Raw genomic sequence first — 55,400 nt, 5'->3', positions numbered from 1 at the left:
CTGGCTTTAGATTGATCCCATTAATCGTGATGCTTTTCATTCCCTCGAAACTTTTTTGGCAGAGTGAAGCCATTTACCGCTCATGCTACCCCCGACTCCAACAGCCCACCGGTACCTCATTCACCAACCACACACCATTGTCCGCTTGGTAGAAACGCGCGCCAGCTTCGCGCATCTTCGATGTATTTATCACCAGCAATACGGGTTCTCCGTAGCGTCTACCCACGCCCAGCGCCGTTTCTGGGTCTTCACTCAGGTGCACATGGTGGCGAGAACCGGCAACCAGACCCTGTACCTCGATGGACGCCATGAAACGGCTGGCGGTTCCGTGGTAGAGCAGGGCGGGTGGGGTCTTTTCGACATGTTGGAGGGCGACCTGAGTCGTGCTGTGGCCTTGGGCGGCGCGGATATATCGCGCATCGTCCGAAAGGGTGAAGCGCTTCTTGTCGTTGGTTTCAACCACGTCGTGCAGGGCGGCGCGGTCAAAACTGCGTTCTTGCTCAGCGGCATTACGCAATAGTGTATCCACCTCGGCCCAACCTTCGCGGTCCAAGGTCAAGCCGATGGAGTGCGGAGCATGGCGTAGCACATAGCTGAGATACTTACTGAGTTCGTCGCGTTGTTTCTTGTTCAAGGCAATGATCCTTTTGTCTTAATCCTTTTTTTAGCGCGGTGATTGTGATCCCTAACATGCCGCTGCTCAAGTAGTGCCGCTCGCTTGACGGCCACCACGCACGCCTTTAATGTCCCGGCGCGTCCATCCGGGCAAACCTCAAAAGGAGTTGTAATGAACACGATGTCATTGTGCGCCGGTGCCTTGCTCGGGCTTTTCATGGTCGGTTGCGCGGTGCAGGACAAGCTCGACACCAGTCGCCTGACCCGTTTCGATGAGTACCACGCCAACCTTGAGGCCAATGGTGCGCGCTATACCCTCGATGCCTACATCATTCCGTTCTACCAGCCGTTTTTCATCACCGTCGAACGTGACGATGGCAAGCCGATGGAGCTCACCGAAGCGGCTGCGGTCGCCCAGCCGTACATCGTACCGCGGGGCTGCACTCAGCCTGCCGTGCGGCGCCCTGATCTGGACCGCAGCAATGCGGCCAAGACCCAATGGATCGTTGGCATCGAATGCTAACGCCAGTGGCAGCGCCATTCCCGAAGCGACGTAACAAATGGTCAAAGCCTTGCTGACACTGGGGGGCTCCAGGCTTTCATTCTGCGATCCAGATTTCGGGTAGCTATGTTTACGACTGTCCGCGTTGCTGTGCCAGAGGATGCGAGCCTCTTACTCTCAATCGAGCGTTCTGCCGCGCAAGCCTTTCGTGTGTTTGAAGGGTTAAGCTGGCTCGCTGATTCTCTTCCTATGCCGGTTGAACGGCATCTTGAGCTCATCGAGCGCTCGACGTGCTGGGTGGCCATCGATGCTGAAAATCGTCCGCAAGGATTTCTCAGTGCCGATATCTACGGTACAGACCTTCATATCCATGAACTTTCCGTTCGACACACCCTGCAAGGGCAGGGCATAGGGCGACAGCTCGTTCAAGCGGCGCAGGCTTATGTTGAGATCAATGAGCTGCATGCGCTGACTCTCACAACCTTCAAAGACGTACCGTGGAATGCTCCGTTCTACGCTCGTCTCGGTTTTCAGATTGAATCCGACCAATGCGTCGATGAAAGGCTGTCAACACTGTTGAATGAAGAGTATGAACACGGATTTCCCGTGGGAAGCAGGTGTGCAATGGTCTGGAGAGCGGGCTAGCAATGTTGAAGAGTGGCACTGGGAGCGGTGGTGTTTCGAAGGCTCAGTCCACCCACCGCCACAGCGGCTCATCCAGCAACCCGACCCCACGCAACTGCGTCTGCCCCTGATCCTTCTCAAGCTCCAGCACATTGCACCCCTCACACGCGGTCAGCGCGTCGATCAGCGGCCTGCTATGCGACACCACCCACACCTGGCTGCGTTGCGAGGCGCGGATGATCAAGCGCGCCAGCGCTGGCAGCAGGTCGGCATGCAGGCTGGTTTCCGGTTCGTTGAGCACCATCAGTGACGGTGGTCGAGGCGTCAGCAGGGCCGCGACCAGCAACAGGTAACGCAAGGTGCCGTCCGACAGCTCCGTCCCGCCCAGCGGGCGCAACAGCCCGTGCTGGTGAAGCCTTACGCTGAACAGCCCGCCGGGTGGTGCATCGATCTCCAGGCGGCTGCCGGGAAATGCGTCATCCAGCGCGGCAACCAGGTCTTCGACGTCACCAATCTCGATGATGGTCTGCAGTGCCGAGGCGAGGTTGCGGCCGTCGTGGTGCAGTACGGGCGAGCGGGTGCCTAGCTGTGGCTGGCGACAGGGGGCGTCGCGGTCGATGCGGAAGTGATCGTAGAAGCGCCAGCTGTTGATGAACGCGCGCAGCTCGCCGATCTCTGGGGCCTGGCGGGGGCGGCCGACGATGTTGAAGAAGCTTTCGCTGCTGTCGGCATGCTGGTCGAGTACGGACCAGCTGTTGCCTTCGCGGGCACGTACCAGGGCGTTCTTGCGCTCGACCAGCAGGGAGGAGGGGCGGTAGGCGCCGGCGCCCCAGATGGCTTCGCACTTGATCTCGGGGTCGAGCATGAAGGCGCTCGGGTAGGGCAGCGGGATGGGTAGGCCCAGGGAGATGGCGAAGCCGAAATCCTCGGTGGCGAAGCCCAGGCGCAGGCGTCTGACGTCGGTCGGGTGCTGGCCTTGGATGGGCACTTCGCCGCGCTTCATGCGGGCGCTGGTTTCCGGGCCGGCCCACCAGGTCGAGTCGAGGCCGCCTTCGCGGGCGAGGGCTTCGATCACGCCGCCTTGGGCGGTTTCGGCCAGCAGGCGCAGGGCTTTGTACAGGTTGGATTTGCCGCTGCCGTTTGCACCAGTCACCAGGTTGAGTTGGCCTAGCGGCATGACGAGGTGCTTTATCGAGCGGTAGTTGCCGATGGCGAGGGTGGTGAGCATGCGGGGCGTCCTGGCTTGGGCATGAGGGGCGATTGTCACCGATGCTGGGTGGGGTTGCCAGCCGCCGGGTGGCGGTGATGTGAATCCGTTTGTATCGGTTGTGGGGGACGGCACCGGCTTTGCCGGTGATCGCGGGACGAGCCCGCTCCTACAGGGATCGTCATCTGCGGGAGCGGATCGCGCCTGTGCCATTCGTCTCAGGCGCCTGGCTCGTGCGCCAGACGTTTGAGCAACGCCTGCGCCGCTGCTTCGGACGAAGCGGGATTCTGGCCGGTAATCAGGTGGCCATCTTCGACCACGTAGCTCGCCCAATCAGCTGCCTTTGAGTACTCACCGCCGTTGGCCTTGAGCATATCCTCCACCAGAAACGGCACCACATCGGTCAACCCGACAGCTTCTTCCTCGCTGTTGGTAAAACCGGTGACGCGCTTGCCTTTCACAACCGGCTGGCCGTCCGCTGCCTTGACCTGCTTGAGCACGCCCGGCGCATGACAAACCGCAGCGATGGGTTTGTTCGAGGCGTACAGGGCTTCGAGCAAGGTGATCGAATCCTTGTCCTCGGCCAAGTCCCACAGCGGCCCATGACCACCTGGATAGAACACGGCGTCGAAGTCGTAAGGGTCGATTTCTCCCAACGGAATTGTGTCGGCCAGGGCCATCTGCGCCTTTGTGTCTTGCTGGAAGCGGCGCGTGGCGTCGGTCTGGGCGTCGGGCTCGTCGCTCTTCGGGTCCAGCGGTGGTTGGCCGCCTTTGGGTGAGGCGAGGGTGATCTGTGCGCCTGCGTCGATGAACACGTAGTAAGGGGCGGCAAATTCCTCCAGCCAGAAGCCGGTTTTCTTGCCGGTGTTACCGAGCTGGTCGTGGGATGTCAGCACCATCAGGATCTTTTTCATACGGAACATGCCTCCGGGTCTTCATGGGCAGCGCGCCTTTCGCCCTGCGTTAGTGTGGGAGGCCCAGGACTGGCAGATGTTCCATTGGGTGATTTTCACAACGTTTCACAGGTACGCTATGGCCAGACGCAAGGCCCAGCGGACATGTGCTCGTTGGGTGGCTCCTTCGCGTTCGACGACACCGATCCGGCGTTACTGATAGCCCTGCTGCCCACCGTCGTGCATGTCAGGAGCTCGGTGCGCTTGTCGCAGTTGGTGCAGATGGTCAGCGAGGAGTCCGTGGAGCAGAAGCCAGGCAGCGAGTTCGCCTTGTCGCGCCTGGTCGAGTTGTTGCTGATCGAAGCCATGCGCCTGGTCGCGACCGAGAATGCCCCGGTCGAGTTGCTGCGGGGGCTGGCGGATGGGCGCCTGGCGCCGGTGCTGAATCAGTTGCACGCACGTATCGATCACCCTTGGAGTGTCGATCAGTTGGCGAGCATTGCCGCGCTCTCCCGCTCGGCGTTCTTCGAGCGCTTCACGCGAACGGTGGGCGTGGCGCCAATGGCGCATCTGCTGGCCTGGCGCATGGAGGTCGCCAAGCAGTTGCTCAGGGCCCGGCAGTTGTCTGTCGCCGAGATCGCCGAGTGGGTGGGCTACGGTTCGGCCAGCGCGTTCAGCGTGGCGTTCAGCAAGCATGTCGGACAATCGCCCAGCCGTTTCCGGTTGCCTGAACAGATCAGATAAGCGAGGTGGAAAGGGACGAATGTGCACAAATATCGTGAAACTTCCTATTGTCGCGTAGGGTATTTCTTGGGATCACGTTTCCCTGGGTTGCGCTGTTGTGCAGGCCCGTCTGGCCTTCTAATCTGCCCGTGCCCGCCGCATTTCATCTTCACGCTTTCAGCTTACGGGCAGAGACTCACGCCGGGTTCGCGTGGGTCGGGCTACAGGCGTGCGGGAGAGATGCGGCGGGCACTTTTCAATCCAGCGCTGGAAGCGCTACCGATTCTCGATGGGGGACGCATGGATAACGACGATCAATCGAACAGGAACGCTGGCCTGAAAGTGGTCAGCGCAGTACCGCGCATCCGCCGCCCACCGCGGTTGGCCTGGGTGCAGGCGATACCCGGGCTGCCGCCCAAGGAAACGCTGATGGAGGTTTCGAGCATGCTGGGGTGCGTGACCGAACTCACCCATCGCGCCCTCAACACGCCGCGCGACGCCGAGCCCCTGATGCGTGCCATGTATTACCTGAGTGGCATGAGCAAGGCGATGATCGACGGGCAACTGGCGATCGTTCGCGGGGAGGTAGCGGTCGATAAAGGGAGTGACACCTAGGGGCTTTCGTCGCGAGCGCTATCAAACCCAGCATTGGATGCAGGGTGCATCGCACAGGCCCGAGCTGGGAACTATCGCCCGCAGGCGTGATAGATTCCCGGGCTTTGTGTTACAGACCATGGACAGGCGAGTGAAATGAGCAATACCCCGCAACCTACTCCCCGTGCACATCGTGTGCGCCCGACCTTCGCCCAGGTATTTCGCAAGAATCTCAAGCGTGTGCTTGAGCACTGGACACCCTTCACCGTGACGCTGGTCTTCTTCGGGACCTTCCTCGGCAGCCTCAGCCTCTACATCTATACCCGCGCCATCGGTCGCGCCGACCTGTTCATGTCGGCGCTGGATTCCAAGTCGTCACTCGCCGCCTGGATGTTCGTGGTCGTCGCGGTGATGTTCTCCCACCTGATCATCCTGATGGGCTCGTCGTGGCTCTACGGCACGGCGGTATCGCTGTTCGGCAGGGTGCGCTGGCTCACCCGCCATGTCGCGCTGTGGCTGGTGATTCCGTTGGCGGTGGGCTACGCCGCCTTCATCGTCCTGGGCTTCTTCTACCACCGAATGCTTGGCTCCGGCGTTGCCATGCTGTTGATCTCGGCAGCCACCTTGCTGGCGTTTGCCGCGCTGTTCTTCTCCCGGTCGTTCAGGTCGTTGTTCGTTCTCGCGGCGCCGAAGAACAAGGGCAAGGCCGATCGCTGGTTTCTCGGGATCTTTCTTTCGTTCACCCTGGTGTTCGCCGTCATCGCCAGTTCGTTGTCGATGCTGTTGATCATCGACACCTACGTCGGGCGGGATAACGAGGCGGCGGTGTCGTTCGTGGCAGGCTTTTCACTGTTCACGCTGCTGATGAGCCTGCTGCCTTCGATGTTGTACTTCGTGTTCAAAGGCGATATCTACCGCAAAGTCGCCGCAGGCATCGGCGGCGCCCTGCTGTTCTTCGTGATCTTCCTCACCACCGCCAAGGGCGCGATGTCGAGCATCACCTATTCGGTGGCCGGCAGCCTGGAAGTACGCCAGGGTTTCTCCCAGCGCTACGTGCTCGATCGCCAGGTGACACTGGCCGATATCGATCCGCTGCTCTGGCACAGCCGTCTGCGTCACGATGGCAAGGTGCAGGTCAGGGCCTACCAGCTGTTCGCCTTCGGTGACCTGCTGTTGCTGTGCCCGCACAGTTTGCTCGGGGCCAGGCTTCACCAACTGCCTGACTACACCCGCCTGTGCATCTTCACCCGCAGCAGCCAGGTGGAGCGCTTGCCGCCGCTGCTGTTGCCAATCGTGCAGCGCGAGCCGCAACGGGCGCAGTGGCAAGAGGCGGCGGACCGGCGAATGGGCTGGCAGCAAATACGTGGGCAAATGCTGCAGGACAAGCGCTAGGCATGCGGCCTTTATCGGCCTGTCGCCTGTTCACTCGTAGCTTCGCCAGTGCCCTGAGTCATTACCTCCTGCACTGGCTGGCTGGCGACGTTGCGGTTGGCCACCCCGAACGGCACATGCACCATCGGCAGGTTACCCGCCGCCGAGAACAGGTGGCTGCGCTGGTCATCGAAGAACATGTGCGGCTTGAGAATGGACAGCACGCGGCCCTTCTCCATCCCGCCCAGAAAGAACGATTCATCTGGCGAAACGCCCCAGTTTTTCAAGGTGGTCACCACGCGCTCATGGGACGGTGCGTTGCGCGCGGTAACGATGGCAATGCGCAGGATGCGCTTGTAGTCAGGGTCTTGCGCAAGCTTCTGGTCTTCCAGGGTGCGGATGTGCGAGAGCTTGCGGTACAGGTCTGCCAGCGGTCCCGGCTGATGCGGGATAGCCTTGCGGGCGAACTCGTGGGCCTGGAAGTCGTGGAGGTTGTTGTGCTGCTTGTAGACCGTCTCGGCTTCGTCGTCGGCGATCACGCCGTCGAAGTCGAAGGCTACGCGCAGTTCGGTGTCGATCTCGTCGTCGTAGATGCGTGTGGGCAGCACCAGGCCGGCCGGATAGTCGGCGTCGATGGCGCGCTGCACGTCTTCTTCGTTGGCGCTGAGAAACAGCGACGCGTTGAACGCCGGGATGTATTCGTAGGGCGAGCGGCCAGACATGAATGCCGCGCGGGTGATGTCCAGACCGTAATGCGTGATCGAGCGAAAGACCCGCAGCCCGGTTTCGGGCGAGTTGCGCGACAGCAGCACCACTTCCACCGGCAGTTGCCCGGGGAAGGCCTTGTTGATGCTCAGGAAACGGCGGATGAACGGGAAGGCCACGCCCCGGGGGAACGGATTGTCGAGGTTCGCTTCATGATGCTGGCGATAGGCTTCGACGCCTTCGCTTTGATAGATGTCGTCGGATTCAGCGAGGTCGAACAGCGCACTGGAGGCAACGCCGACGACAAGTTTCTGTTCGATGGGGTAGGGCATGGAGAAGTCCTGAACCGAGAGGTATCACCGAGACCTGGCGCGGTGCGGCCATGATTGTACTGCCAAGGAAGGATAGCCGTGATGCTCAAGGTGTTCGTCGGCACAAAGCGCTGGAAATCCCCGGCGTGCTGGCGCAAGTCCGCCACCCAAAGGTGCACGCGTGCGTCAAAATGAGATATAAAGCCCACAAAATTTTCCAGAAATCAATTAATTATGTGCACATAGCACATGAACGGATATCGCTAGAGCCCAATTCCCAGCCTGATCATCGTCTACCCTGAATCCGGCCCAGTTATTGCTCCGCCAGCGCCAACCCCCTAACACTGGAACACTATAAAAATGAGCTCACCCGGCGAATTCCCCCTGACCGAAGCCCCCCAGCACGCCCGCAAGGGCCTGCTGCCGATTGCCATGGTCCTGTTCAGCTTCACCTTCTTCACCGGCACCATGTTCGCTGGCGGCAAGCTGGGCATGGCCTTCAATTTCGTCGACATGCTGTGGATCGCCACCATCGGCAACACCTTGCTGGCGATCTATGCGGCAACGCTGGCTTTCATCGCCTCGCGCAGTGGCCTCAACACGGTGCTGATGGGTCGTTTCTGTTTTGGTGAGTCGGGCAGTCGGCTCTCCGATTTCCTGCTGGGCTTCGCGGAACTGGGCTGGTACGCCTGGGGCACGGCGACGGTGGCGATCGTGCTGGTCAAGCTGCTGGGGCTGTCCGAAGGCCTGACCATCCCCCTGATGGTGTTGTTCGGGCTGGGTTTCAGCATCACCGCGATCATTGGCTTCAAGGGGCTGGACTGGCTGTCGCGGCTGTCGGTACCGCTGATGTTCGTGCTGCTGGTGATTTCGATGGTCATCGCCACCCGCTATGTGGGTGGCTTCGAAGGGCTGATGGCCGTGGTGCCGCACGAGACGATGAGCTTCTCGGCAGCGGTGACCATGGTCTTCGGCACCTTCGCCAGCGGCGCGACCCAGGCCACCAATTGGACCCGCCTGTCGCGCAGTGGCCGGGTGGCGGTCACGGCCAGCGTGGTGGCGTTCCTGGTGGGCAACGGCCTGATGGTAGTGGCAGGCGCCTGGTGCGCGATGGTCTACCAGCAGGCCGACATCGTCGAAGTGATGATGCTGCAGGGCCTGTCGTTCGCGGCGGTGGTGATGCTGTGCCTGAACCTCTGGACCATTCAGGGCCCGACCATCTACAACGTGGCCGCGGCGACCTGCCACCTGGTGCGCAGCGAGCGTCGTCGTACTGCGACGCTGGTGGCGGCCGGCGTGGGCATCGTGCTGGCGATCGGTGGCATGTATGAATGGCTGATCCCGTTCCTGGTGCTGCTGGGCTCGATCATTCCGCCGGTCGGCGGGGTGATCATGGCCGACTTCTGGTACCGCCACCGTGGCAAGTACCCGACCCTGGCTTCGGTCAGCCTGCCACGCTACAACCGCGCCGGTCTGTTCGCCTACGCAGTGGGGGCGGTGCTGGCCTACAGTTCGCCGTGGGTCGCCCCGCTGGTGGGTATCGGTGCTTCGGCGCTGTGCTACATCGTCCTGCTTGAAGTCGGTGCGCGCGTGCGCCCCGTGGCACAGGCCAAGCCGTGAGCCTGGCACTCGATGAGTTGCTGGGGCTGCCCGGTCTCGAAGAGATGACCGTGCGAGCCGGTGCACGCAACCTGCAGCGGCGGGTGCGCTGGCCGTATGTGGCGGAGAACGAAGGCATTGCCGAATGGGTGATGGGGGGCGAGCTGGTGTTCGTCACCGGTATCAACCATCCGCGTGGCGAGGCCAACCTGCTGAGCCTGGTGGAGGATGGCGATGCTGTCGGTATTGCCGGCCTGGTGATCCTCACCGGCGGCAGCTTCATCCAGCATATTCCGGCGGCGGTGGTCGAGCGTGCCGAGCAACTGGGGCTGCCGCTGATCGAGCAGCCCTACGCCTTGAAGATGGTGGTGGTCACCCACCTGATCGGCACGGCGCTGGTGCAGATGGGGCAGGTGCGGCGCTCGCGTGACGACATCCTCGGCCAGCTGTTGACCGGCGACTACCCGACCCTGGCCATTGCCCGCCAGCGGGCTGCACACCTGCAACTGGCGCTGGACGAGCCCCGCCGTGTGGTCGCGCTGCGACTCTCGGCAGTCGATGGCCTGTTCGAGCGGCATCGACCGGAGCAGGCCGAGCGCCTGTGGCAGAACACTCGTCAGGCGCTCGAAGAACAACTGGAGGCCTGGTGTCGCACGGTCGCCGGGGCGGTCATGGCGCAATTGCCGGGTGACCTCTTCGTGCTGCTGTTGGCCGACGCCCCGGACTTGCGCCCAGCGCTCGCCGCCTTGTATCGGCAGCTGTCCGAGGTGACTGGCGAGATGGCGCTGTTCATGGGCCTGTCGTGCCTGGCCGAAGACTGCGCCCACTACCGCCAGGCCCTGGGAGAAGCGCGCCAGGCCCTCGAAGTGGCGCAGAACATGCGCCCGGCAACCGGCCTGTGCGATTTCAGCGAACTGGGTGTGTTGCGCCTGTTGCAGGGGATTACCGACCGTTCGCTGATCGACAACTTCGTTGCCCAGACCCTCGGCCCGCTGATCGAGACCGGGCGCAAGCATCCCTACGCTCTGGTGCACACCCTCGATGTGCTGCTCAAGGAAAACGGCAACGGCGCCCAGGCCGCGCAACGCCTGGGGGTGCACCGCAACACCATCATCCAGCGTATTCAACGCATCGAGCAGTTGAGCGGACAGTCGCTCGATGACACGCTTTTCCGCATGAACGCTTCCGTCGCGCTGCTGATCTGGCGCATGAGCGAAAGCCAAGGCAAGGAGTAACCCCATGAACATCATCAACGCCCGCCTGCGTGGCAAGACCGGCCTGTTCCGGATCGAGCTCGATGGCGATCGCATTGCCGCCATCGAACCCCAGGATGCGGCCGTCGCACCGGGCAACGCCGAGGACATCGACGCGGCGCAGAACCTGGTGATCCCGCCCTTCATCGAACCGCATATCCACCTCGATGCCACTCTGACTGCCGGCGAGCCGCGCTGGAACATGAGCGGCACGCTGTTCGAGGGGATCGAGTGCTGGGCCGAGCGCAAGGCCATTACCACCCACGAGGACATCAAGGCCCGTGCCAAGAAGACCATCGGCGCCTTGGTCGATCACGGCATCCAGCACGTGCGCACCCACGTCGATGTCACCGACCCGACGCTGGTCGCGCTCAAGGCGATGGTCGAGGTGCGTGAAGAGGTCCGCCACCTGGTCGACCTGCAGATCGTCGCCTTCCCTCAGGAGGGGATCGAATCGTACGCCAACGGTCGCGCCCTGATGACAGAAGCCGTCGCTCTGGGCGCCGATGTGGTCGGTGGCATCCCTCACTTCGAGAACACCCGTGACCAGGGCGTGTCGTCGGTGAAGTTCCTGATGGACCTGGCCGAACGTACCGGCTGCCTGGTGGACGTGCACTGCGACGAGACTGACGACCCGCAGTCGCGTTTCCTCGAAGTGCTGGCCGAAGAGGCGCGGGTGCGCAACATGGGCGAGCGCGTTACCGCCAGCCACACCGTGGCCATGGGCTCCTACGACAACGCCTACTGCTACAAGCTGTTCCGCCTGCTGAAGATGTCGGGTATCAACTTCGTGTCGTGCCCGACCGAGAGCATCCACCTGCAGGGGCGGTTCGACAGCTTCCCCAAACGTCGCGGCGTGACCCGGGTGGCAGAGCTCGATCGTGCAGGCATGAACGTGTGCTTCGGCCAGGACTCGATCGTCGATCCGTGGTACCCGCTGGGTAACGGCAACATCCTGCGCATTCTCGAAGCGGGCCTGCACATCTGCCACATGCTCGGCTATGAAGACTTGCAGCGGGCGCTGGACCTGATCACCGACAACAGCGCGCGTACCCTGAACCTGGGCGAGCGCTACGGCATTGAAGTGGGGCGCCCGGCGAATCTGCTGGTGCTGTCGGCGCCGGATGACTACGAGATGATTCGCAGCCAGGGCCATGCGCTGGTTTCGGTACGGGGCGGCAAGGTGTTGATGCGCCGTACCCCGGCACAGATCGAGCGATTCGCCTGAAGCGCTGTGTGGGGGCAACGGTTTGGTTGCCCCCACATATCACTGTTCACCCACCGCCTGCGGCAGGTGCCCGAGCGGCAGGCCAGTCTGCTCCTTCACCGTGGTGATCGCAAAGTTGCTGCGGATATCCGTCACCCCCGGCACCTTGAGCAGCGCCTCCATCAGGAACCGCTCATAGGCCCGTAGGTCCGGCACCACCACCTGCAACAGAAAATCCGACTCCCCCGACACCAGGTGGCACGACACCACTTCGCTCAACGCCGAGACCGCCTGGCGAAAGGCGACAGACGATGCTTCGGTGTGCCGCTCCACCTTCACGCCAACGAATACTGTCAACCCCAGCCCCACGCCATCGCGGTCGATCTGTGCCTGATAGCCACGAATGATTCCGGCTTCCTCCAGCAGACGTACGCGGCGCAGGCAAGGGGAGGGCGACAGGCCGACTTCCTCGGCCAATTGCACGTTGGTCAGGCGTCCGTCGCGCTGCGTTGTTCTGCTCGTGTCGATGCTGGCGGTGACCATGCTCACCTACCTGGGCACCGGTGTGGTGACATCGGCGATGCTGCCCTGGTTCGGTGTGGTGGCCCTGGCCATGCTGATCCCCACGGTACTGGGCGCGCGGGTCTACCTAGGTATCAGCGAGGCGGCGTTTCGCCGGCTGGTGCTGGGGCTGCTGACCTTGTCGGGGATAGCCATGCTGGTGGCGTCGGTGCCGGTGTTGCTGGGGCGCTGAACGCTTGCCTATGGGCGCTTTACTTGGCACGCTTGGCCCCGGTCTTCAACCGCACACGCCGCGATACAAGGAACCGCCAAGGTGAGTTGGGAAAAAGTCGGGAAAGCCCTCGCGGGCCTGCTGGTCATCGTCGTCGCTGTCGTCGTGTTGTATGCGTCGCTCAAGGATGATCGTGGCCTGAAGGCCTATGTCGCCTACGAGGCCCTGACCTACCCCAGCCAGTTCAACGAGCGCATCGGCCAGGCCCGTGAGCAACTCAAGTACGAACGCCTGTTCGCGGGTGTCGAGGCGTTGGCCAAGGGTGCGTTGAGTCGTGACCAGGTCGAGGCACTGGTGGCCCAGGCGCAGACGCCTTACATGCAGTTGTTCGCCAAGCCCTTCGAGGCGGGGCTGGTGGACCATCGTACCGGGCTGTTCATCACCTTGCGCAACACTCGCGACACGCCGCTCAAGCAGGTGCACATCCGCCTGCCGGCCAAGGGCCTGGTGCAGGTGCGCGATGACGCCGGGGACGACAGCATTCCCGAGAACGCCACCAACATCATCGAAATCCCGTCCATCGAGGCGGGTGGGGTGTGTCGGGTGTGGGTGTACTTCGATGCCGACTTCCCGCAGATCACCCAGGGCGGCATCAGTATCGTGCATGCCGAGGGGCCGGCGGATATCCAGGTGATACGCCAGGTCAGCGGTTTCCAGGCGCTGATGGCCCGTTATGGCCAAGTGCTGAGCGGCCTCGTGGTGGCGCTGGGCACCCTGGTGCTGGGGCTGACCTGGGTCCTCCTGCGTCAGCGCCGTCGTTTGCGGCGGTTGCGCAACTGCTGAAATCGGGGAGTGCCTCGTCCACCAGTTCGATCCAGTGCCGCACCGGCGTTCGCCCGGCACTGTCGAGGTGGGACTGACAACCGATGTTGGCGGTGACGATCACCTCGGGATTACCGCTTTCCAGCGCATTCAGGCGGTTGTCGCGCAGCTGCTGCGCCAATGCGGGTTGGGTCAGTGAATAGGTGCCCGCCGAGCCGCAGCACAGATGGCCGTCGGGCACCGGGGTCAGGTTGAACCCCAGGCGTTCGAGCACTCCCTCCACGGCTCCCCCGAGCTTCTGTGCATGCTGCAACGTGCATGGGCAATGGACGGCCAGACGCTGCTCGGCTTTGATATCCAGGTGCTCCAGCGGCGCATCGCGCAACACCTCCACCAGGTCGCATGCCAGTGCGCTGACCCGCGCGGCCTTGGCAGCGTAGGCCGGGTCCGTCGCCAGCAGGTGCCCGTAGTCGCGCACGAAGGCGCCGCAGCCGCTGGCGGTCTGAACGATCGCTTCTGCGCCGTTCTCGAGGGCCGGCCACCAGGCGTCGATGTTACGCCGAGCGCGGTCAAGGCCGACGGCCTGCGCGTCGAGGTGGTAGTCCACGGCGCCACAACATCCCGCTTCACGGGCTGCGATCACCGAAATCCCCAGGCGATCCAGCACCCGCGCGGCTGCCGCGTTGGTGTTGGGCGACAGTGCCGGTTGCACGCACCCTTCGAGCATCAGCACCCGACGTGCATGTTGTACGACGGGACGTGGTTTGGGGGCACGCGCCTGGCGCGGCAGCTTGGCCTGCATCGGCTTGGGCAACAGTGGCCGAAAAGCCCTGGCTGTGCGGGTCAGGGCCTTGAACAACGCAGGCCTTGGGACGAACAGGCGCAATCCTTGGCGTGCCAGACGCTCGCCCAGAGACCGCTGCACCTGCGCGTCGACCACGGCACGACCGATGTCCAGAAGGTTGTGATAGTCCACCCCGGAAGGGCAGGTGGTTTCGCAGTTGCGGCAGCTCAGGCAGCGGTCCAGGTGGGTCTGGGTGCTGGCTGTGGCCGGTTGGCCCTCGAGTAGCAGCTTGATCTGGTAGATGCGCCCACGCGGCCCGTCCAGCTCATCGCCCAGCAACTGATAGGTCGGACAGGTGGCAGTGCAGAAGCCACAGTGCACGCAACTGCGCAGGATACGCTCGGCCTCATCGGCCCGTGGCAGGCGCTTGGCCTGTTCGCTCAGGTTGGTCTGCATGTTTGGCCCTCACAGGTCGGCATACAGGCGACCCGGGTTGAAGATACCGCTTGGGTCGAGCTGCTGCTTGAGGTTGCGCTGGTAACGTAGCAGTGGCTCGGCCAGCGGATGAAAGCTGGCGCTGTGGCAGGCATGCAGGGTGGCATGGCCGCCGAGGTGCGCGACCGCCTCACGGATTACCGCGGGCGAAGCGGCGGACTTCAGCCAACGCTGGGCGCCGCCCCAGTCGAGCAACTGTCGGCCGGCCAGGCTGAGCGATGGGCTGTTGTGCGGCAGCGACAGGCGCCACAAGGGCTCGTCACCGGCGAAGAAGGCCAGGCGCTGTTCGCGCAGGTCGTGCCAATAGCGGTTGTCCAGCAGCGTACCGCCCAGGCGCTCGGCGGCAGAGGCCACGGAGCCTTCACCGCCCTCCAGGCGCAGGTGCAGGACTTCGCCGTCATGGCAGGCAGCCGTGATCGGCAGGGCTTGCTGACCCCAGGCCGCCAGCTCATCCAGGGCTTGCCGAAGGCCCATCGTCAGGCACAGGCTCTGGCAGCTGCGCGGTCGCGGCAGGACTTTCAGCGAAACCTCGGTCAATACCCCCAGGCAGCCGAAACTGCCGGCCAGCAGGCGCGACAGGTCGTAGCCCGCGACGTTCTTCATCACCTCGCCGCCAAAGCGCAGCAGCTTGCCGTGCCCGGTGATGACGCGGGTGCCCAGCACATGGTCGCGTACCGATCCCGCCCAAGGCCGGCGCGGCCCTGCTAGCCCGGCGGCGACCATACCGCCCAGTGTGGCGCCGTCGCCCAGGTGCGGTGGTTCGAAGGGCAGCATTTGCCCGGCGCTGTGCAGTGCAGCCTCGATCTCGCGCAGCGGCGTGCCCGCGCGTGCCGTGATCACCAGCTCGGTAGGGTCGTAGCTGACGATGCCGCGATGCCTGCGGGTGTCGAGGGGCCGGCCGTTGACCGGGCGCCCGAGCATCGCCTTGCTGTCGCTGCCCTGGATGCGCAGTGGCGTGCAGTCGACCAGTGCCTGGCGCACCTGCTCCAGCAGGGCCGAGCTGTCGTCGTGATCCTGATCCATCAGAAACGCTCCAGGTCGGGGAAGGGCAACTGGCCGTGGTGCACATGCATCGCGCCGAATTCGGCGCAGCGCTGCAGGGTCGGGATGTTCTTGCCAGGATTGAGCAAACCCAGCGGATCGAAGGCGTGCTTGACCGCATGGAACAGCGTCAGCTCGTCGGCGTTGAATTGCGCGCACATCTGGTTGATCTTCTCGCGCCCGACGCCGTGCTCGCCGGTGATGCTGCCACCCACAGCCACGCACAGCTCCAGGATCTTGCCGCCGAGGGCCTCGGCACGCTCCAGCTCGCCGGGCTGGTTGGCGTCGAACAGGATCAAGGGGTGCATGTTGCCGTCGCCGGCATGGAACACGTTGGCCACGCGCAGGCCGTGCTCGCGCGACAGCTCGCCGATGCCGTGCAGCACCCCCGGCAGCGCCCGGCGCGGAATAGTGCCGTCCATGCAGTAGTAGTCGGGGGAAATGCGCCCGACCGCAGGAAAGGCGTTCTTGCGCCCGGCCCAGAAGCGCACGCGCTCAGCCTCGTCGCGCGCCAGGCGCACCTCGCTGGCGCCGGCTGCCTTGAGCACGGCCTCCACGCGCAGGCAGTCGTCCTGCACGTCAGCCTCCACGCCGTCGAGTTCGCACAGCAGGATGGCGGCGGCCTCGACCGGGTAGCCTGCGTGGATGAAGTCTTCGGCGGCCTGTAGCGACAGGTTGTCCATCATCTCAAGGCCCGCGGGAATGATGCCTGCGCCGATGATGTCGGCCACCGCACGACCGGCCTTTTCCACGCTGTCGAAACTGGCCAGCAATACCCGCGCCACCTGTGGCTTGGGCAACAGCTTGACGGTGACCTCGGTGACGATGCCCAGCAAGCCTTCGGAGCCGGTGAACAGCGCCAGCAGGTCGAAGCCAGGAGCATCCAGGGCATCGCTGCCCAGCGTCAGGTATTCGCCCTCGATGGTGAGGATTTCGACCTTGAGCAGGTTGTGCACGGTCAGGCCGTACTTCAGGCAATGCACGCCCCCTGCGTTTTCCGCGACATTGCCGCCGATCGAGCAGGCGATCTGCGAGGACGGATCTGGGGCGTAGTACAGCCCGTGCGGTGCTGCGGCCTGGGAGATGGCCAGGTTGCGCACGCCAGGCTGAACCCGGGCGAAGCGGCCTGCGGGATTGATCTCAAGGATGCGGTTGAAGCGTGCCATCACCAGCAGGATGCCCTGTTCCAGCGGCAGGGCGCCGCCCGAAAGGCCGGTCCCGGCGCCCCGGGCCACCACCGGCACCTGGTGCGCGTGGCAGATCTTCAGCAGCGCCTGGACCTGTTCCAGGCGTTGGGGCAGCACCACCAGCAGTGGCACCACGCGGTAGGCGCTGAGGCCGTCGCACTCGTAGGGGCGCAGGTCTTGTGCGGTGTGCAGGATGTCGAGGTCGGGCAGAGCACTGCGCAGGGTGTCCAGCAGCGCGGCCTTGTCGACCGTGGGCAGGGCGCCGTCCAGGCGCTCGTCGTACAGGATGTTCATGGGGCGGACTACCAGGCACTTGTCGTTGTTGTGCGGGGAAGGATAGCTACCCCTCGGCCTGGTGCACCCTTCAGTGGGCGTTCTGTGTGAGGCGAATGATCTGCCGGGCCAGATACGCACCGGTCAGGATCACCCCGAACAGGCGCAGTGTCTGCATCGCCAGCACCATGCCGACATCGGCGTGGGTTTCCACCGCGATGATCGCCATCGCATCCAGGCCGCCGGGGCTGGTGGCCAGGTACATGGACAGGAAGTCGGTGCCGGCGACCCGCGCCAACAGCCAGGCACAGCCTGCGCAGAGCAGGATCAGCACCACGGCGCCGGCGATCATGGTCGGCAGACGCTTCCACACATAGCGCACGGTCTGGCGGTCGAAGCGCAGGCCGATGTAGCAGCCGATGGCACCGTAGGCGATGGCCAGCACTTCGCTGGGCAGGCTGACGTGCAGCAGGCCCGTCAGTTGCAGCACTGCGCCAAGCATCAGCGGCATCAGCAGGGCACCAGCGGGCATCTTCGCGCCGACGGCTACGCCCACCAGCACCACGCCCAGGCCGAGCAGCAGGTTGCCCAGTTGCACGCTGTCGGCGGCCACCGGCACCTGGGCCACGTCGCTGGCAACACTGGTGGCGCCGAGCAGATGGCTGACCAGCGAGCCGATCATCACCACGCACACCACGCGCACGTATTGCATGGTCGCCACCACGCGCCCATCGGCGCCGTTGTCCTCGGCCATCGACACCATCGCCGAGGCCGCGCCGGGTGCGGTGCCCCAGGCCGCCGTGCTGCCGGGGATGTCGCCGAAGCGCACGGTACCCAGGCCGACCAGCGCGCTGAGCGCGACGGTGGCGAAGGTGGCGAACAGCATCAGTGGCCAGGCGTCGGCCAGCGAGGCGAGCACCGGCCAGGTCACCGAGTGGGCCACCAGCAGCCCGACACAGCCTTGGCCGAAACGGAACACCTGGCGATGCAGGCTTAGTTGCGCGCCGGATACACCGAAGACGATGGCCACCAGCATGGGGCCGAGAAACAGCCCGGCCGGCACGGTGAGGACGTGCAGGATCTGCCCGGCGGCGCCGGCACAAAGGATCAGCGCGAGCCATTGCAGGATCAGGGTTGGGGACGGGTTCTTTGCTGCTTGGGGGGGTAGGGCGGGGGGCAAGTCGATCTCCCTTTACGGCGAGAGCCAGAGATGGCTGACAGAGAAAATTATCGACCTGTGGATTGATCAAGTCTATTTTCTACTTTCTATGAATCCATAACTGAAATTCATCGATCATGGACCTACGTGACCTGACCTATTTCGCCACCATCGCCGAACTCGGCCACTTGGGGCGCGCCGCACAGCAACTCAACCGCAGCCAGCCGGCGCTGAGCAAAAGCATCCAGCGCCTTGAAGAATCCCTGGGCGCGCGGCTGTTCCAGCGCGACGGAAGGCGCATCAAGCTGACCGATGCCGGCGCTTTGTTGCTGGCGCGTGGCAAGCAGTTGCAGGTGAGCATCGCCGAGACCGAGCGTGAAGTACGCGACTTCGCCAGCGGCCTGGTGGGCAATATCCGCCTGGGCTGCGCGGCGAGCATGGCCGAGCACCTGCTGCCGCAACTGACCGCATCGCTGTTGGAGCGGGCGCCGGAGCTGACCTTGAAGCTGTCGATCGGCCAGGACGACATGCTCAAGGACTCGCTGCGCTCAGGCCGGCTGGACGCGATCATCTGCGGCCTGATCGTCGACGATCCGCAGTTCCGTTCCTACCCCATCCTGCAGGACGAAGCGGTGGTGGTGGCCAGCGCCGATCATCCGGTGTTCTCGGGTGAGGTGCAGTTGAAGGACCTGTGCACCTACCGCTGGGTGCTGGCGGCACCGACGGTGACGGCGCGGCGCTGGATCGACAATGTGTTCAGCAGCCATCAGTTGCCGCTGCCCGAGGTGCAGATCGAGACCAACTCGATTTCGCTGCTGCCCCGGCTGATCGCCAAGACCCGCCTGCTGAGCTTTGCCGCGCGCGAGACGCTGGAGCACGGGCTGGGCATGGCATGGTTGCGCGAAGTGCCGCTGGAGGCCACCACCATGCGCCGCACGGTTGGGGTGACTGTGCGTGCCGAAGGGTATCTGCCGCCGGCGGCGGGGGCGATGGTGGAATTGCTGAGAAATGCCGGAGATGGGTTCTTTCGCGGGGATTGATGGCTGATAGTGCGCCGCAACTCGAGACTTGCGGGGGCTTTTGTGGGCGCGGCGGTTCGGCGCCCCGACTTGCCCGCGATGGGCCGCACAGCGGCCCTGGCGATCTCAGCCTTGAACGTGCTGCTCGACCCCATCCAGCAAGGATTCGACCAGCGCCTTGCAGGCATCGAGCCCATGATCATTGCTCAGCAGCAGATCCCGACAGATGCCGGTGGCCAGTTCCATGGCGGTCTGATTTGCCGCTGAAGCGCCTTTGAGCAGGGTGGACAAGTGCACCAGCGCGTCTTCGGCCGCGACACCGGCACAGACCGCAAACAGTGCACGATGGCTACCGTAGCAGCTACCGAAATGCGCAGGCGCGGTGGTGGGTGTAGGGGGATCGGGCAAGCCTTTCGTCATTGTGTCGCTCCTTGATTCAATGGAGTCGCCACCGTTCGCTACCAAACGAAAGGGTGGCGGCTGTACGCAGGTTGGTAGACCGGGAATCAAGGAAACCGGCGCGCACGAAGGCGCCCTGCGCACAGCCACCGTCGAACGCAACAGCAGGTACAAAAACCAACTGAAAGTTAGAGCGGGCGCTTGTGCGCCTTGATTGATCGCGGGCTACCAAACCCGACTGCTGGACTTACAGCAGCGCGCAGAGGTTACCGGTCCGAGGGAAGCGTTTCAAGGCGGGGCCACCTCCAGATACATTTCAGGGGGCTCACTCACATGGGCAACAACCGATCCTGGATCACTTCCTTCATCACCAGCGTCGAGCTCAGCCGTTTCACATTGGGAATGCTGGTCAGCACCTCGTCATACAGCTTCTGGAACGCCGGCAGGTCCTTGGCCACCACATGCAGCAGGTAGTCCGGGTCGCCGAACAGGCGCTGTGCCTCGACGATCTGCGGCACCTCGGTCACTGCGGCCTCGAAGTCAGCCACTGGCTGGCGGGTCACCTCGCGCAGGGTGACGAACACCAGCGCCGCAAAGTTCAGGCCCACCGCCGACGGCGCCAGGCGTGCGTGGTAACCGAGGATGGCCCCAGACGCTTCCAGCGCCTTGAGCCGGCGATGGCAGGGTGAAAGGCTCAGGCCGACACGATCGGCCAGCTCGGTGACCGACAGGCGACCGTCTTTTTGCAGTTCGGCAAGGATTTTTCGATCAGTGCGATCCACGGGGGAGAATCTTCCAAGGTGTTCAAGATTGTCAGCAATATACGGAAGATAATCCCCGGGCGGAATCCGTAATCTTCCTTTCAACCAGACCCCTGAAAGGAACACCCGAAATGACCCTCAGTGTATTGGCCGCGTTCTGGGCCGTGTCGTTGCTGTTCGTCATCACCCCCGGCGCCGACTGGGCTTACGCGATCTCGGCAGGCATGCGCGGGCGTTGGGTGATGCCGGCGGTGGCCGGAATGCTGTCGGGGCATTTCATGGCCACCCTGGTGGTGGCGGCCGGGGTCGGCAGCCTGATTGCCGGGCACCCGCTGGCGCTGATGCTGCTGACCCTCGCCGGTTGCCTGTACCTGCTCTGGCTGGGCGGCAACCTGTTGCTCAAGCCGGCGGCGCCACAGGCGGGGCTGGAGCTGGCAGGGGAGACCGGTTCGCGCTGGGCGCTGCGCGGGTTCTGCGTGAGCGGGCTCAATCCGAAGGTGTTCCTGCTGTTCCTGGCCTTGTTGCCGCAATTCACCGACCCGACCTCGAGCTGGCCGTTGCCGTTGCAGATCCTGCTGCTGGGCATGGTGCACCTGTGCAGTTCGCTGGTGATCTACCTGATGGTGGGCTACGGCGCCAAGGCTGTGCTGGGCACACGGCCGCAGGCAGCGAAGATCGTCGGGCGGGTCTCCGGCGCGGTGATGATCGCGATTGCGCTGGGCTTGATGCTCGGGCAGCTTGGCTGAGCGCAGCACCTTGCACTGACGGGCGTTCCAAGGTCGGCCCCATTGCGGATACACTTTGCGCTCTCTCCGCACGCCAAGGATGCGCCCGATGCCTGAGTCCTCCCACCTGCTGGCCTTTGCCCTGATCGCACTGGGCATGGTCCTGACCCCCGGACCGAACATGGTCTACCTGATTTCCCGTTCGATCTGCCAGGGGCGGGTTGCCGGGCTGATTTCCCTGGGTGGTGTCGCCCTGGGCTTCGTGTTCTACATGCTCTGCGCGGCGCTCGGTATCACTGCGTTGGTGATGGCCGTGCCCTATGCCTATGACGCATTGCGCATCGGCGGCGCGCTGTACTTGCTGTACCTGGCCTGGCAGGCGCTCAAGCCCGGAGGACGCTCGCCGTTCCAGGTCCGCGACCTGCCGGCCGACAGCCCGCGGCGGTTGTTCATGATGGGCTTTCTGACCAACCTGCTGAACCCCAAGATCGCGGTCATGTACCTGTCGCTGATGCCGCAGTTCATCGAGCCGGGCCACGGCAGCGTGCTGCTGCAATCGCTGGTACTGGGCTCCACGCAGATCATCATCAGCGTCACGGTCAATGCGATCATCGCCCTGATGGCCGGTTCCATCGCCGTGTTTCTTGCTGGGCGCCCGCTGTGGCAACAGGCACAGCGCTGGTTGATGGGCACGGTATTGGCCGCGCTGGCGGTGCGCATGCTGGCTGAAGGGCGTCGCTGAACGCGCTGATGCACAGGCGGATGGAACATCTGCGCCGCGCGGGTTTCATATCCTCAGATACTCAATACAGTGCCTGGAAACACTGATGGTCTGCATGACATGAAATCACTACAGGACCGTGATACCGAACACGCTCGGCGCCCGGAGCCCGGCTTTCTGATCAACGGCGGCACGGTCGGCTCGCTGCTGCAGAGCCTGGAATGGACCGAATCTCCGCTTGGCGCCCCAGGCAGCTGGTCATCCGGCCTGCAGACGCTGATGGCCACCATCCTCCCGGCCAAGGCTCAGATCGTGCTGTTCTGGGGGCCCGAGTACGTGGCGCTCTACAACGATGCCTACGCCCCGACCATCGGTGCCAAGCACCCGCGTGCACTGGGGCGGCCGGCCCGCGAGCACTGGAGCGAATTGTGGGACGACCTCGAACCGTTGCTGCGCAATGTGCGTGAAACCGGCGAGACCTTCTCGGCGCGCGACCGGCCGTTCTACATCGAGCGCCGGGGCCTGGGCGAGACCGCCTATTTCGATGTCTCCTATTCGGCGGTACGCGAGGCCGATGGTAGCGTGGGTGGGGTGCTGTGCATCGTCACCGAGACCACCGAGCGCGTGCAGTTCGAGCGGCGTCAGTCGTTTCTGCTGGCGTTGGGCCGAGCGCTGCCGGAGATGGACGAACCCGAGGCGATCGAGACCTATGCCACGCGCCTGCTTGGTGAGGAGCTGGGCGCCTCCCGGGTGTTCTTCGCCGAGGACCTGGGCGATGACGAACGCTATGTCGTCGCCCGTGACTGGGTCGATGGGGTGCCGTCGCAAACGGGGGAGCACTTCTGGCGCCAACATGTCGGCTTGTTGCGTGAGCAATTGCAGGCGGGTCATGAGGTGCATGGCGACTACCCGGCTGGCGCCTCCAGGGACCTGTGCGCCAGCCTGAAGGTGCCGCTGCTGCGCGGCGGCGTGCTCGAGGCCATGCTGTGCGTCTACTTCAATCGCCCCCATGTATTCGCCGACGATGAGTGCCGGCTGGTGGAAGAGGCGGCCAAGCAGACCTGGTCGGCGATTATCCACGCCCGCGCCGAGCGGGCATTGCGCGCCAGCTCCGCACACCTGGAGGCCACGCTGGCCGAACTGATGACGCTCAATGCCACGCTGGAGGAACGGGTTGCCAGCATGCTGGCCGAGCGTGAGTCCGATCTCATGCAACTGCATGAGGCGCGCAAGATGGAGGCCGTTGGTCAACTGACCGGCGGCATTGCCCATGATTTCAACAACATGCTCACCCCGATCATCGCCTCGCTGGAGCTGATCGCCCGACGCCCGGACGACGCGGCGCGTTCGACGCGTCTGATCGAAGGCGCGCTGCAGGCGGCGGAGCGGGCACGCAGCCTGGTCGGCCGCCTGCTCAGCTTCGCTCGGCGCCAGACGCTCAAGCCCCAGCCTGTTTCCCTCGCGGCACGGGTCGGTGACATGCACGAATTGATCACGCGTTCGCTGGGTCCGACCATCGAGGTGCAGGTCGATATCGACCCGGCGCTGCCGGCGGCCGTCGTGGACCCGCATCAACTGGAGCTGGCGCTGCTCAACCTGGTGATCAACGCGCACGATGCGATGCCGGACGGTGGCAGGCTGAGGATCAGTGCGGGGCTGGACACCGCGCGGGCAGGTCGGCCGGCGGGGCCGGAGCGAGGGGCGATGGTGCGGCTGGAGGTGGCCGATAACGGCTGCGGCATGAGCGATGAGGTGCTGGCACGCTGCTGCGAGCCCTTCTATTCCACCAAGGGCACGGGCAAGGGCACCGGGCTTGGCCTGCCGATGGTGCAGGGGCTTGCGATGCAGTCTGGCGGCGGATTCGCCATTCGTTCGCAGCCGGGGCAAGGCACGACAGCGACACTGTGGCTGCCGATTACCGATGCCGATACGTTGTGTCGGGATGAAACTGCGGGTGAAGTGTCCAGGCCGACGCGCCCGGTCAGGGTATTGCTGGTGGACGATGAAGCCATCGTGCTTCAGGCCACGGCAATGCAGTTGCGTGACCTGGGGTATGAAGTGAAAGCGGTCATGAGCGCGGCCGAGGCCGAGCAGGTGCTGGAGCAGGGGTTTGCCGTGGAAGTGCTGGTGACCGATCAGATGATGCCCGAGCGCACCGGCGCCGAGTTCGCCCAGGGGCTGCGGCGGCGTATGCCAGGGCTGCCGGTGTTGATCATCACCGGCTTTGCCAACCTTACGCCCAGTGAGCTCTGTGGTTTCGAGGTGTTGCGCAAGCCGTTCCGGCAGGCGGAGCTGGCGCAGAGCCTGGCGCGGTTACTGCCGCTGGTTTGCGCGCAAGCCGAGCGCTGACGCTGGTTTTGCTGAGCGTGGGCATTTTCTGTGGGGGCGGCGGTTAGGCGCCCGGACTTGCCCGCGAATACGGGCGCAGCCCGTGCCATACAAAGCGGTGCCCTTTTCGCGGGCAAGCCCGCTCCTACAGATCCAGCTCTCACAGATCCAACGGACAGGGTGCAAGGCCGTTACAGGTGTTGTGTCAGCACCTTGTCCAGCAACTGGCACACCTGCTCGGCCGAATATGGCTTGGCGAGGAAGGCGAAGCCCTGGTGGCCGCCTTCGGCAATGGCATCGCTGTAGCCGGAGGTGAGGATCACCGGCAGTTGCGGCCTGGTGCGGCGCAGTTCCCGGGCCAGAGCCAGGCCTCCCATGCCGGGCATTACCACGTCGGAAAACACCACATCGAAGCCCCGTGGTGTCATGTGCAACTGCGCCAGTGCATCCTCGGCACTGGTCGCCCAGCTGATCTGGTAGCCATGGTCCTTGAGAATCTGCGCGGTAAAGCTGCCGACGTCGCGGTTATCCTCCACCACCAGGATGCGCCGTGGCCGGCTGTCGATCGATGCGTTTGCCGCGCTGGCGAGGCTTTGTTCAGCTTCCGGTGCCGGGACCTGGGGCAGGTACAGGGTGAAGGTGGTGCCCTGGCCCGGCACGCTGGTGACCTGCACATCGCCGCCGGACTGCTTGACGAAGCCGAACACCTGCGAAAGGCCCAGGCCCGTGCCGTGGCCCGAGGGCTTGGTGGTGAAGAATGGGTCGAAGATGCGCTCCAGCAGTTCGTGGGCGATCCCGACGCCGCTGTCGATCACCGAGATCGCCGCGAACACGCCCGGCTGCCCCGCTTGCCCACGTTGCCCCGGCATCACCTGGTCAGGCTGCAGGTGCAGGCGCAGCGTGCCTTCGCCGCTCATGGCGTCGCGGCCGTTGATCATCAGGTTGATCACCGCCGTTTCCAACTGGCCGAGGTCGGCGCGGATATGGCAGGGCGTGTCGGGCAGCTCAAGTTTGACCTGGATCCGTGCGCCGGTAGCGGTGTCGAGCATTTCGGCCATCGCCGCCAACTGCGGCCCGACTTCGAACACTTGCGGGCTCAGAGCCTGGCGACGCGCGAAAGCGAGCAGTTGGCCAGTGAGCTTGGCGCCGCGATCGACGGTGTCTGAGACGGTCTTGAGGTAGCGCTGGCGGCGGCTGTCGTCGAGGTCCGGGCGCTGCAGGAAATGCAGCGACGAGCGGATGATGGTCAGCAGGTTGTTGAAGTCGTGGGCGACGCCCCCGGTGAGCTGGCCTATGGCTTCGAGCTTCTGGGCCTGACGCAGCACGGCCTCGGTGTGCAGCAACTGTGCGGTACGTTCTTCGACACGCTGCTCAAGGGTAACGTTGAGCGACTCGAGCGCCTGCACCGCTTCGTGTACTTCGGCGTGTGCCTGAACCCGCTGGATGTGCGCCCAACTGCGTTCGGTGACTTCGCTGATCAGCGCCTGTTCGTAGCCGGTCCAGACACGCGGCTGCTTGTCATGGATGGCCATCAACGCCGTCAGGCGTCCATCCTTGATCAGCGGCATGCAGATGGTCGCCGTGATGCCGATGGCCTGGAAGGTCGCGGCCTCCTGCGGTTCGAGCTCGCTTAGGTTGTCGTTGATCACCAGCGTCAGCCCCGCGCGCAGGCGCTGCACGGCGAGGCGGCCGAAGTCGGCGAGATGGTACTGGCCGAGCAGGCGTGGCGAGCCGGGCGTGACCCAGTCGCCGCAGATGGTGAAGCCGTCCTGATCGGGCTCCATCACGCCGTAGGCGCAGCTCGACAGACGCAGGTGTTCGCCCAGCTTGCGGGTGGTGATGGCCAGGATCCGGTCCGGGTCGGTGGCGTTGGCCACGGCGCGGCCGAGGTCGTCGAGGAAGTTCAGGCGGTGGTTGGCGACCACGCTGGCCGTGGTTTCGGTGACAGTGTCGAGCATGCCGACGATCTGGCCGTCCTGGTCGCGGATCGGGCTGTAGCAGAACGTGAAGTAGGCACGCTCCGGCCCGTTGTGGCGGTCGATGACCAGCGGGAAGTCTTCGATGTATACCGCCTCGCCGCCCAGGGCGCGGCGGGCCATGGCGCCGATATCGTTCCAGGCTTCATGCCAGACGTGGCTGAAGGGCCGACCGAGGGCTGGGGGCTTGCCGCCGAGGATTTCGCTGAAGGCGTCGTTGTGCAGGGTGATCAGGTCATTGCCCCACAGCACTGCTTGCGGGAAGCGCGAGGCCAGGCACAAGGCCACGGTAGTCTTGAGCACGTCGGGCCAGGCATCCAGTGGGCCCAGGGGCGTTTTTGCCCAGTCGTGATTGCGGATGCGTTCGGCCATGAGCCCGCCGCCTTCCAGCCATTTCGCCATGAGGTTTGCCGCTTCGTTTGCATGGAAGGGATAGGTTGCACCGAGAATGTCGGGCTGGCGAGAAATTTGTGGGGTCGTTTGGGTGTCGGGCAGTTGCGCGACAGGCGCGCGCCTGCTCAGCGCATGAAGTGCACTTTGCCGGTGTCGTCATTGCCCATGTAGATGCCATACACCCCGGCCTGGCGTTCGAGGATGTAGCGTTCGAGGATCTGGCGGATCGCCGGGTAGTAGATTGCGTCCCAGGGAATGTCCTCGGGCGCGAAGAAACGATAGTCGAGGGTCTCGGGGCCGAACTGGCCCGTCTCTTCGCTGGCGATGGCGCGGAAGATGATGTACACCTCGCTGATCTGCGGCACGCTGAAGATCGAGTAGGGCGAGACGATGTCGGCGCGTACGCCGGTTTCTTCCCAGACTTCGCGCAGCGCCGCCTGTTCGGTGGTTTCGCCGGCCTCCATGAAGCCTGCAGGCAGGGTCCAGGTCCCGGGGCGTGGCGGGATGGCACGTTGGCACAGCAGGTACTTGCCGTCGCGTTCGATGATGCAGCCGGCGATGATCTTCGGATTGATGTAGTGGATATAGCCGCAGGCGGGGCAGTGCAGGCGCTCGTGGTTGTCGCCGCTGGGAACGCCCCGGTCCAGTGCCGTGGTGCAGTGCGGGCAGTAGCGCGGGGCGTTGGGCATGATCGGTGGCCTGTGTGGGGGTTAAATGCGTGGATCCTTCAGCGCCAGGGGCTCGACCATGTCGCGGACCTTGGCATTGTCGTCCTGCTTCTGGCGCAGGTAGTCCAGCGCGACCTTGGCGGCGGCGCGTACATGGTCGACCGACGCCTGGTGAGCGGCCAGCGGGTCGCCGCTCTTGATGGCCTCGACCATCTTCTCCATTTCACGGTTGCTGGCGCCGCGGCGGTTTTCCTGCGAGACCGAGGTGGCGCGCAGATAGCTGATACGGGCCTGCAACTGACGCAGCTGGGTGGCGGCGACGTGGTTGCCGGAGCCTTCGAGCAGCACATCGTAGAAGCCCTGTACCGAATCGAGCACCTGCTGCAGTTCGCCTTCCTCCAGCGCTTCGCGGTTCACGTCCAGGGCGCGCTCCAGGGCGCGGATGTCCTTGGCTTTGGCATTGAGGGTGAACAGCTGGACGATCAGGCCTTCGAGCACGCAGCGCAGCTCGTAGATGTCGCGGGCGTCTTCCAGGGTGATGATGGCCACGCGCGGGCCCTTGGCATCGGCGAACTCCACCAGGCCCTCGGACTCGAGGTGGCGCAGGGCTTCACGCACCGAGGTGCGACTGACGCCGAGACGGTCGCACAGGTCGCGCTCGACCAGACGGTCGCCCGGCAGCAGGTGGAAGTTCATGATCGCCCCGCGCAGCTTGTCGAGCACGATTTCGCGGAGCGTGACGGGGTTGCGGTTGACCTTGAAGCTGTCGTCGAGTGGCTGGCGTTTCATCAGGTGCGCTCTTTATGAGGCTGTTGCGCCAACGTCGGAGTGCCCCGAACCCAGGCGCTCCTTGCAGTGGTTCGAACAGCCCGCTGTTAACGGGTTGGCTCCGCATCGGCTTCGGCGAACGCTTCGCGGGCCAGGCGGAAGCTGTCCACCGCCGCGGGCACGCCGCAATAAATGCCGACCTGGAGCAGGATTTCGCGAATCTGTTCACGGCTCAGGCCATTGCGCAAGGCGCCGCGGATATGCAGCTTGAGCTCGTGGGGCCGGTTGAGGGCGGAAATCATCGCCAAGTTTATCATGCTGCGCTCTTTGAGCGATAAGCCGTCGCGGCCCCAGACATGGCCCCAGCAATACTCGGTGACCAGCTCCTGAAGTGGCTTGGTGAAGTCGTCGGCGTTCTGGATGGAGCGGTTGACGTAGTCCTCGCCCAATACCTGGGTGCGGATCTGCAGGCCCTTCTCGTACTTTTCATTGCTCATTGCAGTGCTCCGAATGAAAACAGGGGCCGCAACCGAGGGTGAGACGATTAGCGCGGCCCCAAAAAACAGGGTCATCGGCGTGGGCTTCTTCGCGGGTAAACCCGCTTCTACAGGGATCGCACAAATTCTGAATCCTGTGCAGTCCCTGTGGGAGCGGGTTTACCCGCGAAGCAGCCCGCGCGGTCTATCAGCCCAGCGAGGGCAGGGCACCCAGCTTGCCCTTGTGATAGACCATCGGCGTCACCGGCTCGGCCGGCAGCACCAGGTTTTTCACCGCACCGACGATGATCGCGTGATCGCCGCCGTCGTACTCGCGCCACAATTCGCACTCGATGATCGCCGTGGCCTTGGCCAGCAGCGGGTTGCCCAGCTCGCTCAGGTGCCAGTCGATGCCTTTGGCCTTGTCCTTGCCTTTACCTGCAAAGGCGTAGGCCTCGGCGGTCTGGTCGGCCGACAGCAGGTGAATGGCGAACTGCTTGCTGTCGCGCAGTATCGGGTAGGTGTCGGAGGCGTAGTTGGGGCAGAACAGCACCAGCGCCGGCTCGATCGACAGCGCGCTGAAGGCGCTGGCGGTGATGCCGACGATGCCGCCATCGCCATCGAGCGTGGTGACCACGGTCACGCCGGATGGGAAGGAGCCCATCACGTCTTTGTAGATGCCAGGTTCGATCATCTCGTGCTCCTTCTCAACGCATCACAAACGGATCGGGCATCGGCGCCGTGGACAGGTTGATCCACACGGTCTTCAGCTCGGTATAGGCCAGCACCGAATCGATGCCGCTCTCGCGGCCGTAGCCGCTGTTCTTGAAACCACCGATCGGCGCCATGGCCGAGACCGCGCGGTAGGTGTTGACCCAGATGATCCCCGAGCGCACGTCGCGCGCCAGGCGATGGGCGCGGCCCAGGTCGCGGGTCCAGATGCCGGCGGCCAGGCCGAACTGCGAGTCGTTGGCCATGGCCAGCGCTTCTTCCTCGGTCTTGAAGCGGATCACCGCGGCGACCGGGCCGAATACTTCTTCCTGCATGATGGTCATCGAGTTGCTGTCGCACTCGAACAGGGTCGGCTCGTAGAACCAGCCGTCGCCTTCGACCTCGGCGCGCTTGCCACCCAGGCGCAGCTTGGCGCCCTCGGCCTTGGCCGCAGCGACCAGACCTTCGACCACGGCCAGTTGCTGGGCGGTGGCCATCGGGCCCATCTCACTGGCATCGTCCTGCGGGTTGCCGATGCGGATGCGCTTGGCCCGCTCGATCAGGCGCTCGACGAACTCGTCGAAGATCTCGTCCTGCACCAGCAGGCGCGAGCCGGCCACGCAGCTTTGCCCGGAGGCGGCATAGATGCCGGCCACTGCGCCATTGATGGCGCTGTCCAGGTCGGCGTCGGCGAAGATGATGTTCGGCGACTTGCCGCCCAGCTCCAGCGACAGCTTGGCGAAGTTCTCGGCGCTGCTGCGCACCACATGGCGGGCTGTGGCGGCGCCGCCGGTGAAGGCGATCTTGCGTACCAGCGGATGACGGGTGAGCGCAGCACCGGTGCTTGGGCCGTAGCCGGTGACCACGTTGACCACGCCCGCCGGGAAGCCGGCTTCCAGCGCCAGGCGGGCCAGCTCCAGGATAGTGGCTGACGCATGCTCGGAGGGTTTGAGCACGATGGTGTTGCCCGCAGCCAGGGCCGGGGCGAGCTTGATCGCGGTGAGGTACAGCGGGCTGTTCCACGGAATGATGCCCGCCACCACGCCGATGGGCTCGTGCACGGTGTAGGCGAACAGGTCGGGCTTGTCCAGCGGCAGGGTGCCGCCTTCGAGCTTGTCGGCAAGGCCTGCGGTGTAGTGGAAGAACTCCGGCAGGTAGCCGACCTGGCCGCGGGTCTCGCGGATCAGCTTGCCGTTGTCGCGGCTTTCGAGCTGGGCCAGGTGCTCCTTGTTCTCGGCGATCAGGTCACCCAGGCGGCGGAGCAGCTTGCCCCGTGCGGTGGCGGTGAGCCCGCGCCAGGCCTTGCTGTCGAAGGCACGCTGGGCGGCCTGTACCGCCAGCTCGACGTCCTGCTCGCCGGCGTCGGGCAATTGTGCCCAGGGCTGGGCGGTGGCCGGGTCGAGGCTATCGAAGGTCTTGCCGCTCTGGGCATCGCGCCACTGGCCGTCGATGCACATCTGGAAACGAACGAGGGTCATGCAACTATCCCCTTGGCGGATTCGGTGAGGGTGTGGGCTTGGCTCAGGAAGTCCAGCAGCATGCGGTTGACTTCGCGTGGAGCCTCAACGGGCATCATATGCCGTTGTTCGGGCAGGACCACGCTGCGGGCGCCGGGAATGCGCGCGGCGAGCTGACGGGTCATGGCCGGGGTGGAGCCGGAATCGAGTTCGCCGGTGGCGATCAGCGTTGGCACCTGGATGCTGCCCAAGTCCGCTTCGCGGTACATGTCCTGGGTGGCGAACAGCGAATAGGTGGTGTGGTAGCCCTGGGGGTCGTTGCTGGCCAGCACCTGGCGGATGGCCGCGACCTGGGCCGGGTTGGCCGCCTTGTACTCGCGGCTGAACCAACGGTCCAGCGCCGCGTCGACGTTGGCGTCCGGACCAAGCTCGGCAGCCTGCGCGGCGCGGGCGATGACACCGGCGCTCTGCTCGGGGCTGCGGTTGAACACGCTGTTGAGCACGACCAGTGCCGACAGCCGCTGCGGGTAGTGCAGGGCGAAGGCGCGCGCGACCAGTCCGCCCATGGAGAAGCCGATGACGGTGGCCTGGGGGATCTGCAGGTGGTCGAGCAGTTCGGCGAGCTGGGTGGCGTAGCCTTGCAGGTCGGTGTCCGGCGCGGGCAGCGCGCTCTGGCCATGGCCGAGCATGTCGTAGGCGATGACCCGGTAGTCGGTGGACAGGCCGACGAACTGGCCACCCCACATTTCCTTGTTCAGGCCCACGCCGTGGATCAGCACCACGGGTTGGCCCTGGCCGAGGCTCAGGTAGCTGGTCCCGGCAGGTGTACGTTCAGCGACAGGCTGAATCATGGATGGCGCTCCTTGAAAGGCCGGTGCCGTGACGCTTGGCTCCGGCCTGTCTGCTTATTGTTATTGAGCGTTGGCTTTCTCGGCAGCCAGTTCTTCCAGGTCGATGTAGCGGTTGCCGATGCGCGGGTGCAGGCGGCCGCCGTCGGAGGCGCCCAGGACCACGACGATCTCGTCGGCGCGCGGGGCGTCTTCGATCTGCATTTCCAGGGTGATGTAGTGCGAGCGCAGGCCTTCGTCGTCCTTCTGCATCATCGGGATCTGGATCGAGGTGCCCGGGCCGCCGCGCTTGTTGGTGAAGCTCAGGTAGCTCTTGGCCTGGACCGCTTCACGGTAGTGGTTGCCAAAGCGCAGGGTGTGGATCACCGCCGACGCGTGCTCGATCTCACCCTCGGCACCGACCACGGCCGCCTTGCCGTATGCCTCGATCTTGTCGGCCCCGCCGATGGCGGCGGTCAGGCGCTCGACCATCAGCGCACCCAGTTCGGAGCAGTTGGCGCGGATTTCCGGCTTGAGGTCTTCGACGAAACCACGGCCAGCCCATGGGTTCTTGATCACCACGGCCAGGCCGACCATGGTCACGGGTTTGTCGGTGGCCTTGCCGCCTTCGATGCGTGTTTCTTCGGAGTAGGTGACGATCTTGCGGATTTCGAAACTCATGGGGGGCTCCTGGATTTTTGGGTTATCAGGCTTTGTTGTCTGATGGTATACCATAATATTGGATGTGCAAGAGGAATGCTGAATTTCTCTTGTACGGTTGCCGGTTAGGGCCCTATCGCGGGCAAGCCCGCTCCTGCAGGGCGCGAGAGGGCTGCTACAGGCAAAAAAATGCCCACCCCCGCACGCAGGAGCGGGCCGTTCCCGCAATCAATCAGACAAAAGGCATTCAGCTGAACGCAGGCACCACTTCCTTGATGAACAGCTCCAGCGATTTGCGTTTCTCTTCGTGCGGCAGGCTGTTGTCACACCAGAAGCTGAACTCGTCGACGCCAAGCTCCTGGTAGTACTTGATCCGCGCGATGATCTCTTCGGGGGTGCCGATCATGGTGTTCTTGCGGATGTTCTCCAGCGCGAAGGCCGGCACCTCGGCGAACTTGGACTCGGGGCTGGGCTCCAGGAATCCGTTGACCGGGGTGGTCTTGTTACCGAACCAGGCATCGAAGGTGCGATAGAAGCGCGAGATCGCCTGGGCGCCGATCTTCCAGCCATCAGGCTCGGCCGGGCTGTGCACGTGGGTGTGGCGCAGCACCATCAGTTGCGGGCGCGGCACGTCTGGGTTGTTGTCCAGGGCGGCCTGGAACTTGTTCTTCAGGTCCAGCACCTCTTCGTCACCCTTCATCAGCGGGGTGACCATGACATTGCAGCCATGCTTGACCGCGAAGTTGTGCGAGTCCGGGTCACGGGCGGCGATCCACATCGGTGGCATGCCGTGCTGCACGGGCTTGGGCACGCTGGTAGAGGTGGGGAAGTTGTACACCTCGCCTTCATGGGCGTAGTCGCCCTGCCACAGGGCGCGAACCGCCGGGACCATCTCGCGCAGGGCCTTGCCACCGTCGGTGGCGGGCATGCCACCGGCCATGCGGTCGAACTCGAACTGGTAGGCGCCGCGGGCCAGGCCCACTTCCATGCGGCCGTTGCTGATCACATCGAGCAGGGCGCATTCGCCCGCCACGCGGATCGGATTCCAGAACGGCGCGATGATGGTGCCGGCGCCCAGGCGAATGGTCTCGGTACGGGCAGCCAGGTAGGCCAGCAGCGGCATGGGGCTGGGCGAGATGGTGTATTCCATGGCGTGGTGTTCGCCGATCCATACGGTGCTGAAACCGCCGTGCTCGGCCATCAGGGTCAGTTCGGTCAGGTCTTCGAACAGCTGGCGGTGGCTGACCTGGTCATCCCAACGTTCCATGTGCACGAACAGCGAAAATTTCATGGGGCTTTCCTCGGAGCTTGTTGTGGTCGATGTGGGGACGGCGCGGCACAGGGAAACAAGCCGCGTCCGGAATGACACCGGCTTTGCCGGTGATCGCGGGACGAGCCCGCTCCCACAGAGTCTTGCGTCGAACTGCAGGTATCAGGCGAAGGCGGGCAGGCTGGCCATCTTGCCGCGGCAGTAGACCATCGGTCGTGGGGCGTCCTCAGGCACGATCAGGTTGTGTACCTTGCCGACCATGATGGCGTGATCGCCGCCTTCGTATTCGCGCCACAACTCGCACTCGATGATCGCGGTGGCCCCGGCCAGCAGCGGGTTGCCCAGCTCGCTCAGGGTCCACTGGATGCCGCTGGCCTTGTCCTTGCCCTTCTTGGCGAATGCATAGGCTTCGGCCTGCTGCTCGCCGGACAGCAAGTGGATGGCGAAGCGCTTCTGCTTGATCAGTACAGGATAGGAGTCGGAGCTGTAGTTGGGGCAGAACAGCACCAGCGGCGGATCCATGGACAGGGAAGAAAAGGCGCTGGCAGTGAGGCCGACGACCGAGCCGTCGTCGTCCAGGGTGGTGATGACCGTGACGCCGGACGGGAAGGAGCCCAGGACGTGCTTGTAGACGGTTGCGTCGATCATGGCGTGTACCTCTAAGGGGCGTGCGGTGGTCCGCGTTTTTTATCGTTGATGTGTCTGATGGTATACCGTAATACCTATATTGCAAGCAGAATTTTCCACGCACCGGAACACACGATGAACGGTAAAGGCCCCGTATTCATTGGTCTTGACGACTAGAGCCCTGCGCCACAGTGGCGCACAAGGCAGATCAGATGCGCTGAAAAAACGCGGCGCAGTGTTGTCAAAAGTTTGGAATACCATAATATGGTCTTCAGCTGAGAGGCCGCCCCGAGCGGTTTCCATACAACGATAAAAATGATCCTTTCGAGCTGAAATCCTATGTCCCAACCGTCGTCGCAACACCAGTTTGTCGAGAATCATACGGTCGATCATGTTCCCCCCTCCGAGCGCCACGGGAAGGCGCGCGACCTCTTCACCCTCTGGTTCAGCACCAATATCGCGCCACTGCCGATCGTCACCGGCGCGATGGTGGTCCAGGTGTTCCACCTGAACCTGCTGTGGGGCTTGGTCGCCATCGTGGTGGGGCATCTGCTGGGCGGGATCGTCATCGCCCTGGCCTCTGCGCAGGGACCGCAGCTGGGCATTCCGCAGATGGTGCAGAGCCGCGGCCAGTTCGGGCGCTATGGCGCCTTGCTGATCGTGTTCTTCACCGCGCTGATCTATGTCGGCTTCTTCATTTCCAACATCGTCCTGGCGGGCAAGTCGATCCACGGTATCGCCCCGAGCGTGCCGATGCCTACGGCCATCGTCATTGGTGCCCTGAGCGCTACGGCCATCGGTGTGATCGGCTATCGCTTCATTCATAGCCTGAACCGCATCGGTACCTGGGTGATGGGCTCGGCGTTGCTGGCCGGCTTCATCATGATGTTCGCCCAGGAACTGCCGGCAGACTTCTTCAGCCGCGGCGCCTTCAACCTGTCGGGCTTCATCGCCACGGTGTCGCTGGGCACCATCTGGCAGATCAGCTTCTCGCCCTACACCTCGGATTATTCGCGTTACCTGCCGCGTGAGATCGGTATCGCCAAGCCGTTCTGGGCGACCTATTTCGGCGCGACCCTGGGCACCATCCTGTGTTTCAGCTTCGGGGCAGTGGCGGTGCTGTGCGTGCCTGAAGGTACTGATGCGATGGATGCGGTGAAGCAGGCCACCGGCTGGCTGGGGCCGATCCTGATGGTGCTGTTCCTGCTCAATATCGTCAGCCACAACGCGCTCAACCTGTATGGTGCGGTGCTGTCGATCGTCACCGCGATCCAGACGTTCGTCGCTCACTGGACGCCGAGCGTGCGGGTGCGGGTAGTGCTGGCGTCGGTGATCCTGCTCGGGTGCGGGCTGGTGGCGCTGAATGCCTCGGCGGGGTTCATCGGCCAGTTCATCGGCCTGATCCTGGCACTGCTGCTGGTGCTGGTGCCCTGGGCGTCGATCAACCTGGTGGACTTCTACCTGATCAAGAAGGGCGAATACGACATCGCTTCGTTCTTCCGCGCCGATGGCGGGATCTACGGGCGCTTCAACCACCACGCCATCGTCGCCTATGTGTGCGGGATCCTGGTGCAACTGCCGTTCGCCAATACGGCGCTGTATGTGGGGCCGTATTCGAACATCGTCGAGGGCGCCGACCTGTCGTGGCTGTTCGGGTTGCTGGTGACGGTGCCGCTCTATTATTGCCTGGCGACTCGCGGCAAGGCGGTGAAGGCGGGACGTGCAGTAGGTGTGAGCGACTAGTTGGTTGGCAAGAGGGCCGCAAAGCGGCCCCCGGTGTTTCAGTTCACACCTTGAACTGCGCCACCATCCCGTTCAATTCCACCGCCAGGCGCGACAGATCCTGCGCCGCAGCGCTGGTCTGGTTGGCCCCTGCCGAGGTCTGCATCGCCAGGTCGCGGATGTTCACCAGGTTGCGGTCCACCTCACGTGCCACCTGGGCCTGCTCTTCGGATGCGCTGGCGATCACCAGGTTGCGCTGGTTGATCGCGGCGATCGCTTCGGCAATCAGTTCCAGGGCCTGGCCCGCCGCCTGGGCGATCTCCAGGGTGCCGCTGGCACGGCCCTGGCTGCTGTGCATCGAACCCACGGCGCGCTCGGTGCCGGTCTGGATACCCCCGATCATCTGTTCGATTTCTGCGGTGGACTGCTGGGTCCGGTGCGCCAGTGCTCGCACTTCATCGGCGACCACGGCAAAACCACGCCCGGCCTCACCGGCCCGCGCGGCTTCGATGGCGGCGTTGAGTGCCAGCAGGTTGGTCTGCCCGGCGATCGAGCCGATCACATCGAGCACGCGGCTGATTTCGTTGGCGCTGTTGGCCAGCTGTTCGATCTCGCTGGAGGTGCCGGTGACGTCCTCGACCAGTTGCTGGATCGAGCTCAGTGCCTGGTTGACCTGGTCGCGGCCATCGCGGGTGGTCTGGTCGGCGCCCTGGGAGGCGTCGGCGGTGCTGACCGCGTTGTTGGCCACTTCCTCGACGGCAGCGGTCATCTGGTTGACGGCCGTGGCGGCCTGGTCGATCTCGGCACTTTGCTGGTGCAGGCCGCGGCTGGTGTCTTCGGTGACGGTGTGCAGCTCTTCGGACGCCGAGGCCAGTTGGTCGGACGAGGCGGCGATCTTGCGGATGGTGTCGCGCAGGCTTTCCTGCATGCGGCTCAAGGCCCGCAGCAGCAGCGCCGGCTCGTCACGACCGACGATGCGGATTTCCTGGGTCAGGTCGCCGGTGGCCACGCGCTCGGCAACGCTCACGGCATCGGCCAGCGGCACGACGATGCTGCGAGTCAGCAGTACGGCGATGCCCACCAGCGCGAGGATGATCACCACCAACGACAGCACGATCAGGGCAAAGGCTTCGTCATAGGCGTCACTGCTGCGCTGCGAGGCTTTGTCGGCACCGTCGGAGTTGTACTGGATCAGGGTGCCGAGCGCTTTCATCATCGAGTCGGCGTATTCGGCCAGCGGGCCGTTGACCAGGCGCTTGGCCTCGGCAATGTCGCCATTGGCCGCGGCATCGCGGATCGACTTCTGCAGGCCGTGGTAGCGCTGGGCGAGGGAGACGAAGTTATCGAACAGGGCGCGGTCGTCCTTTTCGATGATGGTCGATTCGTAGGATTTGATGCCTACCTCGAGCGAAGCATTGATCTCGCCGATGCGGCCGAGAGTTGCCTGGCGGACGGCGGGGTCTTCCTCGATCACGCTGCGCAGAGTCATGGCGCGGGCGCGACCGAGATTGGTGCTGACCTCGTTCAGATAAATGATCGCCGGAATCCAGGTGACACGGATCTCATCGGTGGCGCTGTCCATGCGCCGGGTTTCGTACAGCGATATCAAGCCCATGACCAGTACCAGGACGCCCAGCAGCGTAAATACGCTGGCTGCCCGGATACCGATCTTCATATTCCTTAACTGCATGGAGCTACTCCTTGAATGTGGCGTGCAGGCTTCAAGCGCTGGGGCGTGGGGCCGGAACCGGCGAAAGGGCCAGGCGTCTCGGTGCGCTGCGGGAAAGTACAATATCCTTAACTTTAGTGGGTTTTTTGACGTCAATAATGCCACGGTGCCACTATTATTGACCAGTCATTCAATGTAACTACACGTACAAACAGATCCGTCATTTTTTGACGGATCTGTCAGGTTTATTCGCTTAAACGATGGCGATCATTGGATCGGCAGCGGCCAGGGCCTTGCTGCGATCAGCCTCTGGCGGGTAGATCCACACCGAGTTGATCTGGCGCTTGAGCTGCTTGCCTTCGTCACCCTGCAGCTTCAGTTCACGTTCCCAACCTTCGCTGAACGCCGCGCCCCAGTCGCCCAGGTCGAGGCAGGTGACGTACTTGGGCTGGCGATACACCACCGGCGCCTCGCCGAGTAGGTCGGCCATGGCATTGTTGCCCGAGTGACGGCCCATGGGGATGGCATGCTGGCAGGTCATCAGCGCGTGGTTGCCCAGGTCATCGACTGCGGCCCAGGCCACGTCGCCGGTGGCGTAGATGTACTGCTGACCGATGACCTTGAGGTGCTCGTCGACGCGCAGGCGGCCCTGGGCATCGCGCTCGCCGGCGATCTGCGCGGTCAGCGGGCTGGCCTTGACGCCTGCGGTCCAGATCACCGTCTTGCTGGCGATGTACTCGCCGTTATCCAGGGTCACGCCACCGGTATCCACCGCGATCACCGAAGCATTGGTGAGCCATTGCACGCCGGCGTGCTGCGAGGCGGCAACGATGGCTGGGGTGATGCCTGCACCGAGGGCTGCGCCGACCTGTGCGCCGCGATCAATCACGATCACGCGGATATTGGCCTGCTCGCCGAGTACTGCGCGCAAGCGGGCAGGCATTTCGGTGGCGGTCTCGATACCGGTGAAACCGCCGCCGCACACCACCACGGTGTCGCGGGCCGGGGAGGCCGGCAGGCTGGCGAGGTCGGTCAGATGCTGCTCCAGCTTGATCGCCGACTCCATCTGGTCGACATCGAAGCTGTGCTGGTCCAGGCCCGGTAAGGCGGGGCGGGCGACCTGGCTGCCGGCGGCCAGCACCAGGCGGTCATAACCCAGGTGGCGGGTCTGGCCATTGGCGTCGATATAGGTGACCGAGCGTGCGGCAGCGTCGATGGATTGGGCATGGCCCTGGATGAAATTCACCCCTACAACCTCGAACAGCTCGCCAAGCGGCGCTTTCATCGAGTGCACATCTGCCTCGTAGAAGCGCGGGCGGATGCGCAGCTCGGCCTGCGGTGCGAGCACGCTGATATGGATGTCGCCACGCTTGGCGAGGTCGAGCAGGCGGGCGGCGCTCAGGGCGCTCCAGACGCCGGCAAAACCGGCACCGATGATCAGGATGTGTGGATTCATGGACAGGCTCCGCGAGAGGGTCGAAGGGTTTTGGGTCGAGGTTCGGCGTGCGTTGCTGCGCTTGCCGAGTAACTGCGACTCTATTGGTCGTAGTTTAAAACGACAAGCTTTTTTTAACGGGCAGTCGCGGGCGGCCCTCGCTTTGCAGGTGAATCAGCGATAAATCAAGGGTTCTGGGCTATTGAAAAAAATAGGCGGGCGACCGGTGGTGGCCGACGGCTTTGCCAGTTTCTGGAGAAGGGCGTACTATTTGCGACAAATTTGGTCGGAGATTGATATGTCGTTATACAGCGCGGGCGTCGAGTACGGCATTCACTGCCTGCTGTTTCTCATCGACGAGCGCGGCGACAGCCGCGAGTCCAGCGTGCGCGATCTCGCCGAACTGCAAGGGGTGCCGCAGGAATACCTGGCCAAGGTCTTCACCAAGTTGGCGCGTGCCGGGCTGGTGGCGGCCACCGAAGGCGTGCGCGGCGGTTTTCGCCTGGCCCGGCCTTCGGATGAAATCACCGTGCTGGATATCGTCAATGCCATCGATGGGCCGAAGAAGATCTTCGATTGCCGCGAGATCCGCGAGCGCTGCTCGCTGTTCGACGGCACGGCGCCAGGATGGGCAACCGAGGGCACCTGTGCCATCCATGCGGTGATGCTCAGCGCGCAGAAACGCATGGAAGAGGCACTGGCCCAGCAGACCATCCTCGACCTGGCGCGGCGTTTCGGGCGCAAGGCGCCGGCCGAGTTCGGGCAGAAGGTCAACGACTGGATGAGCGAGCGGCGCGATGGCAAGGGTGGGGCGGCGGAAATCGCGCTCAAGCAGCTCTAGTCGGTGGCGCTTCCGTAAAACACTGCCAGCCAGACTGTCGTCGCATCGGCTTGCGTCCACTCTACGCGGTGCCTGCAATGTGGCGTGATATCCAGGTGGTCGCCCGCCTTTAGTATGCGTGTTTCGCTCTCGTGCTCCAGGCGTAACCCGGCGCTGCCGCTGAGTACCACAACCCACTCGCCTTCGGCCTGGTCGTACCAGAAACCGGGCGGGCTGCAGTGGCCGCTGGAGACGATGCGCTCGATGCGCAGTCCCGGGCGGCGCAGCAGCTCGTCGAATTGCTCGGCTGTTGCAGGGTCGAGCGGGGGCAGGGGGCTGAACAGGTTGTCGGGCATGGACGTTTGCCTTTCTTGATTCCGGACTGTGATTGTAGGAAGGTTCCGGGATTTTCTGCACGGAACCACGCCAATGGACAAGCTGCTAGCCATCAAGATGTTCATGGCGACTGTTGAGGCTCAGGGCTTTTCCGCTGCCGGCCGAAGGCTCGGGGTCGCGACCTCGTCGGTGACGCGCCTGGTCGATGCGTTGGAAAGCGAGTTGGGTACCAGCCTGCTCAACCGCTCGACCCGGCAGGTCAGCCTGACCGAGGCGGGCGTCGGCTACTATCAGCGCGCCCGCGCTATCGTCGCGGCCCTGGCCGAGGCCGATGCCAGCGTCGCTGATCGTGGACAGGAGCCGGTGGGCGTGCTCCGCCTGTGCCTGCCTGTGGAGTTCGGGCGGCGGATGATCGCGCCACACCTGGGGCGCTTCATGGCCCGCTACCCCGCGCTGGAGCTGGATATCGACCTGAGCGATCGCTTCGACGATTTGCTCGACGGGCGCTATGACCTGTCCATTCGCCTGGGTGATCCGGCGCCGAGCGACGAGCTGGTCAGCCGGACCCTGGGCACTTTCGAGCGCTGGCTGGTGGCCAGCCCGGACTACCTGGCCAGCCATCCTGCGCTCGAGCACCCCGCGCAACTGAGCGAGCATGCCTGCTTGCGCTTTCGCTATGGCGGCCTGGGGCGACCGTGGCAACTGCGCCAAGGTGATGAGCTGATCGAGGTGGATGTGACCGGGCCCTTGCGCTGCGCCAACTCCGACTTGCTGCGCGAGGCGGCGGTGGCGGGCAGTGGTGTCAGCCTGCTGGCTGACTGGTTGGTACGGGACGATGTCGCTGCCGGGCGTCTGGTGCGGTTGTTCCCGGGCTGGCAGGCCAATCCGATCGCTGCCAGTGGCAATATCAACGCCTTGTATCTGCCCAACCATCGTTGGTCGCGGCGGGTAACGGCTTTCATCGAGTTCTGCGAGTCGTTGCTCAGGCCTTGAACGTGGTGGCGTTGCGCCTGGCGCAACGCCGCTTTGCGTTGCGTTCCGATTCCCTCGGCAGGCCCTGGCCGCTAAGGTGCGTGGCATGTCTTGCCATGTGTGAAGAATCTGAAATGACTGCTTCTTTAGCGACATCCTCTACATCCGGCACGTCACTGAGCCGAGGCCTGGTGACGCTGCTGGCGTTCTGCTGTGGTGCCATCGTTGCCAACATCTACTACGCCCAACCCATCGTCGGCCTGATTGCGCCTGACCTTGGGCTGTCCACCGAGCGTGCCAGCCTGATCGTCTCGCTTACCCAGCTGGGTTACGCCCTGGGCCTGCTGTTGCTGGTGCCGTTGGCCGACCTGGTGGAGAACCGCCGGCTGATGATCGCCACGGCTGTGCTGTCTTGCGCTAGCCTGCTCCTGGCGGGCAGCAGCGGGCATGGCCAAGGTGAGCTGTTTCTCGGTTATGCCTTGCTGATCGGCTTCAGTTCGGTGGCGGTGCAGATGCTTATCCCACTGGCTGCGCATCTGTCGCCGGAGCAACAGCGTGGCCGGGTGGTGGGCAACATCATGGGTGGCCTGCTGTTGGGCATCCTGCTGGCACGGCCCTTGTCGAGCCTGGTGGCCGATCACTTCGGCTGGCGTGCCGTGTTCCTGGGGGCGGCGGTGCTGATGGCGGCAATCGTCGTGCTGCTGGCCGTGACCCTGCCGCGGCGTGTGCCGGAGCACAAGGCCAGCTACGTCGAGTTGATGGCCTCGCTGGGCGGGCTGCTTCGGCGCTACCCGTTGCTGCGCCAGCGTTCGCTGTATCAGGGCCTGATGTTCGCGACGTTCAGCCTGTACTGGACCGCCGTGCCCCTGGCGCTGGCGACCGAACATGGCCTGTCGCAGAGCCAGATCGCGTTGTTCGCGCTGGTGGGCGCGGTGGGCGCGATTGCTGCACCGATTGCCGGTCGCCTTGCCGATGCCGGGCATGCGCGCCAGGCGTCGTTGCTAGCCTTGGTGCTGGCGCCATTGTCGCTGCTGTTCGGATTGAGTGCGCCGGGCTACAGCGTGATCGGCCTGGGGTTGACCGGGGTGCTGCTGGACTTCGCCGTGCAGATGAACATGGTGATCGGCCAGCGTGAGGTGTACGCGCTGGACCCGGCCAGCCGTGGGCGGCTCAATGCCGTGTACATGACCAGTATCTTCATCGGCGGTGCGCTGGGGTCGGCGGTGGCCAGTGCCTTGTATGCGGGTTATGGCTGGAATGGCGTGGCGATGGTGGGCGCGGTATTGCCGGGGCTGGCGCTGGTGATCTTCCTGATGGTTGCGCGACGGGCTTGAACCACCCTTCGGTAGGCGCGGGCCAAGTCGCAGCGGCGAACCGCCGCTCCTGTCGAGGAGCAGGTTACGCCTGCATCTCTTTGATCAACGCCCACAGCCGTGGGTCGTTGTAATCCTCGATCACCAGTTGCGCGCCGGCCTGCAGCAGGCGCTCGGCTGGCTGGGTGGTGGCCAGGGCCACGGTGAAGATCCCGGCGTCGACCGCCGCTTTCACGCCGGGCAGTGAGTCCTCGAAGGCCAGTGCCTGCTCGGCCTTGGCTTCCAGGCGCTGGAGGCCGGTGAGGTAGGGCAAGGGGTCGGGCTTGGGCCGGGCCAGCTCGTCGGCCACCAGCACATGCTCGAAGCGCTTGCCCAGGCCCATGGCCCCTAGCATGTGCTCGGCATTCAGCCGTGGGGCATTGGTCACCACGCACATGCCGATGCGGTGGCGCTCGGCGTGGTCCAGCAGGCGCAGCAGGCCCGGCATCGGCTCGAGCGTGGGCGACATGTCGCGGAACAACGCCTCCTTGCGGTCGGCCAGAGCCTTGCACTCAGCTGCATCGGCCTGGGGGAACAGCTCCTTGAACAGCAAACCGTTGGAACGCCCGCTGACCTGGGCGTTGAATTGCTCCTGGGTCAGTTCGCGGCCGTCGTACTCGTGCAGCAGCTTGCGAAATGCCTGCAGGTGGAGGGTGTCGGTGTCGGTGAGGGTCCCATCGAGGTCGAACAGCAGGGCGGTCAGCATCGGGCATCCTGGCAGTGAAGAAACAATTCAGCAGCGGCCATCATACCTGTATTGATCGATGACCGGTCAAGGGCCTCGACATCACGCCATGGGCAGTCGCAAGGTGGCTGCCAGCCCTTTGTGCGGTCGATTTTTCAGTCGCACCTGGCCCCCAAGGCGATCGATGATAGTCGCCACTATCGAAAGACCCAGACCTGCACCGTTCGTGGTGTTACGACTGTAGAACCGTTCGAATACACGGGAAAGACTCGCTTCATCGATACCCGGGCCTTCATCCTCGACCACTAATTCGAAGGCGTTGTCCAGGCGCTTGAGTGACACGATGATGCGGCCTGCCGGCGGTGAATGCTCTACCGCGTTGGACACCAGGTTCTGCAAGGCGATGCCCAGCGCGCCAGCATCGATCACCAAGTGATGGTCGCCTTCGTCGATCTCCAGGGAGGGCTCCAGCCCCCGGTCCAGTATCCATGGGGTCAGATCGGCCAGTGTGTCGGCGACCACTTCGGCCAGGTCGACGCGGGTAGTCGCACGCTGACCCAGCCGGGGTTCGACGCGGGCCAGTGTCAGCAGCTGATTGACCACTCGCGTCAACCGATCGACACCGCCCATGAGAAAGCCCAGCGCTTTTTGCCGCTCGCTATCGTTACTGGCAGCCAAGGCGTTCTGTGCATGCAGGCGCAGGACCGCCAACGGCGTGCGCATTTCGTGGGCGGCATCGGCGATGAACCGATGCTCGCGCCGTAGCAGGTCCTTGATCTGGGCCAGCAAGCGGTTGATGGCGGCCTGCATGGGCTCAAGCTCCGAGGGCAGGGGCACCAGTTGCAGAGGCTCCAGCGAGTCGGCGTGACGCCCGCGTATGACATTGGCCATGTTCTGGAGCGGTCCAAGTCCCCAGCCAATGGCGGCCCAGACCAGCAATGCCAATGCCAGGCTGCCGAGTAGAAAAGGCAGCAAGGTGTGACGCACGATGCGGTCGATCAGGTCGTAACGTACGTCGTCACGCTCGCCTACCCAGATCACCCAGTGTTTCTCCGGCACCGGTAACACGAAACCACGCCACTGTTCGCCAGCGGAGGTGAAATCGGAGAAGCCCGCCGCAGTTGGAGGCGGCATCGCCGGCGCGCTGGGGGTATGCACCAGCAGGCCTGCCCCCTCCTGCCACACCTGGAAAGCCAGTTTGCTTTCATACGGGTGCCCGACCTGATGCCGTCCTGCCTTGCTCAGAGCCTCGTTGAAGGCCTGATACAGCACTTCCCGTGAGCCTTCCTGCACCGGCATGTTCATGACGCCCTGTAGCAGGCGAGCATTCTGGGCGAGGTGGGCGTCATAGACTTCGTTAATCTCGCGGCGGCTGTCGTGATAGTTGTAGAGCGCCAGCAGGCCGGTGCCCAGTAGCAGCAATAGCATCACCCGCCAGAGTGTGCGTTGGCGTAGCGAAGTCATGCCTTCGCCTCGACCAGGTAGCCGATCCCGCGCACCGTCCGAATCAGACCGTTGAACAGCTTCTTGCGCAGGTGGTAGATATTGACCTCCAGGGTATTGCTCTCGGGCTCTTCGTCCCAGCCATACAGTAGCTGGGTCAGGCGTTCACGGGTGAAGACCCTGCCCGGTTGCGCCAACAGTTCGTGCAGCAGCAGGTATTCCTTGGGGGTCAGCACCACCTCGTTACCTTTGTAGTGCACTTGCTGGGTGGCCGGATCGAGGCTGACGCCTGCATGCTCGATCAACAGCTTGGCGCGCCCGGCGCTGCGCCGCAGCAAGGCGCGCAAGCGCGCCTTGAGCTCGTTGAGGTCGAAAGGCTTGACCAGGTAATCGTCAGCGCCGGCATCGAGGCCGGAGATACGGTCGTCCAGTGCATCCCGTGCCGTGAGGATCAGCACCGGCAGGCTTTCGCCACCGGCGCGTACCCGTCGCAACAGTTCCAGGCCATCCATGCGAGGCAGACCAAGATCCAGAATCACCAGGTCGAAGCTCTCATGTTGCAGCGCATGCAAGCCACTGACACCGTCACGAAGCCAGTCCAGGGTGTAGCCCTCCTGGCGCAAACCGTCACAGATCCCTTCACCCAGTGCAATTTCGTCTTCAACCAGCAGCAGCCGCATGCTCAGTCCTGTTTGTCCTTGATCATTTTCATTAAAGCATCGATATCGCCGCGCCGACCTTGGTCAGCCAACTCACGTCCTGGTCGCGGTGGGGCTTGCAAGGCTTTGTGCAGGGCTTGAGTGGCTTCAGGATAACGCTTCTGCCGGTAGAGGTGATCGGCCCAGAAGTAGTTGCTGTCGATCCCGTTGGGGTTGATCTGCAGGGCTTGGCGCAGCAAGGCGTCTGCCTTGTCGGAATCGCCGAACCCGATCGGCCAGCCAGGCACTTGGTCGTATAGCGTGCCGAGACTGGTGTAGGCCGAACCCTGCAAGGCGTTGGGGTCCAGTTTCATGGCTTGTTCCAGGCTGGCCTTCGCCGCCTTGACCTTGCTCAATGCGCCAAGGCCACCTGTAGCCCCGGCCCAGCTGCTGTTGATGATGCCTTGCCAGATCAAGGGTTCAGGGGTGCCGGGGTACTGATGCACGAACGTGGCGGCATCGCCAGCCAGCTTTTCAAGCGCGTCGGCGCGTTTTTCCTTGGGCAGTTGATACTGGATCTGCGCCCAGCGCTGCTGCAGGCTGCTCAGGTGTTCGGAGCCGGCTTGGTCCAATGCCCAGGTCAAAGGTGTGAATGCCAGCAAGCTGGCGACGAACAGGCGCTTCATTTGATTGACTCCTTGGAGTGGTTACCGATATAGCGGCGAATGACGGGCAGTTGCTTGCGTAGCGCCCGATCGACGATGCCTGGCAGCATGCTGTTGATTCGCACGAAGAGTTTTTCCGGCCAGCCCAGGTATACCTCGCTGCGCTCGGACTCCACGGCCTCGAGCACAGCGCGCGCGACATCTGCCGGGTCGTCCATGCCGACCTTCAGCGCCTGGTTGAGCGCGGTCGCGGCGCTGCTGTTCATGGCGGTATGAGTTGCCCGTGGGGCGGCGTACAGGACGTTGACCGTGGTGTCGGCCAGCTCACGGCGTAACGCCTCCGAGAACCCGCGCAAGGCGAACTTGCTGGCGCAGTAGGTGGCGTAGCCCGGATAGCCGATCGATCCATAGGTTGAGCCGACGTTGACCACCAGCGCCTTGGGCTGAGCACGCAGCAGTGGCAGGCAGGCACGTGTCAGTTGCAGCGGCGCCTTCAGATTGATGTCCAGCAGTTCGTCGAGCGCCTGCTCGTCCAGCTGATCGAGCAGGGCGAAGCTGTTCACGCCAGCGGCGTTGATCAGCACGTTGACGTGGCCCCTCTCGCGGGCGCGGGCGACCACCTGTTCTCGCCCCTCTCGTGTGCGCAGGTCGGCGGCTTGCCAGTACAGACGGTCCGGGTATCGGTTCATCAGGCTGGCCAGCTTGCCCATGTGTCGGCTGACGGCCAGCACCTGGGCACCGGCAGCGCACAACTGCTCGGCCAGCTCCAGGCCAATGCCGCCACTGGCGCCGGTAAGGATCACGACAGATTCAGGCAAACGCATGATTCACCTCATGCTGCCCAGCGCGTGGCAAGCCTTGGAACATCTCGGTGTACAGGCGATAGACGACTTTCGCTGCGTGGATGACGGCCTGTTGATCCGCAGCATCGTCGAGACGGTCCATCAACTGTTTGTAGGTCTGCATGTGGCCCTGGTCGAGCGCACCATGGGAGCTGAGGTAGCTGAACGCTTGGTTGGGCAGGCCCAGGGTGCTTTGGATGGTGCCCGCCGCCTGGGTGGCCAGGGCGATGCTGGTGCCTTCGAGCACGTTGACCATGCCGAACAGGCCGACCGGGTTGCCGCGAGCAATCAGGTCGTAGAGGTAGGCGACCATCAGCTCTATCGACAGTGCCGGTCGACCATCACGTACCGCTTCCCAGTCACCGCCGCACGCCTTGATGTCGTTGAGAATCCACTGCTCGTGGCCGTACTCCTCCTCGATGTATTCGCACACCGCGCCGCGCAGCCACTCCAGCCGCGACGGCAAGCGTGCGCCACAGGCCATCATCAGTGGAACGGTGTGACGAACATGGTGGTAGGCCTGGGTCAGGAAGGCGACATAGCTGTCCAGGCTGACCTGGCCGGCCAAGGCTTCACGGATCACCGGCACAGCGAACAATGCCTGGCGTTGTTGGGCTGTCTGTGTTTGCAGGGTGTCGAAAAAGGACATGGTAGACCTCACAAAGAAATGTCGGATAACAACGTGTGGTAACGCTTCAGGATCGCCTCGCGCCGAGGACGGCCATTGGCAGTCAGGGTCTCGTCATGGATGCTCAGTGGGGTCGGCAACCGGCGCCATGCAGACACTCGGGCGTAATCGGGCAGTTGCGCGTTGCAGTGCTGCACGGCCTGCTCGATGGCTTCATCGCTGGCGGTGGGGTCCAGTGGCCACAGCAGTGCCAGGTTGTGCGGCAAGGCTTCGCCATGTACGAATGCCTGGGCGATGACGCCGCTCTGGGTCAGCTCGGCTTCAACCCACTCTGGGTTGACGTTGCGCCCGAAGCTGGTGATGAACTGGTGTTTCTTGCGCCCGTTCAGGTACAGGTAGCCCTCGTCGTCGAGATGGCCGAGATCGCCGGTCGCCCACCATGACTGGGTAACCGGGGCGTCCTCCAGGTAGCCAAGCAAGGTCGAGCCGGCCACCAGCACCTCGCCGTCCTCGGCAATGCGCACCTGCACGTGGGGCAATGGCTTGCCGACGCTGCCAGGGCGAATGGCCCCCGGACGGTTCAGCGCAACCACGGACGCGCATTCCGACAGACCATACCCTTCGAACACCGGTAGCCCGACCGCTTCGGCCCGTGCCAGCAGGCTTGGCGATACCCGTGCACCGCCCACCGCGACTAAACGCAGTGGGCCAACGCGCATCAGTCCGCGCTCGATGGCCATGACCAGCCCCATCAGCAATTGCGGTACGAGTATCAGGCTCTGCGCACCGCTGAGCGCAATGACGCTCAGCAGCCGCTTGAAGTCGACCTGGCTCGCCCCGTTCATGCCCAACTGCTGCTGCGGATATAGCTGTACGCAGGCGCCCGCCATCAGTGCGGCGTAGACACCAATATTCTCCAGCAGCACACCCACTGGCAGCACTGCCAGATAGTGCAGTGTTTCGGCTGGTCGGCTGGCAGCTTCCAGCTCGCGCGCTACACGCAGTATGGCTTCGGCGCTGAGGCAGACACCTTTGGGGTTGCCGGTGCTGCCAGAGGTGTAGGTGATCTTGGCTGTGCCATCAGGCAATTGCGCGCGGGGCGCGTTTTCGCGTACCCAGAACTCACCATTCTGGACAAATCCCTTGTCTAGCAGATGCGGCGTCCACTGCGTCGTGCACAACACGGCTGATGCACCGCTTTGGACAATGCAGTGATCGAACTGCGCTGCACTGAAGAACGACGGCACGATCACGCAGGGGCGCTCTGCGAACAAGGCCGCCAGATCCCAGAACAACAGCTCAGGGCCGTTATCCAGGGCCAGTACCAATGTACCCGCAGGTTGTCGATGCAGCACCTGAGCGCGCAGCTCCACCTCTGCGAGCAATTGCCGATAGGTGTAACGGTCAGTCGCACCCTTGACCGCCACGGCACCTGCATGATCACGTGCGAACGACATCAGTTGCTCGCGGAAACGCTCCAGTTCACGCAGCATGACCGGCCTCCCTGGCAATCGCGGGAAAGCCCAGTCGTTGGAATACGCCGGATCGGGTCAACGCGTCGAAGCCGTCGCCGATGCGCCCGACGAACACCTGGGGGCGTTGGTCATAATAGGTCCCCCATTGGTCTACCTGGCCTGGTAAGCGGTTTGGGTCGGCCGACGCCAGCACGGTGGGTGTCAGCCCTAGCCGCCGAAAGCTGTTGATCAAGGTCGCGGCGCCGGTGAATGCGACCCACTCAAGGCCACGGATGGCAAGCAGCCAGGTGATGGCAATGATAATGATGCGGGCGCTGCCGGCGCTGAGCGAAGCCAGGTTGCCTACCTCGACCATGCAGGCGCGGCTTGGCGAAGTGCCTGTGAGCTGGGAAACGGCGGCCTCCAAGGGCATGTCCAGATACTTTTCGAGGAAAAGCGGACCCTCGCAGGCGGGGCGCATGCCTGCAGCTGCGATCAGTTGGCCGTGACTGTCCTGCAATGCCAGCAGCTCTGGCAGGTAATGCTGCACATCGGCCTGGTGCACGGTGGCAAAACATTGGTGGATAAAGTGCTCCAAGTCCTTGCGCGTGGGGTCATCCGCTCGATGAAGCGACAGGTGCGCGCGATGATCCGGGTGATTGCCGATAGCGAGTGGGAGCAGGCTGCTCCATTGAGATTCGGTCATGAAACTCCCCCCAATTGGGCTTGACGGGGTGGATTATCGGTATCGAATCTGAATGGAATCTGAAGTGGTGCGTTCGATGTCGGTTGCGCGCCACAGGGGCGCTGTTCGAGGGCGTCGGTCTGGGCAAAGACCCGAGGTGCGGCGACGAAGGGGGCTGTTCAGTGTTCCTGGAAAAGAGTACAAATGTGCTCCATGGACAAATTATCCCCCAAACGCCGCGCCATTCTCGAATTCATCCGCGAGCGCATCGCCGACCACGGCCAGCCGCCGAGCCTGGCCGATATCGCCGAGCGCTTCGGTTTTGCCTCGCGCAGCGTGGCGCGCAAGCACATCACCGCCCTGCATGAGGGCGGCTACATCGAGGTCACACCTAACCAGGCGCGAGGCATTCGCCTGGCCGAACCGCTGCGCCGCCCGGAGATCCTCGAGATTCCGGTGCTTGGCCGGGTCGCCGCCGGTGCACCGATCGGCCCGGACCTGGGCATCCACGAACAACTGCTGATCGACCCCAGCCTGTTCCGCCGCACGCCCGACTACCTGCTCAAGGTGCGGGGCGATTCGATGATCGGCGACGGCATCCTCGACGGCGATCTGGTCGGCATTCTCCAGCAGGCCGATGCCCGTGACGGGCAGATCGTCGTCGCGCGGCTCGATGGCGAGGTCACCATCAAGCGCCTGCAACGGGTGGTTGGCGGCTATCGGCTGCTGCCGCGCAACCCGGCCTATGCCCCCATCGACGTGGGCCCCGAGCACGACTTCTGCATCGAAGGCGTGTTCTGCGGCCTGCTGAGGCGTGACTGATGGGCGCGGTGGTCGATCTCGAGGGGCTGCTCGACCAGCGCCGAATCTGGCGTGGGCGGCAGGTTCAGGCGCGCCCGCTCGGCCTGCAGCCCACCGGTCATGCCTTGCTGGACGAGCGTCTGCCTGAGGGGGGCTGGCCGTCGGCGGCGCTCAGCGAGTTGCTGCTGGCCAGCCCCGGTTGCGGTGAGCTGCAGTTGCTCTGGCCGACACTCGCCCGGCTGAGTGGCGAGGGTGGGCGGGTGGTGCTGGTGGCGCCGCCATTCATTCCCTACGCACCGGCCTGGCAGGCGGCAGGCGTCGATCTGCGCTGGTTGGCGCAGGTCGCGGCTGAGCCGGACGATGCCCTGTGGGCTGCCGAGCAGTGCCTGCGCTCTGGCAGTTGTGCCGCGGTGCTGTGCTGGCCGGAACGCGCCGACGACCGAGCGTTGCGCCGCCTGCAGGTGGCCGCTGAAACCGGCGATGCGCTGGCCTTCGCCTGTCGATCCCAGCAGGCGGCACACAACCCGTCGCCTGCGGCTTTGCGTATCGCCATCGATACGCGTCCGGCACAGTGGCGCGTGCTCAAGTGCCGTGGCGGCCTGGTGCCGGCCACGCCCATCGCTGCTCCCGGACGAGGCTGATGCGCCATGCTCTGGGCCTGCATCCTGCTGCCGCAACTGGCGCTGGACACTGTCCAGCGCGGACGGGACGACGCCGATTCACCACTGGTACTGCTGGGGGGCCCAACTCAACGGCGCGTGTTGCAGGCGGTCAATGCGGCGGCCGCCGACCTGGGCCTGCGCGCCGGGCAGACGTTGGCTGCCGCCCGCGCCCTGGCTGACGGCTTCACCTGTGTCGAGGCCGATCCGGCGCGTATCGATGAGGTACAGCAACTGTTGGCGGCCTGGGCCTATCGGTTCAGCGCCCAGGTCAGCCTGCACTATCCACGTGCGTTGTTGCTGGAGGTGGGGTCGAGCCTGCAACTGTTCGGTCCGTGGTCGAGTTTCGAGGCGCGCCTGCGTACAGAGCTGCAGGGGCTCGGCCTGCGCCATCGTATTGTGCTGGCGAGCAACCCGGTGGCGGCACGCATGCTGGCCAACGGGCACGATGGCTTGGCGCTGACCTGCGCCGAGCAGACGCGCGCGGCATTGGCGAACATGCCTCTGGACCGGGTGGGCTTGCCTGCCGATGCCGCCCAAGCCTTCTCGCGCATGGGCTTGCGTCGGCTGGGGGAGGTCATGGCCTTGCCGCGCGCTGCCCTGGCCAAGCGTTTTGCTGCGCCTGTGCAGTTGCATCTGGACCAACTCTTCGGCCAGCGTGCGCTGGGGCTGGATTTCTATCAGCCGCCAGACCGCTTCGAGTCCAGGCTGGAGCTGAATTTCGATGTGGAATCGCACCAGGCGTTGTTGTTTCCCCTGCGCCGGTTGATCAACGATCTGGCCGCCTTTCTTGGAGGGCGTGACTGCGGCGTGCAGCGCTTCGACCTGCATCTGGAGCACGCCGAAGGGCCGGATACCGTGCTCAAGGTCGGCTTGCTGGCGGCCGAGCGCGAAGCGGCGATGCTCTTCGAACTGGCCCGTGGCCGGCTGGAACCGCTGCGCATTCCGGCACCGGTGCGCAACCTGCGCCTGCTGGCCGACGACCTGCCACCCTTCGTGCCTCAGCATCGTGCGTTGTTCGACCCGCGCGCGCAGCAGGCCCAGCCCTGGGAACAGTTGCGCGAGCGCCTGCGGGCGCGGTTGGGGGACGAGGCGGTCAAGGGCCTGCGCGCCGAAGCCGATCACCGTCCCGAGCACGCCTGGCAGGCCAGCGAGCAGGGCGCGGCGGGCAGCCTGGCGGTCGCGCCCGGTAGCCGTCCTGGCTGGTTGCTGGCCCAGGCCCTGGCCCTGCCCGAGGGCGGCCTGCAATGGCTTGGCCAGGCCGAGCGCATCGAGTCGGGCTGGTGGGATGGCGGCGATGTGCGCCGTGACTACTACCGCATCGAAACCCGCGAAGGGCTGCGCGGTTGGGCCTACCGCGACCTCGCCCAACCCGGCCCCCTGTGGCTGCAGGGCTGGTTCGCATGAGCCTGCCTGAGTATGCCGAGCTGCATTGCCTGTCGAATTTCAGTTTCCAGCGCGGCGCCTCCAGCGCCGACGAGCTGTTTCGTCGAGCCCATGAGCAGGGCTATCAGGCCCTGGCAATCACCGACGAATGCACCCTGGCCGGTATTGTCCGTGCCTGGCAGGCAGCCCGTGAGCATGGCGTAAGGTTGATCGTCGGCAGCGAAGTGCAGGTGCAGGACGGGCCGCGCCTGGTGCTGCTGGTGGAGAACCTGACCGGCTACCAGAGCCTCTGCGCGCTCATCACCCGCGCGCGGCGCCGGGCAGAGAAGGGCGAGTATCGATTACTGGCCGAAGATCTGCAGGCACATTGCGCAGGCTTGCTGGCGCTGTGGATCGCTGACGACCCTGACGACCCCGAACCCGGTCGCTGGTTGCAGACACTGTTCCCCGAACGCCTGTGGCTGGCGGTGCACCTGCACCGTGGCAGCGACGACGCATCGCGCTTGCAGCGTTTGCGTGTCCTGGCCGGGCAACTGGCGATTCGCGCCGTGGCCTGTGGTGACGTGCACATGCATGTGCGTGGCCGTCGCGCCTTGCAGGATTGCATGACCGCGATCCGCCAGCACTGCACGGTGGCCGAAGCCGGTGGCTACCTCTACCCCAATGGCGAACGTCACCTGCGCAGCCGCGAACAACTGGCCGAACTGCACCCCGGCGACCTGCTGGCCGAAACCCTGGTCATCGCCGAGCGCTGCCGCTTCGAGCTGAGCGAGCTGAAGTACCAGTACCCCCGTGAGCTGGTCCCCGAAGGCCACAGCCCGGCGAGCTGGTTGCGTCGGTTGTGCGAGCAGCGCCTGGCGATACGCTGGCCGCAAGGCGCCAGCGCCGAGGTGTACCAGACCCTCGAAGGCGAGCTGGCGCTGATCGAAGAGTTGGGGTACGAGAGTTACTTCCTCACCGTCCATGACATCGTCGATTTCGCCCGTCGGCAGAACATTCTCTGCCAGGGGCGGGGATCTGCCGCCAATTCGGTGGTGTGTTTCGTGCTGGGGATCACCGAGCTCGACCCGATGACCCACCGCCTGCTGTTCGAGCGTTTCCTCTCACGCGAACGCAACGAGCCGCCTGACATCGACGTGGATTTCGAACACGACCGCCGCGAAGAGGTGATTCAGTACGTGTTCAGGCGCTATGGCCGGCACCGCGCGGCACTTACGGCGGTGGTCAGCACTTATCACGCCGCCGGCGCCGTGCGTGACGTGGCTCGGGTGCTGGGCCTGCCGAGCGACCAGGTGGATGCCCTGGCCAAATGCTGCGGGCGCTGGAGCGACCGCATCCCCGATGCGCAGCGCCTGGCCGAGGCCGGCTTCGAGGCGCAGAGCCCGTCGTTGCGACGCATCCTGGTGCTGGCCGGCGAGCTGATCGGTTTCCCTCGGCACCTGTCGCAGCACCCTGGCGGCTTCGTGATTTCCGAACAGCCACTGGACCAGCTGGTGCCGGTGGAGAACGCCGCCATGCCCGAGCGCACGGTGATCCAATGGGACAAGGACGACCTGGACATGGTCGGCCTGCTCAAGGTCGATGTGCTCGCCCTGGGCATGCTCAGCGCCCTGCGCCGTTGCTTCGATCTGCTCCGGCTGCACCGTGGCCGCGAGCTGACCCTGGCCAGCATCCCCCAGGAAGACCCGGCCACCTACGCGATGATCAGCCGCGCCGAGACCATGGGTGTGTTCCAGATCGAGTCGCGGGCACAGATGGCCATGCTGCCGCGCCTTAAGCCGCGCACCTTCTACGACCTGGTCATCGAAGTGGCGATCGTGCGGCCCGGGCCGATCCAGGGGGACATGGTGCATCCGTATCTGCGGCGGCGTCTGAAGCAAGAGCCGGTCACCTATCCTTCGGAAAAGCTCAAGGCGGTTTTCGAGCGCACCCTCGGCGTGCCCTTGTTCCAGGAGCAGGTGATGGAGCTGGCCATGGTTGCAGCCGACTACACCCCGGGCGAAGCCGACCAGTTGCGCCGCAGCATGGCGGCGTGGAAGCGTCATGGCGGGCTGGAGCCGCATCGCGTGCGTTTGCTCGAGGGCATGTTGCGCAACGGTTACGAGCTGGCCTTTGCCGAGCGCATCTTCGAGCAGATCAAGGGCTTCGGCAGCTATGGTTTTCCCGAGTCCCACGCCGCCAGCTTCGCCTTGCTGTGCTATGCCAGCAGTTGGCTCAAGTGCCACGAGCCGGCGATCTTCACCTGCGCGTTGATCAACAGCTGGCCCATGGGCTTCTACAGCCCCGACCAGCTTTTGCAGGAGGCGCGTCGGCAGGGCATCGAAGTGCGACCGGTGGATGTCGTTCACAGCCTGTGGGACTGCACCCTGGAACCGCAGGGCAATGGCGCCCTGGCGATTCGCCTGGGGCTGCGGCAGGTCCGCGGTTTCGGCGAAGACGACGCCCGGCGCCTGGAGCAGGCGCGGGCGCAGCAGCCATGGCGGGATGTCGAGGACCTGTGCCTGCGTGCGTCCCTCGACAGCCGCGCCCGCGCGCGCCTGGCCGATGCCGGTGCCTTGCGTGCCCTGGCTCGCGATCGCCATCAGGCGCGCTGGCAGGTCGCTGCCGTGCAGACGCAACTGCCGTTGTTCGCTGGGGTCGAGTCTGCGCCTGAGAGCGAAGTGAGCTTGCCGGCGCCGAGTGTGGCCGAAGACCTGTTCGCCGACTACGCGACCCTGGGCACCACACTTGGCCCGCATCCCTTGACGCTGCTGCGTTCACGCCTGCGCGCGCTGGGTTGCCGCAGCTCCCGTGAGCTGGATGGCTTGAGCCATGGCGACAGTGTCGCCGTGGCCGGCATCGTCGTAGGTCGCCAGCGCCCCCAGACGGCCAGCGGCGTGACCTTCGTCACCCTGGAGGACGAGTTCGGCATGCTCAATGTGGTGGTGTGGCGGGATCTGGCCGAGCGACAGCGGCGAGCCCTGGTGGGCTCGCAATTGCTCAAGGTCAGTGGTCGGCTGGAGCAGGAAAATGGTGTCAGACACTTGATCGCGCGGCGGTTGGAGGATGTCAGTGGGTTGCTGCAGGGCCTGGATACAAGAAGCCGGGATTTCCATTGAGCCCGGCATTGGCTTCTGTTTTTGCTCCGCTTTTGCTTCTAGGCGCGCAGCGCCCTGAGGCGTAGCCGAAGTTGCCAGGCGAAGTGTTTGCGTAGAGGCTGATAGGTGCTCGCCGAAAGATATTTAGCGCCTCTGAGATCGAGCGCCGCCCGCGCGGCGCTTCGCGGGCAAGCCCGCTCCCACATTTGTTTTCGGGCCAGTTTCTCCTGTATCCATCATCGTTACG

At 64.3% G+C, this 55,400-nt stretch carries 53 protein-coding genes and 1 pseudogene; 22 read left to right on the top strand and 32 right to left on the bottom strand.

The genetic code is table 11. The annotated features are described in order from the left end of the window. Positions 1-85 precede the first annotated feature (85 nt). Positions 86-634: an RNA 2'-phosphotransferase gene (locus ACPZMI_RS21290; protein ID WP_426353008.1), complete on the bottom strand. Its 549-nt coding sequence runs from the start codon at positions 632-634 to the stop codon at positions 86-88. Between the two features lie 153 nt (positions 635-787). Here ACPZMI_RS21290 and ACPZMI_RS21285 point away from each other — a divergent pair, with 153 nt between their 5' ends. Both ACPZMI_RS21285 and ACPZMI_RS21280 read left to right on the top strand, forming a co-directional pair. After that, complete coding sequence (locus tag ACPZMI_RS21285) at positions 788-1,138, top strand: hypothetical protein (RefSeq protein ID WP_426353007.1); 351 nt, start codon at positions 788-790, stop codon at positions 1,136-1,138. A gap of 105 nt (positions 1,139-1,243) precedes the next feature. Then, on the top strand, positions 1,244-1,762 hold the full coding sequence (locus ACPZMI_RS21280) for a GNAT family N-acetyltransferase (RefSeq protein ID WP_426353006.1): 519 nt from the start codon (positions 1,244-1,246) through the stop codon (positions 1,760-1,762). A gap of 43 nt (positions 1,763-1,805) precedes the next feature. On the opposite strand, the gene ACPZMI_RS21275 is transcribed toward ACPZMI_RS21280, so the two are convergent. Both ACPZMI_RS21275 and ACPZMI_RS21270 read right to left on the bottom strand, forming a co-directional pair. After that, positions 1,806-2,969: an AAA family ATPase gene (locus tag ACPZMI_RS21275; protein WP_186669116.1), complete on the bottom strand. Its 1,164-nt coding sequence runs from the start codon at positions 2,967-2,969 to the stop codon at positions 1,806-1,808. A 197-nt stretch (positions 2,970-3,166) separates the two neighbouring features. Continuing rightward, positions 3,167-3,862, bottom strand: coding sequence for a type 1 glutamine amidotransferase domain-containing protein (locus ACPZMI_RS21270; RefSeq protein ID WP_426353005.1), 696 nt, complete (start codon positions 3,860-3,862; stop codon positions 3,167-3,169). On the opposite strand from ACPZMI_RS21270, the gene ACPZMI_RS21265 reads away from it, so the two are divergent. The 3 genes from ACPZMI_RS21265 to ACPZMI_RS21255 all read left to right on the top strand — a co-directional run bounded on the left by ACPZMI_RS21265 (position 3,830) and on the right by ACPZMI_RS21255 (position 6,550). Then, complete coding sequence (locus ACPZMI_RS21265) at positions 3,830-4,585, top strand: AraC family transcriptional regulator (RefSeq protein ID WP_426353004.1); 756 nt, start codon at positions 3,830-3,832, stop codon at positions 4,583-4,585. The genes ACPZMI_RS21270 and ACPZMI_RS21265 overlap by 33 nt on opposite strands. A gap of 219 nt (positions 4,586-4,804) precedes the next feature. After that, the gene (locus ACPZMI_RS21260; RefSeq protein ID WP_186710119.1) at positions 4,805-5,179 is read left to right on the top strand and encodes a DUF3077 domain-containing protein; all 375 of its coding nucleotides are present in this window, start codon (positions 4,805-4,807) and stop codon (positions 5,177-5,179) included. Positions 5,180-5,314: 135 nt separating this feature from the next. Continuing rightward, positions 5,315-6,550, top strand: a complete 1,236-nt coding sequence (locus ACPZMI_RS21255; protein WP_426353003.1) for a hypothetical protein — start codon at positions 5,315-5,317, stop codon at positions 6,548-6,550. 11 nt (positions 6,551-6,561) lie between these two features. Here ACPZMI_RS21255 and ACPZMI_RS21250 read toward each other — a convergent pair whose 3' ends face one another. Continuing rightward, a complete protein-coding gene (locus ACPZMI_RS21250; protein ID WP_426353002.1) occupies positions 6,562-7,566 on the bottom strand; it encodes a 5'-nucleotidase in 1,005 nt (334 codons plus the stop codon). Positions 7,567-7,905: 339 nt separating this feature from the next. Here ACPZMI_RS21250 and codB point away from each other — a divergent pair, with 339 nt between their 5' ends. Genes codB through codA form a run of 3 tightly spaced genes read left to right on the top strand, consistent with a single transcriptional unit; the run spans position 7,906 to position 11,625 of the window. Then, positions 7,906-9,165 carry a cytosine permease gene (gene codB / locus ACPZMI_RS21245; protein ID WP_186669125.1) on the top strand — a complete coding sequence of 420 codons (1,260 nt, stop codon included), beginning with the start codon at positions 7,906-7,908 and terminating at the stop codon, positions 9,163-9,165. Next, positions 9,162-10,379 (top strand): PucR family transcriptional regulator, encoded by a 1,218-nt coding sequence (locus tag ACPZMI_RS21240; protein ID WP_426353001.1) that lies wholly within the window; start codon positions 9,162-9,164, stop codon positions 10,377-10,379. Before codB ends, ACPZMI_RS21240 begins: the two co-directional genes overlap by 4 nt. Positions 10,380-10,383: 4 nt before the next feature. Then, positions 10,384-11,625, top strand: coding sequence for a cytosine deaminase (gene codA / locus ACPZMI_RS21235; RefSeq protein ID WP_426353000.1), 1,242 nt, complete (start codon positions 10,384-10,386; stop codon positions 11,623-11,625). A 39-nt stretch (positions 11,626-11,664) separates the two neighbouring features. Here codA and ACPZMI_RS21230 read toward each other — a convergent pair whose 3' ends face one another. Continuing rightward, entirely contained in the window at positions 11,665-12,147 is a 483-nt protein-coding gene (locus ACPZMI_RS21230) for an Lrp/AsnC family transcriptional regulator (protein ID WP_186721003.1), read from the bottom strand. Here ACPZMI_RS21230 and ACPZMI_RS21225 point away from each other — a divergent pair. Further along, a complete protein-coding gene (locus tag ACPZMI_RS21225) occupies positions 12,146-12,358 on the top strand; it encodes a hypothetical protein (RefSeq protein ID WP_411382757.1) in 213 nt (70 codons plus the stop codon). The two genes, ACPZMI_RS21230 and ACPZMI_RS21225, sit on opposite strands and share 2 nt — an antisense overlap. An 81-nt stretch (positions 12,359-12,439) precedes the next feature. Then, positions 12,440-13,153 (top strand): annotated as a pseudogene (locus ACPZMI_RS21220) (hypothetical protein); the annotation flags it as partial. Here ACPZMI_RS21220 and glcF read toward each other — a convergent pair. From glcF to ACPZMI_RS21200, 4 genes are all read right to left on the bottom strand, one after another. After that, on the bottom strand, positions 13,041-14,399 hold the full coding sequence (gene glcF / locus ACPZMI_RS21215; RefSeq protein ID WP_426352999.1) for a glycolate oxidase subunit GlcF: 1,359 nt from the start codon (positions 14,397-14,399) through the stop codon (positions 13,041-13,043). The pseudogene ACPZMI_RS21220 and the gene glcF overlap by 113 nt on opposite strands. Before the next feature lie 9 nt (positions 14,400-14,408). Next, a complete protein-coding gene (gene glcE / locus ACPZMI_RS21210) occupies positions 14,409-15,461 on the bottom strand; it encodes a glycolate oxidase subunit GlcE (RefSeq protein ID WP_426352998.1) in 1,053 nt (350 codons plus the stop codon). Next, positions 15,461-16,960, bottom strand: coding sequence for a glycolate oxidase subunit GlcD (glcD, locus tag ACPZMI_RS21205; RefSeq protein ID WP_426352997.1), 1,500 nt, complete (start codon positions 16,958-16,960; stop codon positions 15,461-15,463). The genes glcE and glcD overlap by 1 nt, the downstream gene beginning before the upstream one ends. Before the next feature lie 70 nt (positions 16,961-17,030). Then, positions 17,031-18,119 carry an AbrB family transcriptional regulator gene (locus ACPZMI_RS21200; protein WP_288375134.1) on the bottom strand — a complete coding sequence of 363 codons (1,089 nt, stop codon included), beginning with the start codon at positions 18,117-18,119 and terminating at the stop codon, positions 17,031-17,033. Between the two features lie 116 nt (positions 18,120-18,235). Between ACPZMI_RS21200 and ACPZMI_RS21195 the strand changes: the two genes are divergently transcribed. Then, positions 18,236-19,138, top strand: a complete 903-nt coding sequence (locus ACPZMI_RS21195; protein ID WP_186669135.1) for a LysR family transcriptional regulator — start codon at positions 18,236-18,238, stop codon at positions 19,136-19,138. A 105-nt stretch (positions 19,139-19,243) separates the two neighbouring features. On the opposite strand, the gene ACPZMI_RS21190 is transcribed toward ACPZMI_RS21195, so the two are convergent. Further along, positions 19,244-19,456 (bottom strand): hypothetical protein, encoded by a 213-nt coding sequence (locus ACPZMI_RS21190; protein WP_186669163.1) that lies wholly within the window; start codon positions 19,454-19,456, stop codon positions 19,244-19,246. Positions 19,457-19,845: 389 nt separating this feature from the next. Beyond that, a complete protein-coding gene (locus ACPZMI_RS21185; RefSeq protein ID WP_186711385.1) occupies positions 19,846-20,298 on the bottom strand; it encodes an Lrp/AsnC family transcriptional regulator in 453 nt (150 codons plus the stop codon). Between the two features lie 110 nt (positions 20,299-20,408). Here ACPZMI_RS21185 and ACPZMI_RS21180 point away from each other — a divergent pair, with 110 nt between their 5' ends. The 3 genes from ACPZMI_RS21180 to ACPZMI_RS21170 all read left to right on the top strand — a co-directional run bounded on the left by ACPZMI_RS21180 (position 20,409) and on the right by ACPZMI_RS21170 (position 24,072). Next, positions 20,409-21,023 (top strand): LysE family translocator, encoded by a 615-nt coding sequence (locus ACPZMI_RS21180; protein WP_426352996.1) that lies wholly within the window; start codon positions 20,409-20,411, stop codon positions 21,021-21,023. Positions 21,024-21,111: 88 nt separating this feature from the next. Then, positions 21,112-21,744 carry a LysE family translocator gene (locus tag ACPZMI_RS21175; RefSeq protein ID WP_186669138.1) on the top strand — a complete coding sequence of 211 codons (633 nt, stop codon included), beginning with the start codon at positions 21,112-21,114 and terminating at the stop codon, positions 21,742-21,744. 99 nt (positions 21,745-21,843) lie between these two features. Continuing rightward, positions 21,844-24,072 carry an ATP-binding protein gene (locus ACPZMI_RS21170; RefSeq protein ID WP_426352995.1) on the top strand — a complete coding sequence of 743 codons (2,229 nt, stop codon included), beginning with the start codon at positions 21,844-21,846 and terminating at the stop codon, positions 24,070-24,072. 170 nt (positions 24,073-24,242) lie between these two features. Here ACPZMI_RS21170 and ACPZMI_RS21165 read toward each other — a convergent pair whose 3' ends face one another. The 10 genes from ACPZMI_RS21165 to ACPZMI_RS21120 form a co-directional block, all read right to left on the bottom strand. Next, on the bottom strand, positions 24,243-26,429 hold the full coding sequence (locus ACPZMI_RS21165) for a GAF domain-containing hybrid sensor histidine kinase/response regulator (RefSeq protein WP_426352994.1): 2,187 nt from the start codon (positions 26,427-26,429) through the stop codon (positions 24,243-24,245). 116 nt (positions 26,430-26,545) lie between these two features. Continuing rightward, positions 26,546-27,109, bottom strand: a complete 564-nt coding sequence (locus ACPZMI_RS21160) for an NUDIX hydrolase (protein WP_426352993.1) — start codon at positions 27,107-27,109, stop codon at positions 26,546-26,548. Between the two features lie 21 nt (positions 27,110-27,130). Then, the gene (locus ACPZMI_RS21155) at positions 27,131-27,877 is read right to left on the bottom strand and encodes a GntR family transcriptional regulator (protein ID WP_054892021.1); all 747 of its coding nucleotides are present in this window, start codon (positions 27,875-27,877) and stop codon (positions 27,131-27,133) included. Between the two features lie 86 nt (positions 27,878-27,963). After that, positions 27,964-28,353 carry a carboxymuconolactone decarboxylase family protein gene (locus tag ACPZMI_RS21150; protein WP_054892020.1) on the bottom strand — a complete coding sequence of 130 codons (390 nt, stop codon included), beginning with the start codon at positions 28,351-28,353 and terminating at the stop codon, positions 27,964-27,966. Positions 28,354-28,540: 187 nt separating this feature from the next. Further along, the gene (locus ACPZMI_RS21145; protein ID WP_065862551.1) at positions 28,541-29,026 is read right to left on the bottom strand and encodes a flavin reductase family protein; all 486 of its coding nucleotides are present in this window, start codon (positions 29,024-29,026) and stop codon (positions 28,541-28,543) included. A 13-nt stretch (positions 29,027-29,039) separates the two neighbouring features. Further along, the gene (locus ACPZMI_RS21140) at positions 29,040-30,521 is read right to left on the bottom strand and encodes an aldehyde dehydrogenase (RefSeq protein WP_186669142.1); all 1,482 of its coding nucleotides are present in this window, start codon (positions 30,519-30,521) and stop codon (positions 29,040-29,042) included. After that, positions 30,518-31,351, bottom strand: a complete 834-nt coding sequence (locus ACPZMI_RS21135) for an alpha/beta fold hydrolase (RefSeq protein WP_426352992.1) — start codon at positions 31,349-31,351, stop codon at positions 30,518-30,520. The genes ACPZMI_RS21140 and ACPZMI_RS21135 overlap by 4 nt, the downstream gene beginning before the upstream one ends. A gap of 60 nt (positions 31,352-31,411) precedes the next feature. Next, positions 31,412-32,008: an amino acid synthesis family protein gene (locus ACPZMI_RS21130; protein WP_054892016.1), complete on the bottom strand. Its 597-nt coding sequence runs from the start codon at positions 32,006-32,008 to the stop codon at positions 31,412-31,414. Positions 32,009-32,234: 226 nt separating this feature from the next. Further along, positions 32,235-33,278, bottom strand: coding sequence for an LLM class flavin-dependent oxidoreductase (locus ACPZMI_RS21125; RefSeq protein ID WP_186669143.1), 1,044 nt, complete (start codon positions 33,276-33,278; stop codon positions 32,235-32,237). 141 nt (positions 33,279-33,419) lie between these two features. Beyond that, positions 33,420-33,905: a flavin reductase family protein gene (locus ACPZMI_RS21120; protein WP_186669144.1), complete on the bottom strand. Its 486-nt coding sequence runs from the start codon at positions 33,903-33,905 to the stop codon at positions 33,420-33,422. Between the two features lie 318 nt (positions 33,906-34,223). On the opposite strand from ACPZMI_RS21120, the gene ACPZMI_RS21115 reads away from it, so the two are divergent. Beyond that, entirely contained in the window at positions 34,224-35,627 is a 1,404-nt protein-coding gene (locus tag ACPZMI_RS21115; protein WP_426352991.1) for a purine-cytosine permease family protein, read from the top strand. A 43-nt stretch (positions 35,628-35,670) separates the two neighbouring features. Here ACPZMI_RS21115 and ACPZMI_RS21110 read toward each other — a convergent pair whose 3' ends face one another. Both ACPZMI_RS21110 and ACPZMI_RS21105 read right to left on the bottom strand, forming a co-directional pair. Beyond that, positions 35,671-37,281 carry a methyl-accepting chemotaxis protein gene (locus ACPZMI_RS21110; protein ID WP_426353009.1) on the bottom strand — a complete coding sequence of 537 codons (1,611 nt, stop codon included), beginning with the start codon at positions 37,279-37,281 and terminating at the stop codon, positions 35,671-35,673. Between the two features lie 247 nt (positions 37,282-37,528). Next, positions 37,529-38,731 (bottom strand): NAD(P)/FAD-dependent oxidoreductase, encoded by a 1,203-nt coding sequence (locus ACPZMI_RS21105; protein WP_426352990.1) that lies wholly within the window; start codon positions 38,729-38,731, stop codon positions 37,529-37,531. Positions 38,732-39,008: 277 nt separating this feature from the next. On the opposite strand from ACPZMI_RS21105, the gene ACPZMI_RS21100 reads away from it, so the two are divergent. Beyond that, complete coding sequence (locus ACPZMI_RS21100; RefSeq protein WP_186663871.1) at positions 39,009-39,551, top strand: RrF2 family transcriptional regulator; 543 nt, start codon at positions 39,009-39,011, stop codon at positions 39,549-39,551. On the opposite strand, the gene ACPZMI_RS21095 is transcribed toward ACPZMI_RS21100, so the two are convergent. Next, a complete protein-coding gene (locus ACPZMI_RS21095) occupies positions 39,548-39,886 on the bottom strand; it encodes a cupin domain-containing protein (RefSeq protein WP_426352989.1) in 339 nt (112 codons plus the stop codon). The genes ACPZMI_RS21100 and ACPZMI_RS21095 overlap by 4 nt on opposite strands. A 73-nt stretch (positions 39,887-39,959) precedes the next feature. On the opposite strand from ACPZMI_RS21095, the gene ACPZMI_RS21090 reads away from it, so the two are divergent. Then, positions 39,960-40,859, top strand: coding sequence for a LysR family transcriptional regulator (locus ACPZMI_RS21090; RefSeq protein ID WP_411382745.1), 900 nt, complete (start codon positions 39,960-39,962; stop codon positions 40,857-40,859). A 113-nt stretch (positions 40,860-40,972) separates the two neighbouring features. Continuing rightward, the gene (locus tag ACPZMI_RS21085; protein ID WP_426352988.1) at positions 40,973-42,172 is read left to right on the top strand and encodes an MFS transporter; all 1,200 of its coding nucleotides are present in this window, start codon (positions 40,973-40,975) and stop codon (positions 42,170-42,172) included. Positions 42,173-42,236: 64 nt separating this feature from the next. Here the strand turns inward: ACPZMI_RS21085 and ACPZMI_RS21080 are convergent, their stop codons facing one another. The 8 genes from ACPZMI_RS21080 to ACPZMI_RS21045 all read right to left on the bottom strand — a co-directional run bounded on the left by ACPZMI_RS21080 (position 42,237) and on the right by ACPZMI_RS21045 (position 49,251). Further along, positions 42,237-42,896 (bottom strand): HAD family hydrolase, encoded by a 660-nt coding sequence (locus tag ACPZMI_RS21080; protein WP_411382743.1) that lies wholly within the window; start codon positions 42,894-42,896, stop codon positions 42,237-42,239. Positions 42,897-42,977: 81 nt separating this feature from the next. Continuing rightward, entirely contained in the window at positions 42,978-44,339 is a 1,362-nt protein-coding gene (locus ACPZMI_RS21075; protein ID WP_186711256.1) for a sensor histidine kinase, read from the bottom strand. Then, positions 44,336-44,998: a response regulator gene (locus ACPZMI_RS21070; protein WP_186663880.1), complete on the bottom strand. Its 663-nt coding sequence runs from the start codon at positions 44,996-44,998 to the stop codon at positions 44,336-44,338. Before ACPZMI_RS21070 ends, ACPZMI_RS21075 begins: the two co-directional genes overlap by 4 nt. 2 nt (positions 44,999-45,000) lie before the next feature. Continuing rightward, the gene (locus ACPZMI_RS21065) at positions 45,001-45,642 is read right to left on the bottom strand and encodes a tetratricopeptide repeat protein (protein WP_186663882.1); all 642 of its coding nucleotides are present in this window, start codon (positions 45,640-45,642) and stop codon (positions 45,001-45,003) included. Then, positions 45,639-46,445 carry an SDR family oxidoreductase gene (locus ACPZMI_RS21060; RefSeq protein ID WP_186663884.1) on the bottom strand — a complete coding sequence of 269 codons (807 nt, stop codon included), beginning with the start codon at positions 46,443-46,445 and terminating at the stop codon, positions 45,639-45,641. The genes ACPZMI_RS21065 and ACPZMI_RS21060 overlap by 4 nt, the downstream gene beginning before the upstream one ends. Continuing rightward, positions 46,432-47,112, bottom strand: coding sequence for an iron-containing redox enzyme family protein (locus ACPZMI_RS21055; protein WP_186663886.1), 681 nt, complete (start codon positions 47,110-47,112; stop codon positions 46,432-46,434). The genes ACPZMI_RS21060 and ACPZMI_RS21055 overlap by 14 nt, the downstream gene beginning before the upstream one ends. Before the next feature lie 8 nt (positions 47,113-47,120). Continuing rightward, complete coding sequence (locus tag ACPZMI_RS21050) at positions 47,121-48,584, bottom strand: AMP-binding protein (protein WP_426352987.1); 1,464 nt, start codon at positions 48,582-48,584, stop codon at positions 47,121-47,123. Continuing rightward, positions 48,574-49,251 (bottom strand): thermostable hemolysin, encoded by a 678-nt coding sequence (locus tag ACPZMI_RS21045; RefSeq protein WP_186663890.1) that lies wholly within the window; start codon positions 49,249-49,251, stop codon positions 48,574-48,576. The genes ACPZMI_RS21050 and ACPZMI_RS21045 overlap by 11 nt, the downstream gene beginning before the upstream one ends. 192 nt (positions 49,252-49,443) lie before the next feature. Here ACPZMI_RS21045 and lexA point away from each other — a divergent pair, with 192 nt between their 5' ends. From lexA to ACPZMI_RS21025, 4 genes are read left to right on the top strand one after another with little or no spacing between them, the layout of a single operon-like run. After that, entirely contained in the window at positions 49,444-50,052 is a 609-nt protein-coding gene (gene lexA, locus ACPZMI_RS21040; RefSeq protein WP_483407408.1) for a transcriptional repressor LexA, read from the top strand. Further along, positions 50,052-50,672 (top strand): translesion DNA synthesis-associated protein ImuA, encoded by a 621-nt coding sequence (gene imuA / locus ACPZMI_RS21035; RefSeq protein ID WP_426352986.1) that lies wholly within the window; start codon positions 50,052-50,054, stop codon positions 50,670-50,672. Before lexA ends, imuA begins: the two co-directional genes overlap by 1 nt. A 6-nt stretch (positions 50,673-50,678) precedes the next feature. Then, complete coding sequence (locus ACPZMI_RS21030; protein ID WP_426352985.1) at positions 50,679-52,097, top strand: Y-family DNA polymerase; 1,419 nt, start codon at positions 50,679-50,681, stop codon at positions 52,095-52,097. Continuing rightward, on the top strand, positions 52,094-55,174 hold the full coding sequence (locus ACPZMI_RS21025) for an error-prone DNA polymerase (protein ID WP_426352984.1): 3,081 nt from the start codon (positions 52,094-52,096) through the stop codon (positions 55,172-55,174). The genes ACPZMI_RS21030 and ACPZMI_RS21025 overlap by 4 nt, the downstream gene beginning before the upstream one ends. Positions 55,175-55,400 lie beyond the last annotated feature (226 nt).

The organism is Pseudomonas wayambapalatensis (assembly GCF_049942315.1).
GTDB classification, from domain to species: domain Bacteria; phylum Pseudomonadota; class Gammaproteobacteria; order Pseudomonadales; family Pseudomonadaceae; genus Aquipseudomonas; species Aquipseudomonas wayambapalatensis.
Note: the sequence above shows the minus strand (reverse complement) of the source record. Positions and strands in the feature narration are given on the sequence as shown.

Bases quoted from the DNA above. Each gene is read 5' to 3' on its own strand.
- ACPZMI_RS21160 (WP_426352993.1), bottom strand. From the start codon at position 27,109: ATGCCCAACGCCCCGCGCTACTGCCCGCACTGCACCACGGCACTGGAC.
- ACPZMI_RS21100 (WP_186663871.1), top strand. From the start codon at position 39,009: ATGTCGTTATACAGCGCGGGCGTCGAGTACGGCATTCACTGCCTGCTG.
- ACPZMI_RS21140 (WP_186669142.1), bottom strand. From the start codon at position 30,521: ATGACCCTCGTTCGTTTCCAGATGTGCATCGACGGCCAGTGGCGCGAT.
- glcF (WP_426352999.1), bottom strand. From the start codon at position 14,399: ATGCAGACCAACCTGAGCGAACAGGCCAAGCGCCTGCCACGGGCCGAT.
- lexA (WP_483407408.1), top strand. From the start codon at position 49,444: ATGGACAAATTATCCCCCAAACGCCGCGCCATTCTCGAATTCATCCGC.
- ACPZMI_RS21255 (WP_426353003.1), top strand. From the start codon at position 5,315: ATGAGCAATACCCCGCAACCTACTCCCCGTGCACATCGTGTGCGCCCG.
- codB (WP_186669125.1), top strand. From the start codon at position 7,906: ATGAGCTCACCCGGCGAATTCCCCCTGACCGAAGCCCCCCAGCACGCC.
- ACPZMI_RS21090 (WP_411382745.1), top strand. From the start codon at position 39,960: ATGGACAAGCTGCTAGCCATCAAGATGTTCATGGCGACTGTTGAGGCT.
- ACPZMI_RS21050 (WP_426352987.1), bottom strand. From the start codon at position 48,584: ATGCTGCGTGAACTGGAGCGTTTCCGCGAGCAACTGATGTCGTTCGCA.
- ACPZMI_RS21135 (WP_426352992.1), bottom strand. From the start codon at position 31,351: ATGATTCAGCCTGTCGCTGAACGTACACCTGCCGGGACCAGCTACCTG.
- ACPZMI_RS21270 (WP_426353005.1), bottom strand. From the start codon at position 3,862: ATGAAAAAGATCCTGATGGTGCTGACATCCCACGACCAGCTCGGTAAC.
- glcD (WP_426352997.1), bottom strand. From the start codon at position 16,960: ATGAACATCCTGTACGACGAGCGCCTGGACGGCGCCCTGCCCACGGTC.
- glcE (WP_426352998.1), bottom strand. From the start codon at position 15,461: ATGGATCAGGATCACGACGACAGCTCGGCCCTGCTGGAGCAGGTGCGC.
- ACPZMI_RS21225 (WP_411382757.1), top strand. From the start codon at position 12,146: ATGCTCACCTACCTGGGCACCGGTGTGGTGACATCGGCGATGCTGCCC.
- ACPZMI_RS21150 (WP_054892020.1), bottom strand. From the start codon at position 28,353: ATGAGCAATGAAAAGTACGAGAAGGGCCTGCAGATCCGCACCCAGGTA.
- ACPZMI_RS21195 (WP_186669135.1), top strand. From the start codon at position 18,236: ATGGACCTACGTGACCTGACCTATTTCGCCACCATCGCCGAACTCGGC.
- ACPZMI_RS21025 (WP_426352984.1), top strand. From the start codon at position 52,094: ATGAGCCTGCCTGAGTATGCCGAGCTGCATTGCCTGTCGAATTTCAGT.
- ACPZMI_RS21045 (WP_186663890.1), bottom strand. From the start codon at position 49,251: ATGACCGAATCTCAATGGAGCAGCCTGCTCCCACTCGCTATCGGCAAT.
- ACPZMI_RS21070 (WP_186663880.1), bottom strand. From the start codon at position 44,998: ATGCGGCTGCTGCTGGTTGAAGACGAAATTGCACTGGGTGAAGGGATC.
- ACPZMI_RS21095 (WP_426352989.1), bottom strand. From the start codon at position 39,886: ATGCCCGACAACCTGTTCAGCCCCCTGCCCCCGCTCGACCCTGCAACA.
- ACPZMI_RS21285 (WP_426353007.1), top strand. From the start codon at position 788: ATGAACACGATGTCATTGTGCGCCGGTGCCTTGCTCGGGCTTTTCATG.
- ACPZMI_RS21170 (WP_426352995.1), top strand. From the start codon at position 21,844: ATGAAATCACTACAGGACCGTGATACCGAACACGCTCGGCGCCCGGAG.
- ACPZMI_RS21065 (WP_186663882.1), bottom strand. From the start codon at position 45,642: ATGAAGCGCCTGTTCGTCGCCAGCTTGCTGGCATTCACACCTTTGACC.
- ACPZMI_RS21180 (WP_426352996.1), top strand. From the start codon at position 20,409: ATGACCCTCAGTGTATTGGCCGCGTTCTGGGCCGTGTCGTTGCTGTTC.
- ACPZMI_RS21120 (WP_186669144.1), bottom strand. From the start codon at position 33,905: ATGATCGACGCAACCGTCTACAAGCACGTCCTGGGCTCCTTCCCGTCC.
- ACPZMI_RS21080 (WP_411382743.1), bottom strand. From the start codon at position 42,896: ATGCTGACCGCCCTGCTGTTCGACCTCGATGGGACCCTCACCGACACC.
- ACPZMI_RS21280 (WP_426353006.1), top strand. From the start codon at position 1,244: ATGTTTACGACTGTCCGCGTTGCTGTGCCAGAGGATGCGAGCCTCTTA.
- ACPZMI_RS21105 (WP_426352990.1), bottom strand. From the start codon at position 38,731: ATGAATCCACACATCCTGATCATCGGTGCCGGTTTTGCCGGCGTCTGG.
- ACPZMI_RS21145 (WP_065862551.1), bottom strand. From the start codon at position 29,026: ATGATCGAACCTGGCATCTACAAAGACGTGATGGGCTCCTTCCCATCC.
- ACPZMI_RS21130 (WP_054892016.1), bottom strand. From the start codon at position 32,008: ATGAGTTTCGAAATCCGCAAGATCGTCACCTACTCCGAAGAAACACGC.
- ACPZMI_RS21260 (WP_186710119.1), top strand. From the start codon at position 4,805: ATGCGGCGGGCACTTTTCAATCCAGCGCTGGAAGCGCTACCGATTCTC.
- ACPZMI_RS21060 (WP_186663884.1), bottom strand. From the start codon at position 46,445: ATGCGTTTGCCTGAATCTGTCGTGATCCTTACCGGCGCCAGTGGCGGC.
- ACPZMI_RS21230 (WP_186721003.1), bottom strand. From the start codon at position 12,147: ATGGTCACCGCCAGCATCGACACGAGCAGAACAACGCAGCGCGACGGA.
- ACPZMI_RS21155 (WP_054892021.1), bottom strand. From the start codon at position 27,877: ATGAAACGCCAGCCACTCGACGACAGCTTCAAGGTCAACCGCAACCCC.
- ACPZMI_RS21075 (WP_186711256.1), bottom strand. From the start codon at position 44,339: ATGACTTCGCTACGCCAACGCACACTCTGGCGGGTGATGCTATTGCTG.
- imuA (WP_426352986.1), top strand. From the start codon at position 50,052: ATGGGCGCGGTGGTCGATCTCGAGGGGCTGCTCGACCAGCGCCGAATC.
- ACPZMI_RS21085 (WP_426352988.1), top strand. From the start codon at position 40,973: ATGACTGCTTCTTTAGCGACATCCTCTACATCCGGCACGTCACTGAGC.
- ACPZMI_RS21055 (WP_186663886.1), bottom strand. From the start codon at position 47,112: ATGTCCTTTTTCGACACCCTGCAAACACAGACAGCCCAACAACGCCAG.
- ACPZMI_RS21125 (WP_186669143.1), bottom strand. From the start codon at position 33,278: ATGAAATTTTCGCTGTTCGTGCACATGGAACGTTGGGATGACCAGGTC.
- ACPZMI_RS21275 (WP_186669116.1), bottom strand. From the start codon at position 2,969: ATGCTCACCACCCTCGCCATCGGCAACTACCGCTCGATAAAGCACCTC.
- ACPZMI_RS21115 (WP_426352991.1), top strand. From the start codon at position 34,224: ATGTCCCAACCGTCGTCGCAACACCAGTTTGTCGAGAATCATACGGTC.
- ACPZMI_RS21175 (WP_186669138.1), top strand. From the start codon at position 21,112: ATGCCTGAGTCCTCCCACCTGCTGGCCTTTGCCCTGATCGCACTGGGC.
- ACPZMI_RS21110 (WP_426353009.1), bottom strand. From the start codon at position 37,281: ATGAAGATCGGTATCCGGGCAGCCAGCGTATTTACGCTGCTGGGCGTC.
- codA (WP_426353000.1), top strand. From the start codon at position 10,384: ATGAACATCATCAACGCCCGCCTGCGTGGCAAGACCGGCCTGTTCCGG.
- ACPZMI_RS21165 (WP_426352994.1), bottom strand. From the start codon at position 26,429: ATGGCGAAATGGCTGGAAGGCGGCGGGCTCATGGCCGAACGCATCCGC.
- ACPZMI_RS21030 (WP_426352985.1), top strand. From the start codon at position 50,679: ATGCTCTGGGCCTGCATCCTGCTGCCGCAACTGGCGCTGGACACTGTC.
- ACPZMI_RS21250 (WP_426353002.1), bottom strand. From the start codon at position 7,566: ATGCCCTACCCCATCGAACAGAAACTTGTCGTCGGCGTTGCCTCCAGT.